This window comes from Mesorhizobium sp. B2-3-12 (assembly GCF_006442205.1).
In the GTDB taxonomy this organism is placed as follows: Bacteria; Pseudomonadota; Alphaproteobacteria; order Rhizobiales; family Rhizobiaceae; genus Mesorhizobium.
Map to the genome: position 1 here is coordinate 1 of NZ_VFVR01000012.1, position 57671 is coordinate 57671.

Consider the following 57671-nt stretch of genomic DNA (forward strand, 5'->3'; position numbering starts at 1 on the left):
TCCGCTGACATCGAGAGCCGCGGCTGTCGCATGACGCAGGCGTTCGCCAAGAACGGCATCGGCCGGATACGCCCGCGCCTCGTCCTGGCACGAGATCCCATAGTGCTGCGCGGTCGGCGAGTGTCCAAGTCCGCGCAATTGCGGGAAAACGAACCACATCCAGTGGGAGCGCTTGCGCCCAGAGCGCAGCTCGGCCATGGCGGTATCGAAGATCGGCTCCTGTGCGGCACGAAATCGGGCGAGGTCGAATGGATCGTCAACGGCCATGCTTACGCCGCCGCCAGTTCAATCCAGGCCGGGGCGTGATCGCTCGCCTTTTCCCAACCGCGGACGTACCGGTCGACTCCGGCCTCGTGCAGTCGGCCGACGATGGACGGTGACAATAGCAGGTGGTCAATACGCAGGCCGGCGTCTCGCCCCCAGGCGTTCCGGAAATAGTCCCAAAACGTGTAAATGCGTTCGTCGGGGTGAAGTTTACGGAGCGCGTCGGTCCAGCCCTGTTCGGACAGGGAGTGGAATGCCGCCCTGACCTCCGGGCGAAAGAGCGCGTCGTCGCGCCAGCGTTCCGGTTTGTAGACGTCCAAATCCGTCGGCATGACGTTGTAGTCACCAGCAAGTACGATGGGCGTCTTGAGTGCGAGCAACTCTGCAGAGTAGCTTCGTAGGCGTTCGAACCAGCGCAGCTTGTAGTCAAATTTCGGGCCAGGCGCCGGATTGCCGTTCGGCAGATAGAGGCAGCCGACAAGCACACCCTCGATGGCGGCTTCGATGTAGCGACTGTGCGCGTCATCGAGATCGCCCGGCAGCCCCCGGCGGGTTTCGATGGGTTCGCGACCGCGGGCCAGGATCGCCACCCCGTTCCAGCTTTTCTGCCCCTGCCAAATCGCGCCATACCCGGCTTTCTCGATCGCGTCGTGCGGAAACCGCTCATCGGGCGATTTCAATTCCTGAAGGCAAACGACATCCGGCTCCGCCTGATGCAGCCAGCGAAGCAGGACCGGCAAGCGCCCGTTGACGCCGTTCACATTGAAGGTAGCGATCTTCATGGCGCGAGCTCCGCGCTTCCTAGCATTCTATCGGACCGCTTTGCGGATGCGGGCAGTCAGGATTTGTTCAGTTTCGAAATAACCTTCCCAGGCATCGGGCTGCTGCGCCCGCACAGCGGCGCCAAAAACGTCGAAGGCGTTGGCCGCTTTGAAGGTAGGTAACTCGTCCCAGGTGACGGGAACGGCGCAGGGCGCTCCCGCGCGTGCTCTCGTTGACCAGGGGCAGATCGCCGTCGCGCCTTGGCCGTTGCGCAGATAGTCGATGAACATCCGGCCCTTGCGCTTCGCCTTGCTCATGTTGGCTACGAAGCGGGATGGATCTGTTCGGGCCAGCAGCTCAGCGAAATCCTGGCAGAAGCCCTTGACGGCTTCCCAGTTTCCCTTCGCAACGAGTGGAACGACGACGTGAACGCCCTTGCCGCCGGACAGCAAGGGCCACGATTGTAACCCAAGCGCTTCGAGAACGCCTCTTATGTCAAGCGCCGCCTGTTTCACATCACCAAAGTCCAGGCCCTCGTCAGGGTCGATATCGAAGATCATCCGGTGGGGCAGGCTTGGTCGTTGGCGCAAACTGCCCCAGACATGAAACTCGAGCACATTCATCTGCACGCCACCAACCAGCCCCGCCAGATCGTCGACCCAAAGGAAGCGACTTTCCTTGCCGGAGATTTTCTCCAATTGACCATCATGGATGGCTTTGGGCATGCCCGGCAGCTTGTGCTTCTGAAAGAAGGTTTGCTCCAGGTCACCATCGGTGTCGCGCACCAGTGAAAGGGGCCGATCTTGGATATGTGGCAGTATCTTTTCGGCCACCGCAGCGTAATACGCGACGAGCATGGCTTTGGTCACCTTGGTGCCAGGGTACATGACCTTTTCGGGGTGGGTCAGGTTGACGCCAACGGCCACGGCAATCTCTTTACCCATATTGGGATCGAGATACGCGGTGCCGACGGTCGCCGCCGTGGCAGGCACTTCCATCACCACCTGGTCGGCCCGCTTGTCTTCACGCATGGCTTGGAAGCTTGGATGCCGAAGGCTGCCGTCGGGCGTCACTTCGGAGAACATAACTTCGGCAATTAGGTCCGGCTTCACCCAACTCGCTCGACGCGCGATGTCGCGCGGCACCGACGCAAAAGCTGGTCTGTCCACCGGCCGCTTCTCTAACTGCGCAAGGACGGATTTGCGCATCGCCTCTGAGAATCCGGTGCCGACGCGGCCGCGGTAGACCAGCTTTCCATTCTCATAGGTGCCGAGGATCAGCGAGGCCAGCCCGCGCCCTCTGTCGCTAGGGCGATACCCGCCGACCACGAACTCCTGTCTCTTGGTGCATTTGATCTTCAGCCAGCTTGCCGTGCGATCGCCAACATAAGGGCTGTCCGCGCGCTTGGCTATGACACCCTCGTGCCCCCCGGCGCACATGGCCTCGAAGATCTGGTCTCCATGGTCGGGGATGTGACTGGAAAACTGCAGCCTGTCATCGGGATCCCGTTCGGCCAGGAGCACCTCTAGCCGGTGCTTGCGATCAACGAGGGGTTCGTTCGTGAGGTCCTCGCCGTTGAATTCGAGCAGGTCGAAGGCGTAGAATTTGAGCGGCAGCCCGGCGGCGATGCCGGTCTTAAGGAGGGAGAAGTTGGTACGGCCCTCGCTGTCGATGGCAACGATCTCGCCGTCGATCAGCGCCGATCCCTTGGTGAGTGTTCGTAGCGGGGGAAGAATAACCCGGAACTGGCGGGTCCAGTCATGGCCGTTACGCGTGTAGACCACGGCATCCGGGCCCGAGATAGCGACTTGCGCGCGGTAGCCGTCAAACTTCATTTCGAAGAGCCAGTTGCCGCCGACCGGAATCTCGTCTGTCAGCGTACAAAGCTGGAAGGGACGAAATGTGGGTAGCGGACGTTTCGGGATAGATTCTGAGTCCCTGCGCGGTGCACGCTTTGTTCTGGGAAAGGCCTCTAGGGCTGACATGAGGAGCTCGAATACATGGTCGGATTCAATACGCTGCGAAAGGATCGGTTCCAGCTCGCGTGGAAGAATTGAAACCAGAAGAACTCGGACCGCGTTAGAGTTGCTCAACGCAATTCATGAGGATGATATGGCTACTAACCAGACGACGCGTGGGCGGAACCAGGACCGCGCCAAAGTCGCGGGCGGGCAGGATCATGAAGTGAAGTACGAGTCGGGTAAGACTGGCGCTAGCAAAGCCGAGGTCAGATCGACCGTGCGGTCTGTCGGCAACAGCCGCAAGGCGGTCGAGGACAAGTTAGGCAAAAAATAGCTTGCCCGCGCGGCCCGATCACCCATCGATTGTCTCGCTTCACAAAAGGACGACAAGGGTTGTCGCAGCGATGGCTCGCAATATTGCATTGGTGCTGGCTGGCTTCCATTGGACGTTAGCGGTGGCGCCCACGGCAGGGGCGCTGCAGACGCCCGTGATCGCGAGTGGTAGCGCCCGTCAGCAGGACGACTGATTCGGCTCAACTCCGCTATGGCGATTGCCTTTGACCTTATTGTCGCGAAGCTGGGGCGAACCTGTTAAGCCTGACAGATGCATACCCCACACGCTAAGCAGGAAGGCGGCCCTTTCTTTGTCGCCATCGGCGCATCGGGATCAGATGGCCTCAGCGACATCAAAGACCTCCTTAGCGGACTACCCAAGGGGCTAAAGGCCATCGTCCTCGTGGTCTTGCACCGGCCCAGCGACAAGGTGAGTCACCTGAGCGATATTTTGGGTAAGCGGTCAAAAATGCCTGTGGTGATCGCCGATGAAGATGACGTATTTCGTGTCGGGTGTTGCTACATCGGCCAACCTGACGCGCATCTCTCGTTAGCGGCCAGAAGCAATGTGGCCCTCGTTGAGGGTTCTGGACACATTCATCGCGGGCAGACAGTCGACATCCTCTTCAATTCTGTCGCCGTCCACGCAAAGACGCGCGCCATCGGTATCGTGCTGTCTGGCTCGCTGAGTGACGGATCGCGGGGACTAGCCGCTATATCCCACGCCGGGGGTGCTACAATGGTGCTTACCGAAGCCGGCAAGATCAAAGCTGGGATGCCTATGAACGCCGCGCTGTATGATGGGCCGCTCGACTTCGCCGGTTCAGCTGATCAGATCGCCGATGAGGTTATTCGAAGAGTGCAGCGTGTTCAGCCCCAGCCTTCACTCGTTTAGATCGGAGACGAGGAAGAAGTTCTCCAGTGACGCAATTCGGATTGCCATCTCAATCAGTTCGGTAGCGGTCTCTGATAGGTCAGGACTCTGTTGACTAAAACGCTCAAGAAGCGTTGACAGCGATGACCAGCGAGTGGCCGTCACCTAGGTGGATCATTCTGCGCGCAAAAGCTCACGTGCCGTTCCAGATGCATGTCCGCCCACGCCCCAGAGAGCGCGTTCGATCCTGCCGCCGCGATCCGTAGGAATCCGGAGTTGTGTGGTCGCGCGTGAATGCCCTGCTAATCATTCCTACGGGAACGGCGGGTTGAACCATTTGATGGAGAGGGCGGCTTCCTTTGGGTCGCGAGTTCGTTCGCAACTTCGGCCCTGTCAAGTTTCGTTAACAGAACCATGAAAGCATGAGGAAGTGTCGGCTCGACACGCAAGCCAGGAGAGCTCGGAGCTGTGCTTGAAACTCTTTGGAGCGAATGAGCCGCAACCATGCTATGCGCTGTGTCGTATAAGCAGACATGGAGACGTCCTGGCTTTCCTAACATCCAACCTATTTTGCCCAGAACGGTTCCAGAGGCTGTCGGAATCTTCGACGGCCCAAGAAGGAATGATGCGGTTTCACGAGAGCTACGCTTAGACGCGAGTGTCTGGAAGCGCGGGCGTGTAGGCAAATGTGCCGGCGCGATCTCAACGCTCGCACAAAAACCAGATCGCCCCGCTCATCTGGGACGATGAAGATAGAGGACCGCAGTCCCCGTCGGGCAACCTTTCTCTCGTAATCTCAGCAAGAGCTTTCGTTGCCTCGTGCCCGATGGCAAGACCTTCGCAAGTCGATCCCATCGTCATCAGAGATGATCGTGCCGTTCGCCCCTAGATCGAAATAGTAGATCGCCATGCCCTCGAATAAGGTTTCGTGGCGGTTGTTCCACGGCCTGGTACCTTCTTAGGGATCGATGGGCATCCATGTCAGTGAAGCGATCCTCCTGAGAAACGCGAACCTAGGAGGACCGCACGCCAGGCTTCCTTACCTTGCCGTCGAGTTTGAGGCAGGGTGCCCAGCCGGCAGCCCTGGGCCCCGCTCCTTTGCAAGGCGCTCACGCAGTGCCCGGGCCGCCACATCGTTCAAGCTCAAGATGACGCCCAATGTATTCGCCGACTATGCGAGGCGTGTCGGCATTGTACCGGGGCGGCGGAATCGATGATCGAGGCAAGGTGCAGACCGCACATGGCAAAGCCAATCGGTTGGTTACACTGAGAAATGGCGCTTCACATCCGCTCGCCCATTGGGGCATCTTCACCGCGACTATCTCGGTCCCCGCCGGGGGTGTAAACGCCATCCTGGCTTCGGAAGTCAGAGCCCGCCACCCTGCCCTTGCACCAATTTCGTAGTTCTGGCGTCCGGCGCGAGAATGAAAAATCATTTTCATCGCCACCGTGAAGGGGTTCGTGGAGTTCGAATCCAGCGCCCCTGAACAACCGCTCCATGCAGTGGTCACGGCTGTTTTCGCCGCGGCGCGATCCGACCTCCTGCGCGGGCGCCTGCGCAGGGCCAGACTCTATTCTATCATCGCGCTATCGGGTGCTGGCGCAGCGCTGCGCTGCCTGTAACAGGCGCAGACCAGTCGGTCCCGGCGCGCGCGCCGGCATATTCTTGGTTCCTAATGGAACAAAGAGCGCCACGTCAGATTTGAAAAGGTGGGCTGGCTTTGGAGCCTCGGATGGCTGGCCACCGCCAGGGCCGGCCGGCCTGGGCCCGCGTGGCGCGGGCCACGTGACGGACAGGATTACACCAATGAAACGTCTGCCTCTTATTCTGCTCACCTTAGGCGCCATTATGATCCCCACTTCCCTGCTGGGTGCTGAACAATGGGAGGCCTTTGGGATCAAGCGTCTCGGATTCGTGTTTGACGTTCCCCCGGGGTTTGTGCTTGCCCAGCGCTCCGATCAAGGAGCAGCCTTTGAGGGCAAAAACAAAGCATTTCTTGCCGTCTGGGGGGCGCAGATCGGCAAGGCCAGCTTTCGCACCGAGATCCAACATCGCATTGCGGTGAACGAGGGGGAGGGCTGGAACGTGACCTACAAGCGAGTGACGCCACAATGGGCCAGCTATTCAGGACTGAAGGACGGTCAGATCCTCTATGTCCGGGCCATCAAGATCTGTGGGGACAGAGCAGCCTTGTTTATCGTCAACTATGCTCGCAACGAGAAGGTCCCATATGATCCGCTTATCGTTCGCATGGTCAAATCACTGAAGGTCCAGGGCTGCTAAGGCCGCCGGGATGGCGCCAGCCGAATTGGCTGCTGGAGATAGGCCGCCCTTTTCGGTGTCGGACCGTGCAGATCACGGCGAACCTCTTGGGCGTATCAACCCGCGCAGCACCGACCCCTACTCTAGGCCGGTACTGACGCTCAACCGGAGGGCAAGCGTTGTGCGGCATGCTAGCGATGACGATCATCTTAGGCTTGGGGATGGCAGTTCTGTGACGCGCCCGGCTGTGTTAGGCAGAGGCGCGCGCTGACACGACCCCGAGAAGCTCTTGAAGCTCCCCCTTCGGCAGTGGCTTGGACAGCAGAAAACCTTGCAGCTGGTCACACCCGAGCTTGCGCAGGTAATCGCATTGGCTTTCAGTCTCGACCCCTTCGGCAGTGGTGCTAAGTCCAGTCGCACGGGCCAGGGTGATAATCGCCTGGACGATGGCCTCGTCACCATTGGAGCGCCCGAAGCCATGCACGAAGCTGCGGTCGATCTTGATCCTGTCCACTTCCAGCGTCTGCAGTCTTCCCAAAGAGGAGAATCCGGTGCCGAAATCGTCGAGTGCAAAGCGCACCCCGATGCCGCGCAAAGCCTCGATGTTGTTTCGGCATTCGCTCTGGCGCTTCGACAGAGTGCTTTCGGTAACTTCGATTTCGAGCCGCCGCGGATCCATGTGCGTCTCCAGCAAGATACTGGTCACTCGCATGGCGAAACTGGAATTGTTCAGCTGCAAGGCCGACACGTTAACCGCAAGGGTCTCGATGGGCCAATCCACCACGTCAAGGCACGCCTGCCTGAGAACCAGTTCGCCAAGCTTTTCAATCAGCCCTGCTTCCTCAGCCAACGGGATGAACAAATCCGGTGCAACCCAGCCCCGCTCCGGATCAGACCAGCGGGCCAGCGCTTCGACGCCTGTCATCCTGTTTGTGTCGGCGGCATATAGCGGCTGATAGTGGACCTGGATCTGGCCGATCGCATCCGACGCGTTGCGCAGGTCCTGTTCTAGGCCTTTGCGCATGGCCAGCGTCAGATCCATCTCGTTCCCAAAGAAGGCGTAGCTGCTGCGGCCCCCGGATTTGGCATGATAGAGCGCCACGTCGGCTTTCCGCACCAATTCGACCGTGTCCAACCCGTCCTTCGGTGCAATCGCGGCGCCGACACTCACACCGACAAAGACTTGCACGCCGGCGACGTCGAACGGACGGCGGGCAGACTCGATCAAATGCTCGCAGAGCGCCTTGACGTCATTTTCGCCGCCAACCGAACGTCGGATGATGACGAATTCATCGCCACCGAGACGCGCCACCGTGTCCGCTTCAGTCGTCAGCCGTCTTAGGCGGTCCGCGAACTCCCTGAGCAGCTCGTCACCCGCCGGATGGCCAAAGCTGTCATTAACTTGCTTGAAGCGGTCAAGGTCGAGGTAAAGAATAGCGAGCTGCTCGCCCGTTGTCGGCAAGCGCGCCAATGCATCTGCCAGACGTTCGTTGAACTGACCGCGATTGGGCAGCGCCGTAAGCAGATCGTTATGAGCGAGGTGATAGATCCGATCCTCCGTCTCGATCAGCTTCAAAGTCCGCCTCCGAAAGCCGATCAGGGCCAGGATGACGCCCCCCAGCACCAGACCGAACAAGGCGACCAGAATCGGTATCAGCTGAAAGAGGACAAATGCGCCGGGCCGGTATGGCTGCCAGACGAAGAAGCCGATAGGTCCCGATCGGTTGACAACAGGATAGGAGGCCTCTCCGGAACCAAGCTTATTGCCCCAGGAGAACCGAGCGCCATCGAGCAGGTAGTCTTGGCGCAACGCGGTAAGGAAACTGCCGTCGAGATAGCGAACCGCCACATGCAGGAATTCCTGACCCGGGACCTGCGTGATATGGCCACTGTCGGACACCACGGGCTTGATGCTGACGACCGCCGGATGGCCGGCAACAACGGCCATGTCTGACGCGCCTATGGTGAGCACCTGTTGCGTGACACCTTCGGTGTCCCCTCGTTTCAACCTTGCTCTCAAAGTCTGCACGAGCGGCGCGGCGGTCGCGTGAATCGCGCGGTAGCTGCCGGGGTCAGCGGTCGACCCATCGGTGAACGCGTAGACAGGGGCATCATCGGCATCGAGAATATAGGCCTGGTCATGGCCGAAATAGGTATGCATCCAGCTGCCGAGATTGCTGTCGAGCCATTTCGCATCGCCGCTGCGCAGCGCGTTGACCGCGTCGTCCCAAACCGTGACGCTCTCCTGATCGTGCGCAACTGCGCTCGCCAGCTTCGACATGATCAGTGCAACCAGGCTCTTCTGCCGCTCCGCGGCAACGCGGTCAGTCTGGATCGTTGACCATAGCAATAAACCTGTCGTGGCGCATGCAATGAGCAGTGTCAGCGCAATGACCGGCAAAGCCGTCCTCACCAGGAAGAGACGACGGGTCGGTTCGGCAAAATGTCGCAGCAGTTTCATGAGATCGCTATTAGACGGTGAAGACTTCTGGACCGTTAAAAAGGTCTCCGCTTCAGGGACCGGTGCGTGCCCTTGGGCAGCCTCGTCTTCGGCATCGCTGCATCGCGCGGAGCCCGCGCCCAGGCCGGCGACGGATAGGGGTAAAAGTCAGCGAGTTCCGGAGGCTGCGGCGGCGCCCAATCGGTGGCATCTGCCACGTCAACGGATTTTCACACCAACCGGTTCGCTTCGCCTTCCCACGATTTGACTCCCGACTCCAAGAGTTCGCGTGCGTATGAGTAAGACCGAAGACCGGCTGTCATTCATCGAGTTCCAATCGCCAAGGTTGGTCGACAAAGCTCCTGACGGCGGCAGCTGGAAAGCCCAAGGCCACATGGGTTAGGCCGGACATTCTGGCCGAGGTGCAGTTCAGCGGCGTCACCTACCGCGGCATCTTGCGCGAAGCAGTATTCAAGGGCCTTCGTGAAGATCTCGTCACGATCCCAGCAAAGCCGCCCATCGAAGCGGCGGAACAGGGCGGACGGACACGCAGCGCCCCGTGAAAACGTTCTTCAGTTGCTGCCGGACGCGGTCTCGCCTTCGAGAGGTGAGCTCAGGAGCTACTGGGAACAGGTCGCCCAGCAAGCGCTGGTCCATCTCCGCCACAGACCACTGAAGCTGGTCCGGCACGCGCATCGGGCCGGTTTCTATCACAAGGGCCCTTGGCCGATATTCCGAGCGCCGTGCATCAGTTGCGCGTCCAGAAGCGCGACGGGAGTGAGAGTGTCCGCGTGTGGGTGCACGATCTCGCTGGTTTGCTCGGGCTGGTCGAGATGGATGCGGTCGAGCTCCATCCTTGGAACGCCACCATTGATGACATCGAGCGGGCCGACCGGGTCGTGCTGGACCTCGATCCTGGCGAGGGCGTCGAGTGGGAGCAGGTGATCGAAGCGGCGCTGGCGCTTCGCGACATGCTGGAGGCTTCGGGTCTGAAGAGATGGCCCAAGGCACCGGCGGCAAGGGCATCCACTTGATGGCCCCTCTTGGGACAAAAATGGGCCACGACAGCGCCCGGCAACTCGCCAAGTCGCTTGCCCGGAGCCTCGCTGACGCTCATCCCGACCGCTACGTCTTGTCTGCTGCGCCGTCGGCGGGAACGGGACGAATCTTCATCGATTACCTTCGCAACGGGAGAGGCAACACAGCCGTGGACGCGTTCTCTCCACGAGCCCGCCCTGGATTTCCGATAGCCACCCCCGTGACATGGGGGCCAGGTTGAGCGGGGGTGCGGCCAGACCCCTTCACCATGGATCACCCATTCACACCAGCCATCAGGAAAAGCAGCCTGATTTCCAGGTGAGGCCAATGCGGTAGTGAGTGCTGTCCGATCTCTGCCGCCATTGCCACCTCGACAAGCCCGCTCACGCATCGGGGGGCTACAGCACTGGCCGCAGCCGTTTTCTAAAACCAGACGTTATGCCTATCAAAGGGAGAGCACGGCGTCGCAACGCGCGCCAGGGACCGGTGGCCCCGCCCCGGCTGAAACCGAGCCGCCCCGTTAAGAAACGCAGTCGACTCCACGAGCAGCGTGCCATGTCGCTAAAGGTGCTCGCACTGCTGCGCTCTCAAGCTCGGAACTACCGCGCTTCCCTCGCAGAGCGAACGTCGTAGCCCGATACCGGCGGGTGCGGAGCACCAAACTCGTGGCAGACACGCGGCCTGGGACAGTGGCAGAACTCTTCGAGGGCTACGCCGCATCCTCGAGGGCATCTGGAAAAGCAGCTCGACGGGGCGATCGAACGCTGCCCAAGACGCTCGACGTGTTCGCTGATGTGTCAGCGGCGACGTGGGATATCGGGGCTCGTCGCTTCCAAACCAAGACGCTTTCTCACGGTGCGATCGACCGTACAACAGCCTCATGGGCCGCGCCTCATCGACTTCCACCCGACCTGGAGGGGCTCGCGTCCCGTGGCATCATAGCCTCAGGCGGATGAAAACACGACCCGGAGTTGCCAAGCCACCGTTGAAAAGTTCGGCTGGCACTTGGTTCCAACCCGGGCGATGCTGAGCTCAAACTGTGGGTCGTCCGCCCGATGGTCACCGCTCCGGTGAACCTCGGATTCGCCGGACCTCTCCTCCAAGGTCTTGGAAACGATAATCGTCGAACCAGCAGAGCGAGCCACCGCCAACCGCCTTGAGGGGTTCAGCGCTGTCGCCCTCTTGCTGCTCAAACCGAGTGCGGCGGCGGGCGGTCCGGGTGATAGATCGAGCTTGCCAGCTCGTCTAGGCGGCTGAGGCCCTTGCTTGGCTGACCTGAAACAACCATGTCCTGATCTCTCGCGGCTTTCAAAAAAGCTTCGAACGCGATGTATTGCCGGCAAGTTCCTGCCTGGGCGTCATCAAGCAATCGCAATGCCTGTCGATAGGAATGCATTTCCTTGTTCTTCCACGCCTCATTCATTGCCGCTCTGGCTTCGGCCACCGACGAGATGGCCTTCGTGTGGGAGTTCACAAATTTAATCTGCACAGGTAAGAAAGCAGCCAAGATCAACCCTCATTTCAATGGTCAAGTTTTTGCCAACTCCACAGATTGGGATTGGTTGCAGTCGCTTGGAACTATGTTGGAGGACGGCTCGGCGCGAAAAATGGTCTCGAAGGCGTGACAAGACTCGCCTTAGCGGCGACTTCGGTCGATAAAGCGAGGAGAGAAGAAAACCTACCAAGCGCGGGAGTTGACCAAACGAGCGTTTGTCGTCAGTGACAGCCGGTCTAGCGCTTCAATAATCCCGCCGCCGCTCACCTACTCCTTGGCCCAATGTCCAGCTCCGCTGGCCGGCTGGTGGGCTCGTTGCATTATGAGCATCTTCTGAAATGAGTCGCTTTCGCTTGTGCAGCATAGTGACCCGAAATGCGCCTGATCATCCCGAGAGCGGGAACATCCACGGCTAACCCGTATTAGTCCAGCCATGACCCAGGCCGTTCCCTCCGAAGCGATTCCCCGACAGCATTCGCTAGCCGCCGCACGATTGAAGGCGGCTCTCTCCAAGACGGTCCGACGATGGAACGCCTATGCCATCAACAGCCGTGCGACCAGGATCAGGCTAACTTCATAAACGTAGCATCCATTCTCGTCGCGAACCCGCACCACGAACTCATTGCGATCTAACGCGAGGGGGTGTTCCACCGCGATTGAAGGCAGAACGCGCTTCGCTTCCGCGCGCATTTCGAGCTGGCTCATGTCGATACCCAGATCGTCGCGGACGATCTGACTGTCTTCAATAGTGTCGAAAAAGTAGCGTGGCATAACGTTCGGGAACCAGCCCGTCAGTGTTTTGTTCCTCGATCTCGGCCCGGCTTGCGTAAGTGGAACCTAATGTTCCCGTGTCGCTTGTGTGGGGATGAGCACGCGTGGCGTCAATTTCCTCGACAAGTGGCTAAGCAGCAACGTGTCTGGCCTGGCCAGTTCAGACGTGATTTCGGTGGCGGAGGCTATCCAGAAGCTTTTCACCGACGCTAAAGCGACTGGCATCACCAGCACCGAGATCGAGGAAGAGACCGGCAGTGTCTATGAAACCGTGCTCGATGCTATCGTCCATCACGACGCTGGCCTTCTGGAATGAGCGCTTACAGGTCCTGGGTGTGTCGACCTCCGAGCGCGGCAGCAGCAGAAGATGAGGTAACGACGGCGCAGCAAAGGAACACATCCGAATGGTAGGTTCCCAAAGATGGCTTGCTAGTTAGGGGCGGATAACACGCGGCGGCCCGACAGCGACGGCGAGGTGCGCGCCGCGGAACATTCGCCTCATAGGGTCCGGTAGTCCGACACTCTCCGCCGGCGGTGCTTCATTCTGATCAGTCAACTGGGTCGGCCCGCGGAGCCTTTTCTGGCGGGGAACATTACCGGACCGAGAACGTTAACCATTTGGTGGTCGATTCCTTCGGATGTAGCCACTCCTCACATGAAGGTCCGTCGCGATTGGCCACGCGGCGGGCTTTTAATGCTTTTGCCTTGGCGATCAGGTCCTGAATAACTGATACCAAAGCGTTAGTCCGCAGTTCCACCTGCGACGCCTCCAGGGTGAACCAAGCAGCAGAGGTCGCCGGTTCTGGCCCCGCCCAACCGCTATCAATTCAACAAGGGGCAAGGTCTCTTCGGGGCGAGCGGCTGATGCAGCCATGTCTCGCGCAGGGTTGTTCGCTCAAAAGTGCGATCACCCTTCGCTGGCCACGCTGCATTTGCGGCAGGCGCGTTCCTGGAGACGGTCAAGGTGTTGCTAATCTACAGCACCCCGACTGCATCTCAAGCGGCGTCGCGCAGAAGCGCTTCCATCAGCGACCCGTTCGCGCAAAATGATAGCGAAAAATGCGAGACGGCCAAGATGCACAAGCGGCAAGATACAAGAACCATGGAGATGTGCTGTCTTCTAGCCGTGCCGGTATCACTGCTCCTCACTGTGGTCTTCGCTGGAATGGTGCTTGGCTGAGATCTCGCCTTCCAAGTGACCTAGGTCGGCTTCCGCTATGCGGCTTCCTCACAGAGCCTTTGAACCTCACCAGCTTGACGCCAGGGGCATCGACGGTGACGGCCCACCCAGCCTCACAGTCACGCGGTTTTCGTGGAGGCGGGTGACGACCTCAGGGAATGGTGTCTCGAGCGCATCCGTGACGAATTGCTGGAGTCTTTGGCCTACGCTGCCGCCAGCACCTCAACGCCGTCGGGACAAAGTTTACGGTTCGGAAAAGCCCCCTCGCCCATGCCGAGCGGCTTGGACAGGCGCACAAGGTTGGAATGACCTACTATTTGCCCCCGACTGGAGAGCTATTTCAATCGCAGGAGCATCGAAGCTGCGGTGGCGGAGGCTTGCGGTACCCAGGCTGCCCTTGCCGTCAAGGCCGCAGCCAAGAAAGCCCAGGCCGTGGTGATCGCGGGGCGGCTCGTCAAAGGTCTGGCTGGCTCCCTGCTGCAATCCGTATATCCGTAGTTCGCCGCTGAGGCGACCTTTTTCTGGCGCGGGGAGCGAGGTGTTCCCCCTCTCTCCCCAACACTGCGAAATCACGGTTTCCCGATGCTTCGCTGACGCTGCAGCACGGCGCTGTCGCGCCCTTCGGGTGATTGATCCCCGCCGAGATTTCAACTTGCCCCACTCCCGCGGGCCGGCACGCAGCGGAGGCTGAACGCCCACGCCAGGAACATTTCGAGCGGCTTGTGTTTCGCCTTCGGATTAACCTGGGCGGGGACAGCGATGCAATTCTGCAGTCGCCTCAGAAATCGGTGATGGCGTAGACCTTACCAGGGTATGGCGCTCCGGACTTATCGTCGACGGCGGTGACATACATAGTCTTCCCGTCGGCGGAAAATGCCAGGTTGGGCGCCGCCGCGGAAGGCACGTCGATCGCCTTCACAAGTTTCTTGGTGGCTGGATCAACGACGAGAATCCGCCCGGCGCTGTACTCGCCAATGTACAAATTTCCATCCGGTCCGAGCTTAACCCCATCGGGATAGGCTGATGGTGGCTCGCCGAGTTCATACAGCCGCAAGAACAGCTTGCGTTCGGTTAGTGTGGCGTCGTCAGCGACATTGAATTGGATCAGCCGGTTCGCTTCGGATTCGTTGACATAGAGCAACTTCCCGTCCTTCGACAGCGTCAGGCCGTTGGCGTAGTGAATATCCTTGGCGACGACCTTCACTTTGCCATCCGCACTCACATGCACGATCTTGCCGACGATCGGCTCCGGTTCCCATGGGCCTGACAAACTGAGGTACGCGCCGCCTTTGCCGTCGAGGGCGATATCGTTGGGGCCGAGTAGCTTGTTACCCTCATCGTCATGGTCAACAACGACTTTGGTCTTTCCGGCCTTATCAGTCAGAACGATGGTGCCGTCATCATATCCGGCGATGATAAAGCCCTCGCCAAACCGCTGCACGGCATTGCTACCCGAACCATCCTTGCTCCAGATGGTGGTTCGTGTCTTGCCATCCCACATGTCGACTTCACTTGCGCCGTACTGGGCGTAATAAAGAATCCCTTTTTCTACAAACGGCCCTTCGGGAAACTTGGCATTGCCGTCGATAACGGTGATGTTGGCGGCTTGCACAGAAGTGCTGAGCATCGCAAACGCCAAAGCTAATACCAGCTTCATGTTGGGCTCCTTCCCATGGTCTCAGGCCGGCATCGTGGCAGATCGCGTTCGTTCGATAGCGCGTCAAAAACGTCAAACACTTTATAAATTGCGCTCATCCATGCGCGCGCGCTGCGGCTCCGCGCGGATGCCCGCAAGTACTGCTCCCCTTCAGCAACGAATTATGCAGATCCTAGCTCCCATCGAACAATCTGCTAAATGCAGGCTGACGTGCTGTGGGCAAGTTACGGACCTCGTCGGGTCATCATCGCCTGCCAATGTGTTGGCGAGCCGGAGTGATGCCCGTTTCGTCGGCATCAAGCGCATGGCTCATGGATTGCAAACGACAGTTGCCTGTCCGAGCAAGGCGGAAAGCGGAAACCAGACACGCGGCTTCGTGGTCATTGAAACGGAAGAAGCACCCCTGGATTGGACAGGAGAGTTCCAGCCTTTTCCGTATGTGGCTTGAGTTGATGAGCCTCCTCCAGGGATGGGCCAAAGCTGGACGCCATAGCCGGCCAACAAGCCGATGGCCCGTCCGATGGGAGGGAGGTGGCCATGCGCGGCGAACTCATCGAGCAGATTGAGCACCGGCGTTGTCGAAGGTAAAATGCGGCCAGTCGGCCTGTTCCCAATTCCATGCCATGGGCTATAGAGCGCCTTTCTATAACTCATAATGGCGAAAAAAGTACTATAGCAACTCATCTATACCTCAGCCAGTACCCAATAGGTGGCCGTGAAAGATGGCCACACAAGAGGCGAACTATGAGGCTTGAGTTGGAGAAAGGCGCTTCGCCCGAAGAGAAGGACGCGGCGCATCGCGGCCGCCGATCGCGTGTTGGCCTGAGCTTCCGGCGACGGCGAACGATACCTTTAGCAGGGTAGCGCCTTGGCCCCAATGGATTAGCTGAAACTAATTCTAACTGCCTGCGTTCTTGCCTTTCCGACAGTTTGGCAGGTGGCGTTTGGTAGGGTTCAGAAAGTTTCAGTGCCGGGGATGTCTCGGCGCTGGCAAGGTATTCGATTGCAGTAAATGGTTGTCCACTAGACTAACGGGACTTGTTGCCCACACGGAGTCCTCCGAGCGGGCTGCAAGGGGTCAACGATCAGATGCCCAGAATGTCGCGGCAGCGGCTTGAAAGGCCTCGATCTCAAACGTCAATCAGATCAGTAGGACTGCGGCCGATCTCATCGATGATGTCGGGCCTGTGAAGAGATAAGGTGTCATCTAAAAAGACGGACAAACTGCTCCGCAGGCAAGTCGAACGCTGCTTTTTGCTCTACAATCCGCTCAATCGGCCAGTCCCACCAACGGATTTCTCTCATGGCTGCGATCGTGTCCTCCGAGAACCGATATCTGATTATCCGCGCCGGGTTGCCGCCCACAATCGCGTAGGGTGGCACATCCTTCGTGACGACGCTGCCCGCAGCGACTACAGCTCCGTCGCCAATGGTGACGCCCGACATGACGATTGCCCGAGTCGCGATCCAAACGTCGTTACCGACAATTATCGGGCCTTTTGTACGAAGATATCCCATCGTTGACTTGGTTTGTAGCAGTTGGTCTTGAAGGCCGAAGTTGGATGCTGTCTCGGTCGGGTGATTAGCTTGGCAAATAAAGAGGACCCCTGTCGCGAGGGCGCAGAACGACCCGATAGTCACAGGTGAATCGTTGGAGACGAAGAGGAAACAGCCGCTGTGAACTCCATGCGGATAGCGGCCGACCCGCACGCAAGATGGAAGTATATCTTTAGGCTGAAGTAATTTTCTTCTTCTTAGCCATTGTGTTACTTTAGACATTTTGTCACCCTCAAGAAAACCCTTCTGATGCTGTCAATATGCCGAAATTCCAGCATATTCATCGTCAAAACTGGGAGGGGCCGAAGATATTACATTATTCCACTTTTCACGTGGATTGTATGAAAATTGCGAAAGGGATATGTGGCGAGTAATGCCGCGTTGGGGGGAAGAGTCAATGAGGTGCCTTGTAATCAATCTGGACCGGTCACCCGCCCGGTTTTCTCAAGTAACGGCTGAATTTGGGCGTATCGGCATTACATTCGAGCGAGTTCCTGCCGTCGACGGGCTAGTGCAGCAATTCATCGAGGACATCTCTCCGGACCTGTCCCTTGTGGAGATCGGCTGTGTTCTAAGCCACAGAGCCTGCTGGCAACTCGTCGCGGATGGAGATGACCCTTATGTTGGGGTCTTCGAGGATGACATCGTATTCTCGGAGACAGCCGGTCGGCTGCTTGCGCACGAAAACTGGATCCCAGCCGATGCAGACATTATCAAGCTGGAAACTTTCTTTAGCAAGACGGTCGTGTCGTTAAGGCGAGCAGCTCCCATCATGCCAGGTCACGAGTTGCATCGGTTGCATTGGCTTCATTGCGGCTCTGCCGGTTACATTGTTTCCCGACAGGCTGCGATTGACTTGCTTGAAGCGACGAAGAGCAACAACCGCGCGGTGGACATCGTGTTGTTTGATACCACTTCGCCGCCGTCCTCAAACAGAACAATCTATCAACTTTCGCCCGCTTTGTGTGCTCAAGCTCGTCATTTCCCAGACAAGGCAGCAGAATTCCCGAGCGAGATGGAGGCAAATAGATCGGCCAAACATAGCGAGCGGGCTAAACGGAAACGGAAAGGCCCTTGGACCAAGATTGCCGTGGAGGTCAGGCGAGTGTGGCGCCAGGTGTTCGATCTCTTCCGATTGAGGAGGGGTGCGAATATAGCATTTGTCTATCGCGGAAAGCGCTTCCGCCGCCCTGCGAGGCAGGCCTCGTTGCAGGCACCACAATGGCCATGAGTCTCATGACCGGCAAACATGGAGAGGACAAACGCGTAACGGCGATAATCCATCTGTTCACCGGGTTAAAAGACCCGGAATTACGAGGCAAGAGACTTCAAAAGAGGATAAGCGGAGGGCCTGAGTTCACCGCGCCGGCTCAGGCGACCGGCAGGTCCGCCGCGCGCTGAAGGCCGTTCCTTCCAAAGCTCTCCTTCACTGTCAGCATGACCTGCAGGAGAAGGTTCCCGCTACGCGCATTGCTTGAACTCGACAACCTCGACCCCGAGCCGGAACGCCTGCCCATCCGCATATGAGCGCGCGTACTCTTCAACTTCGAAGGGAAATGTGATCGCGTTACCATAGGCGGTTACACGCACTGTCCATTTCTTCTCCCGGATGATTTCAACGGCATGCTGCTCGTGCGGAGCCATGCTCTCCTCCCAGAACCTACGTCGAGGCAGCATTTATAGCGTCGCAAAACTCGTTTGAATGCAAATAATCCGACACGTGACGTGCCGAAATTTCGGAGCCGCGCCGGATCGACTATGCTGTTGTAACCTTGAGCTGTTCGAGATGCTCAAGAGCAAGCTTGTGCAGCGTCTCGGCCGTCTCTTCCGGGGTCCATCCCTGGGCAATGGAAGTAGCAACAAGGGCTGCGAAGGCCGTCTCCAGAGCGACCTCGCAATTGACAGATCGGTCGGGGCTGGTCTCGGCCAAAATGGGTGGGGCAACTTCTGGGGTTTTTGCCATGCAGAGCAATCCGCGCGGCTTGAAAAGGTTCCAGCCGCGACGGCATTGGCGTGGCGGGTCAACGCTGGCTCCCTCGTTTCAGGTGTGACGCCGTTCTTAACGGCGCGGTAACCTTGACACACAAGCGAGCAAACTGTGAATGAACGAAGCGGATCGGCGGCGGTTTTGCTCCGGCTGCAACAGGGGACCATGTCTTGCTCGCGACCGCCTTCGCCTTGCTGATTTCATTCTCAGTCAGCGTTGCCCTGCTTTCGTGGGCGGCGCCTACAACGGCACAATCCATATCCACCGACCTCGGACGGTCGATTGGCGGCTGGCAACTGCGTCCAACACGCTCCCACGCAAAAACCGACCACCAGATGTGATGCTCCACGCGTCGAGAGGCGCCCGAGCGGGATCGCTGCCGCTGTGTAATACTGTATCTGCAACTATAAAGCGATTGGGGCGTTGATGCTCGCACAACGAGCGGAGGAGCGCGTCATGTGGTTCTTTACGGCCGTATTTCTGGGGTTCGTCCTGGCTCTCTCGCTCGGTTGGGTGATCGGCGGTATCCCTCGGTAAGCTCCCGGCGCCATCGCAACAGACAAACTCGGAAAATATCGGACGGAGTCGCAGGAAGGCACCCCCTTGAGCGCCTTCAGCAGATGAAATGATCAACCAGGGGCGGGGCTTCGCGCCACGAAGCAGGTTGGCACACAATTGCTGCCCAAGTCGCGCGCAAATGACCCGCACCTCTCGGGGAGGCGCGGGCCGACCAGAGATTGGGTCTTTGGTCAGCGACAGGCCTGTGCACCCTGCCGCCAAATGGCTCAATCTTCGGCGATCGACAAAGTTCCGCTATGAGAAAAAGGCCAGCCGCCGGAGAGCTCACTTGCCGTCAAACCAGAGGAATAGACGAATCGAGCGCTGCCACGGCCCGTCGCTCCACCTTGGAATCCACCAAGACAGAACCGTTAGAAAGCTCTGATGTTCCGCACGTGTTGGGGCACCACACTTCGTCGCGACTGACTGTGCAAGCCGCCGATGAGAACGATGCCGCAGGTGGACAAGCCGATGTTAACCGCTTGGGAGCGAAGCTTGGCGCCTACCCGTCGATGTCGCTTGGCCATGCGCGCGAGGTCTTCAAACGTGACTTTGCGGATGTGATCCAGGACACCTGGGCGGCGAGACCGCTCAGGCGCTGAGAAGCATGGCGATGGCCCGAGGCTGCGGCAAATCCAAGAAGGTCCCGATGCGTTAGGGCTGAAAAGCGATGCTATCGTGCCGGCGTCAGATTCAGCAGAGCCGACCTTGACCCGGGGCTAAGTTCACATCCGTAAAATATCCGCGGCGTCGCATGGTGCTGTCTAGGCATGACTCGCGCCGGGTGAACAACCGGTTCGGGGAAGGCTGCAGAGTGCCGAAGCCGCCCGTCAGGCTCTTGCCGATCGCGCCCCATTTGATGTCATAGGGAAGCCCGGGGTGGTCATCGGCGCGAACAGCGAGCCGGTTATACTGACTGGACCCCACCCCATAGATGCAGCGCGCTCTCGCCCTAACCACTGATTTCGTTTATCTATTTCTACTACAGAGTAGCATGTCTGTAGCATAGACCAGTGACAAAACTAGTGACCGATTTAGGGGCTGACAGTGGAAAGCTCACTTTGGAGGTGATCGATTTTGAGACCTTTGCGGACAGTCAGCTTCTCGGCGATTGAATGGCGCCATTGAGCGCGGGGCATGGTAGCCTCGACCTCTCCCTTTCCAAGGGAGTGCTCTACCACTGAGCTACCGCAGCAAACGGGCATCTGAATAGCGGCAGAGTCTTGAATTGCAAGGCGTTCCGCCGTGCCGCGACAGTTTGTTTCGGTGGCGGCCTCTGAAACCAGATTGGCACCATACGCCCACTGAACAGCCCCCAGCCTACACCGTTCCGGCCTGAGCTACGCCATTGTTGTAGCCGACATTTGCCTGTTTGGACGCGGATCGCAAATGGCCCCGTACAAGCGATTTCGGTACCCCCACCCTTCATCGTTACCCGCGAACGCCTTCTCGCGCGTCCTTGCCCCCTGCCCGCCTGAGCTGACGCGGTTAAGAGGTTTGACCCGGTTCCCCAAGGACCAGCCCTCCGCTCACGCATTGCCGGGCGGCGCCGTCACTATCCGCCAGGTGGATGGCTCCCTGCGTCCCGCGTCGCTCATTTTGCACCTCACTGCCCCGAGGCCGGAGTAGCCGCAAATCCAACTGCATAAAGTTCAATCGTCTCGTATGCGACCATCCATCACCCAGATGTGATCCCAATCAGGCGAAACGTGCACAGGGGCCGGGCACGGGTACTACGACCTCATTTCCGGCATCCACGAAATGCTTGCGCCCATGAGAGGTTGCTTCGCAATCGCAATGAGAGGTTGCTGCTGCACCCCCAATAAGGCCCGGTGGGGCTGCGGCGCCGCCGAAGCTGACCTCCAGAGCCCGATCTTCCAGAACCAGCTGTAGTTTAGAGAGCGTACCTGTCAGCCTGGCGTTGCCCCGATTCATACCATACGGCGGTTCGCAGGCTGTGAGCAACCGTGAGCCGCTGGCTCTAGCCAGCGGTTTTTTTGTGCCTGCAACATCACGTGGCGGCGGAGGTTCACCGTACAGTGGTCGGGCCCTAAGGGTTAGCCACTCCTTTCGGAAGGCCTTCGCAGTAGGCCACGGGCGGCTTTCTGTTGATGTTTCACCACGCCACAGGGAAGCGGTGGGCGCCCAAGGTCGCGAGACTTTCCCCCGGTGGATGGCGAGTTGTCATTTGAGGATGAAATAGAGCGGAATGAGAATAGAAAAAGCAGCGACGCCTGTAAGAAATAAGTCCGTGATCATGCCGTCGCGGTGCGCGATAAACCCGACGCGTCGGTATCTACGCAAACCCGCCCCCAATAATTTGCCCGAACTGGAGCATCGCGTAATCCGAAGACGGGCGCAAGCCGGCGGAATACGGTTGGGAAGAGAAACGCTGGCTCGGCATCTACGAAGGAGAGTTGTCGGAGGACGCCGGCGCAACGCCGGTTTTTGGCCCTCAGTTGTCAGCCCTGCGCCTGGGGCTTGAGATAGACTGCTAGGCAACAACTACAGATCCCCAATCCAAGGATCGGGTAGTTCAATGCCAAGACAGCAGCGAGCCCAAACAAGCAGAGCGTAATTATGGCTCGCAGCCGCATGATCCGCCGCACTTCTGGTGACACCTCGTCGTCTGGCAACGGATCAATGAGTTGGCGGATCAACAGCAAATATGTCAAGTTTACCAGGAAAAACACGGCCGCATAGAATGCGACAGGCTGCGGTGCCAACTCGCTTACGGCCATCCATGCCGTGGCCAGGGGCAGTAGCGAGACTGAAAACAGGTGCGCGAAATTGTACCACATCAACGACGCTGTGCTCTCTTTGGCGTGGCGCAAAAGATGGTGGTGGTTCGCCCAAACGATGGCTATGAAGAGATAGCTTACGCCGTAGCTAAGCCAGGTTTCCCATGACGTCAGAAGGGCCTTGAACGTCGGCACTTCCGGCGGGCGCAGTTCCAAAACTAGAACTGTGATCAGTACGGCGAACACCCCATCGGAAAATGCGTTCAGCCTTTCCAGTCCTGGTGACGGTAGCACGGTGTTTCCCCGTTCATTTCTGCGCTAATGCTAGCGCATTCCTTGCGCTGCTCAACCGGCCCGCCAGCTTTACCGGCCTCGCCACGCGCCGATGCCGCAAATGGGGCGGCGGGGCTCTATGAACTTGCCTGCTGCCGAAAAGGTGGCGGGCTTTTTTGTCGTGTGGTAAAGGGCCGGCTGAAGTGGAGCGGGCATGCGCATCTTTATCTTCGCGGCAGTGATCTTGGTGTTTATGGCGGCCGGCTTTTGGCTCACCGCCGAGCTCGTGATTCTATCAGCTTAATGGGCCTGATCCGCTGTCCACTTGTTTGCAAGGGCGGACCCTAGCACTATGTCCAAGCGAAGCGGCCTAGCGGCTGGAGATTGATGAGGAGGTGGACAGCCTCTACCGCACCATCCTCGATGCTATCGTGCACTTCGATGCCGGTCTGTCAGAGTAGTCGCTACGCGACTTTTGCCTGCATCATGCTTCTGAATTTATGAGCCTGCTGGTGGAGATACAAAGGGTCGAAGGCGGCGAATTTTATAAGAGCCCTCAGGTTCTCCACGGTCACCGTGTGGCCGTTTGTGATGATGAGCTCTCGGCTCCTTAATCCCTGAAGCGTCCGGTTCATGTGGACCAGCGACATCCCCATCGTGTCGGCAAGTTCCTGCTGTGTGAGCGGCAAGTCGAAGCTGTTGTCTCGCGCAAGGCCAACGGCTTCGGTGCGTATCAACATCTCGCAGATCAAATGGCCGACCCGTTGCTGTGCCGGTCGTGATCCTACCGTGACAAGCCATTCGCGCAGTACTGCTTCGTCGACTAGAGTGCCCCACCAAAGCGCTCGGGCCAACGTCCTGTTTTGGTCCATAAGATTGCGGATCGTCGCGAGCGGAATCAACGCGACCTTGCACGACGACAATGCGCCGATGGAATGGTCCATCTCCTCCAGCAATGCGACATTCACGTCGCAGAGATCTCCGGGTATGAGAAAGGCCATGATGTTGCGGCCGCCGTCCGGCAGAAGCTTGTAGCGGCCTGCCCAGCCGTCGACCAGCAGGTGAACATAGTCAGGCTTGTCTCCTTGCCCGATGATATCGCTGCCCGCGCCGAACTCCGCGGTCCTCGCAACGCTCTTAACAAGCAGGTTCTTGTCTTCGTCGGAGAGTTTTTCGAAATGCTCCAGCTTCCGGATCAGGGCCGTACAGCAGCCGTCAGTGGTCATCGAAACCTCCCGTTTCGGAAAGCGGGGAGTTAAGCAGGGGCAACAGGTGTACGCCAGTGAAGATTGGCTATCCGTCCCTGCAAGGCGTACACTGTCTGGTCGCCCGTGTCGGCAATCGGGCGCTTGGAAGTCGTCATCATGCTTTCGCCCAATCGGGAGACAGGAGCATCAGCACTTTCAGAGCACACCTGACTAATATCGTTGGCTACTATGAACACGCCCTATCCATTGAAGACAGGGTCGTAGAGCGCGAGCGGGCGAAGGGCCGACCCGTTGGGCAAGACGAACGCCTGCTTGAAAGCATGCGGGAGAGCCTGAAGGCCGCCCTTGAAGCGCTCCGACGCGTCGAAAAAAGCTAGCGTGTTCCCGAACTATTTGGCGTGAGGAGAATCGCGCTACTTCTCCATTTGCCACCCACGACGCCGCGCCAACTAAGTTCGGGCTATCGAAATCGCAGCGGTCGGCGTCATATCTGCTGCACCCGAATTGAAGGTCGTTCGGGCTCCCGGATCCTTTGACCAATGAAAGGGCCGTCGGATTGAGACGCGATCCATCAGCCCTTTCTGGCGATGACGGATAGCAAGAGGAGGACACCTCACAACGACATCAACAACGATAGGCGAAATCGGATCGGGCCACGATCATGTTCAAATTGCGGAACCATTCACAAGTTCAGGGGTTCCGCACTGGACGAAGGGACGACCTCACCATGAATTTCGGTGAGTACTCGGGCGGGACAGTCGCTGCCGCTATCAAGCATCAGATAGGCTCAAGGGCTATGAATCGCTATGCAGAGAGCCTGCCGTGCTTCCGGGTTGATCATAACCTACCGGATATCATCAAGGAGTTGCTGGAGCGATTAGAACACGCCGAAGAGTCCGCGCCTGACGAAGAACCACCGCCAGCGCATCTCACCAGTTCAACCCATCTCGATCAAGGCCGACTGTTGCTGCGCTAGAACCCCAGCCGCCGCTACTCCCCGACCCCTGAGCGCCGCCACCTACCTCTTGGTGCGGACCAGCCTATCCGCAACATCTTGGCATGTGGCCACTGTCGTGCAGTCGGTATGGCGACAATCGCTGCGTCAGAAAGGCGATCCACTATTCACCCACACACCGTGCAGCGTGCGTCCTGATTTGCGCATTTTGAACAATCCGAGGCTCGACCAGCTTGGGCAGTAGCAGGACTTACAAGCTCGGCCGGGACTAACATTCAACGGCGGCTTAACCATCTCGTTGGCTTGCCCGACATTCATGATCTGCATCAACACTTCGTCAAGCAGCCCATGCGCCAATATGGGTTAGGCGAAGGGGGGTTGGCATGCTTGCGTCCAAATTTTTGCGGTCGAGGAACGGCAATTTCAGCCTTCTGTTCGGGATAGCCCTCCCGGCCATTCTTGCGTCAGTCGGGTTTGCGGTCGATGTATCCTCGCTAATGCGGGCAAAGGTCAATCTGCAGAATTCCTTGGACGGAGCAATATTGGCGTCCTCGCACCTGTCGGACAGCGAGGCAGATCGCCAGACCGCGCTCCAACGCTACTTCCAAGCCAACATCGCAAATCACACCGAGCTCTTGAACCCCAAGGTGACCTTCGCCGTCGACAAGGGGCTCAACTATGTAAAGACCAAAGCCTCGGCCTCGGCCGACGTCAAGCTCTACTTCGCTTTCATGTTCGGCGACAGCAAACACGTCGAAGTCGACGCCGGTGCAATGGAGGCCACCAACAATCTTGAAGTGGTCCTGGTGTTGGATAACACCGGCTCCATGGCTGGCGCCAAGATCAAGGCTCTGCGGGACGCCACGAAAGCACTGCTCGATGATCTGGGCGACGCGAAGTCCCCGAATCGCAAGGTAACCGCCGCGCTCGTCCCCTTCGTGACTGCAGTCAATGTCAATGGTGATGAGTTCGACCCCTCGTGGATCGATATGGATGGTCGGTCTCCCAACAACGGCGTCAATTTTCCGCTTCTGCCGGACGGCAAGCGCGCCAACCACATGGATCTCTTCAAGGACCTTGCAGAGGGGACCGGATGGAATGGCACTGGCTGGAAGGGCTGCGTGGAGGCACGCCCCGGAATCAACAGCACTTCCGATGCAAAACCTGACGGCTACAAGCCCGAGACCTTGTTCGTGCCGTATTTCGCGCCGGATGACCCGGGAGACGCGACGGACCCATCGGCCAGTTATGGCAACGATACGCGGGTCTACAACAATTCCTACCTGTCCGATGAGGTCGCGGACGGCACCGACGACAAGGGAAAAGACAAGAAGGTCGCCAAATACAAGAACCCAAAGGCCAAGAAGATAAATGACAAAAAAGGACCCCTGACGGTAGGCCCTAACCGCGCTTGCCCCACCCCTGTCGTGCCGTTGACCGGAGACCTCGACAAATTGCGCACGGCGGCTGCCCAGATGCAGGAATGGAACGGTTCGGGCACCAACGTCTCGGAGGGTCTCTCCTGGGGTATGCGCGTGCTTTCACCAGATCCGCCCTACACGGACGGTGCCGCATGGAAGGCGCCAAATACCAGCAAGATCGTCGTGCTGCTTACCGACGGCGAGAATGTCGTCTTCGGTGCCAGCAACGAGCCGGAGAAGTCGGACTATACATCCTACGGCTACCTCGGTTCAGGACGCTTTGGAACGACCAATCAGACGGATGCGGCGCGTGAAGTGGATCGCTGGACGCTCGATGTTTGCCAGAAACTGAAGGCCCAGCAGGTGCAGATCTATACGATCACCCTTCAATCAGACACGGCCGCTAACCGCACCCTGTACGGGAAATGCGCGACCAATCCGACTGACTACTATGCCGTCAACGACCCCAGCAAGCTGCCCAACGTATTCAAGGAAATCGCTGGAAGGTTCACTGAACTGCAACTGGTCGACTGACGTTGCGCGCCGTGGTGCAACGCTACTGCCGATTGAGAGATCGCGATTGCCCGCGGGCGCACGGTTTCTCCGCGGCGCGACTTTCTTGGATTTAGTTTCGTGGCCTTCCCCGTTGCAGACACCGTTGCGAGGGGGTCGCTGGCTGCTGAGTAGGGTACGGCTTTGGTGTTCAGCAACCGTTTGTTGACCATTCCATCGAATGGCTGGCGAACCAACCGCTTGCGCACAATGGATTTACGATCTGGACCTATGTTGCTCCATCTACTGGGCCACAGGCGAGGAAAGATGGCCAAGCCGATCATGGATCTCTCCACCTTTGGCTGGGGTCGCGTCATCGCACTGAGCACGATTGGCACGCTGTGCTGCATCGTCGTGGCGTTCGCGATTGACAGCTATTCACTGGCAACAGGGACTTGGCGGTGGGGCGAGAGTCCCCTGAACAATGTGATCATCCCGCTTGTGCTTGCCCCACCTTTTTTCGGATACCTTCTTGGCAAACAGCGTGAACTTGCCATCGCTCATCGTGAGCTAATGATCGTCGCCTCGACTGACGCGCTTACCTCATGTCTGAACCGGCGGGCGTTCATGGCGATCGTGGACGGCTTCCTGGACCGAGTGGCCAATCGAAAGATCGAACGGCTGGGCGCGCTCCTCGTCATCGATGTTGACCATTTCAAGCTGGTCAACGACAGGTTCGGGCATGACGGAGGTGATGAGGCCCTGAAGCTCATCGTGCAAATCATCAAAGGGAGCGTGCGTGAATTCGATGTCATCGGCCGTATCGGCGGTGAAGAGTTCAGCGTCTTGCTTCCTGGTGTTGGCCCGGACACAGTTGGCAAGGTCGCTGAGCGTATCCGGGCCGCGGTATACGATTCCGAACTTAAGCTGGAAGGAGAGAGCTTGCCGCCTGTCCGTCAGCGTTGGTGGCGTGGTGTTTGAGCGGGAAGCCTCATCAGCGAACTCTACCGCTTTGCGGACCAGCGATTGTACGCGGCCAAGCGCAATGGCCGCAATCGAGTACAGATCATTAATGCCTCATCGCCTGAGGGACAGGCCCGCGTTCATTGACTCCCGGTCAATGTCTGAGCCCAAGGCGGGTATCTTGCGACTCGGTGATGGTCCGCAGCGCCCACACCCGTTACTACGAGTTAGGATTGGCCGAGGAGACACGCTGATTAAGACCCGCTGCTGTTTAACGTGTTGCCGATCTTGGTGAACTTGGCGTTGACCGAATTTCCAAGCGCGCCTGCACCGGTAATGATGGCAAGCGCGATCAACGCGGCGATGAGACCATATTCAATTGCGGTCGCACCGGACTCGTCTCGGACGAACTTGTGAATGAGCTTCTGCATGTCTCAATTCCTAATTTCTCCTCATGAGCATAGGCATCCGGCGTTGCCACTCTGTTAATGTTGGAGCCGTTCTGACCCTGCAGCGCTTCGCGCCTTTTCATCTGGATCAATTTTAAGGGCCGCTTTAAGCTTTTCGAAGCCTTGTTCAGAAGTAAACCATCCTATCTCGCCCCCAAGAAGCTCACCGGGTAGTTGCAATTACACAGCCAACTTGCGGCTGGTGCAAAGCAACAGGAGAGTGTCATGAATTCTTTCGTCAAAACCTTCGCCAAAACTCTGGCTAGCAGCGCATTCATTATCGCCTTGTCGCTTCCGGCAACGGCTGCCGGAGGGATCGGCGTCGGTGCTGGTGCCTCCGTCGGCGGAAGCGGCGGCGTCAATGCCGGAGCCGGTGCCTCTATCGGCGGATCGGGCGGCATCGTCGCCGGGGCTGGCGCATCGATTGGCGGTGCGGGCGGCGTGAACGCCGGTGCTGGGGCCAATGTAGGCGGTTCGAATGGCGTCAGCGCCGGGCTCGGCGCTTCGGTCGGCGGCAGCAATGGCGTCAATGCAGGAGCCGGGGCTAACATCGGTGGTTCAGGCGGCGTCGACGCCGGGCTCGGTGCCAATGTTGGTGGAACGGGCGGCATTAACGCGGGGCTTGGCGTCAATGTCGGCCGCACAAGCGGCGTTGGTGTCGGCGTGGGTATTGGCAACGGAACGGTTCCCAGCAGTCCTGCGAACCCGAGCACCCTCTCGAGCCGAAGCATTCCAGGTGCAGTGGCTCAGATGTCGAATTCGCAGGTGATGCGCATGAAGAAGCGCTGCGCCGACGTCCTCAGCAGCGAAGGGGCTTATGATAGCGACCTGCGCCAGCTCTGCTTGCTGATAGCACGCCGCTGAGGCTGAAGGGGACTGCGGAACCAGCCGCGAGGCTTTGGCCGCACTCTCCCGCCTCCGGCCGGTCGGGAAGCCCGTCTTAAAGGCGGGCTTCTGCACTGTTGTTTGATGGCTAAAGCAAATCGGGTTCTTTGTTGGAGACACGCCCTTGGTCTCGTACGTCCGGCAACCCCTTGCGGAAATCGATGCTGATCTAGCCCATCGCAGCCGCCCCTCTGAGGAAAAGCCCTCGCGAACGCAGTTGTCCGTTGCCTCGCAGCTATTCGCAGCCCTAGGCTTCAGGAAGCGGCTGCTGATCCTGATTCATCTGATGGATACCTTGCGAAGCTAATTGAGATCGGCTTGATAGAGATCCGCAGGGTCGGCTGCTGCCACCCCAGGCCCTGCGAACTGAAAGGCCGGTCGGCTCCCTGATCGGCCTTATTTTTGAGCAGCAAAAAGGGCCGGCGGATTGAGACGCTCTCCACCAGCCCTTGGTGACGGCGGGTAGCGAGAGGGAGGGACTCCTCGCGCCACCATCGACGCCATTAGCAACAATAGGGCGCAATTCGGTCGTGGCCGGTGCATTTCTCCTTGTGCTGCTCGTCCTCCTCCAAGACATACTCGCTGTCGTGCCTGTCGCTGCGTTGACGGCAGTAATGATAATGGTTTCGATCAACACCTTCTCGTGGGCTTCGGTCGGCAGGCTGCGCACAAATCCTTGGCCGTCGTCCATCGTCATGCTGGCAACGGTTGTTGCCGTTGTGACCACGGGCGACCTTTCGATTGGCGTACTGATCGGGGTCCTGCTTTCTGGCGTGTTTTTCGCGGGCAAGGTTTCTCGGCTCAGCCGGGTAACCTCAATGCTCTCAATGGACGGTCGCGTGAGAACTTACGTCGTCGAGGGCCAGATATTTTTTGCCTCGGCAGGGACATTTGCCGACTCGATGAATGTCCTGGAGCCGGTCGAAAAGATCGTGATCGATGTTAGTGCCGCTCATTTCTGGGATATCTCGGCGGTCAGTGCCCTTGACCGCGTTGTACTGAAAGCGCGCCGGCGCGGACATAAGGTTGAAGTCGTTGGCTTGAACGCCGCAAGTGCAACCTTGGTTGAGCGTTATGGACAGGATCAAGCAGTCGGTGAGGTTGGAGTGCCAGCAGCTGGTGGCCAATAGGAAGACCCTGGCGTCGGCAATCGGCGTAAGAAACGTCTCCCGACGGATCGACCGGGAATGTCTGTTGCATGCAGCAATAGGCGCAAAGCAGCCATGTCTGTTGCATGCAGCAATAGGCGCAAAGCAGCCATGTCTTCTTTGGGGCCGGAAGCGAAGATCGGCTTCGTGGATTTCTGAAAAATACGCCGACGTTCTTCGGCCGAAGGTTGGCGTGTTGGTTCTCCGAGCTTCAAGCGCGGGTCACAATCTCGCTGAGCGTTTTGTGCATGCTGTTCAGCAACGGTCAGGTCCTCATCGGAAGTGTCGAACCACCTCTGAAGTCCCGCTCTCCAAGGCGTTGGAGTTGCCAGTGGCCTTGCGCCGTCAGAACTTCACGCCGAGATTCACCCTGGCGCCGTTGTCGCTGGATCCGCCGCCGAACTGGCCCGAATAGGACAGGCCGAGCGTCGCATTGGCCGCCATCTTCAGGTCGAAGCCGGCTTCAATCACAGCGGCATCCCTGGCGATCGGCACACCGGCAATGGTGAAGGTATCGCTGCCGGCAAAGGCGAGGGTGGACAGCGGTTTGGTGTCGCCGAAGGCGTGCTGCCAGCCGAGCATGCCGCGCGCTGTCGCATTGATGGTCCCAAGCGCAAAATTCGTCGAACCGCGCAGGCCGAGCGTGGTGAAGGTCGCATCGGTGGTCGAACTGCTGCTGGTCAGCGCCGCCGCACCGCCCTCTTCCATGAAGCCGTCCGTGTGAACGCGGACATAGGCAAGATTGGCGAAGGGCTCGAACTTGAACTGGCTGGCGTCGGTCTTGTAGGCGAATTCGCCGAAGATCTGCGCGGTGCCGGCGTCGTAGTCGGCCGAGAGTTGATCGGCAAGACCGTTGAAGCCGACCGAGCGTTTTGTCGACAGGCTGCTCCAGCTATAGGCCGCGCCGGTGCGGAAGGCGATGGCGCCCCAGTTGGTGCCGCCATAGAGACCGAGATGGTAGTTGTCGGCGTCCCCGGAGGAATTGCGATCGTCGGCATCGAAATTGGAATGGCTGTAGCCGCCGAGCAGACCGACACGCCAGCCGCCCACCAGCGTGTCGGTGCCCGCCAGTAGGCCCCCCGTCGAACGATCGAAAGCGGCGGCGTTGCCGTCGGAAACGGTCGTGCCCCAGGAGCCGAACCCCTGGCCCCACACCGCAAAACGGTCGGTGTCGGCGGCCACCATTTCGGGTCCGCCTTCGCCATAAGCCATGACAGGCAATGTTGCCGCGGTCGTATCGCCGAAAGCGGTGCGGATACGGCTGGTGGCTGCATCTCGAACGAAGCGGCTGTCCTCGACCAGCATGCCGTTGGCCGAAGCGTGAATCTCGCCGGAAAGCTGGTCAAAGGCGGCGCGGGCTTCCGCGTCGGTGGCAAGTCCGGCGACGGCGTTGAATAGGGTCCCGCTGGTCAGGCTGTCTAGCCCTTCGCCCGTAGCGATCTGGTTGCGCGTCTGACCGGCATCGGCAAAGTCGCGCACCTTGATCACATTGAGGTAGGCGTTGTTGGCATCATAGGTGTCGGTCACGGACAAAAAGGCGGTGCTTGTAATGCCGGTGACCGAGGCGAACTCCGTCCCGCCAAGGCCGCTATCGGCGGTCAGCACTCTGAATTGGCCGACGCCGACGCCGTTTGCGCTGACAGCCAGCGTCGCACCGCTCAGATCAGCTGTGCCTGTCGTGAGAAACCGGTCAGCCTGGCCTGCGCCGCTGATGTCGACGGCCAGCACCGAGCCAGCCTCGAAGATCGCATCGCCGTCATTTTGCCTGGTGAAATCGCCGGCAATGCCGTTGGCCATCATCAAGCGGCCCTTATTGGTGAATTTGACCAATCCGTCGAGGACGGTCGCCGTCGTTGTCGTGCCGCCGATGGCGGCGGCGATGATATCGACCCCGGCAGCATTGATCATCTCGGCGCCGCCGAAGACATTGCCGGCGCCAGCGGTGTTCCACGTCGCATTGTTGTTAAACATGACGCCGCCGCCGTCGAAATTGATCTTCCCGGTGATGCCGCCATTGTTGGTCAGCGTTACCGGGCCGCCCGTGGTGGTGACCGCCACATCGCTCGACAGTTGCGAAGCGTTGCGCACCACGCCGCTGGTGGTGATGTCGATTGCCTGGCCGGAGAGCGATTCCACCCTGATCGCGGCCACGCTGCCTTCTACGGTGCCTGACGTCTTGACGCTGGTCGTGCGTGTTCCGTCGGTTCCGCCATTGTAGGCATAGACGCCATAGCGGCCGCCACTGACCGCCCTCGCATCGACTGTCAGATCGGTGGAGGCAAGGCCGCCTGCGACGGAGGCAAGCGAGCCATCCGTGGAACTGAACGTGGCGATGCCCCCGTTGACGGCCAGTATGCCTATGTCGGCCCCCAGCACATCGCCCTTGGTGGTAATCTTTGTTGCGCCACTGCCCTTGTTCTCTGCGTAGACGCCGAAATTGCCGCCGTCCACGGCCATGGCATCGAGCGTCAGGTCGCCCGTGGTGGTGGTACTCGTGAGTGCTTGAATACCCGCAAAACCGAACGTCTTCACAGGACCGCTGGTGGTGATGTTTGTCGCGCCAGTGCCGAGATTGGAAGCTGAGATGCCGATGTAAGCCCCTGTCACGGCGTCGGCGTTCAGCGTCACATCCTTACCTGTCGCACGATTGCCGATGGCGATGCCGGTGGCCAGGCGCCCGGTGACCGGTCCCGTTGCCGTGACGCTGGTGTCGCCGCTGCCCTGATTGTCGGCAACGATGCCGATGATCTCAGCCGTCACGCCTGCCACGTTCACGGTCAGGTCGTTCGCGGTGGTGCCATTTACGACATGGACGCCGTAGCTGCCGGCTCCGGTGCCTGTCACCACACCTGTCGCGGTGACGCTGGTGTCCCCAGTGCCGTCGTTTTCGGCATAGATGCCGACCTTGCCGCCGGTGACCGCGCCTTGAGCCTGTACTGTCAGATCTTTGCCTGCATTGAGGGGCGGACCGGCAACAAATGTCACCGAGCCGTTCAGGATCGTGTTGGGTACATCAAGCTGTGGCCCACCATTGATTGCATAGATGCCGTATCCGTCCGCGCCGGTGGCCGTGATATCGCCGGTCGCGGTCACGCTGAGATCCGCCGTCAGGCCTTGATTGATGGTGTAGATGCCGCTGGTGCCGCCCGTCACCTTTCCGGTGGAGATCGTGGAGCCGCCGCCTTGCGAATAGACCACGACGCCATAGCCATCGGAGCCCGTCGCTGTGATGTCACCGGTTGCTTTGATATCTGTCGCGCCATCGCCGGTGTTGATCGCAGCAAGGCCGATCAGGGCGCCGGTCAGGCGCCCGTTTGTGTCGATGGTGACCGCGCCGCCGGGGTTCGGCCCGAGGCTGAAATAAGGCGGGGTGAACTGCGGAACTGGAACCAGCGAAACGACGCCCAGGCCGACGCCCGTCGTCGACGTCAATGCCGAGGGATTGGCATCGGTGTAGCTGACCACGCCACTTCCCAATATGCCCAATGCGAAGGGATCGCTGGTATTGACGCTGAAAGTTGGGTCGGTTGTGACCGACGGACTGGCCGGCAAAGCGAGAAGGCCAGGCGCGTCGCTAATGTCGAGCGGGAAGGTGATCGTGTCGGGAACGATCTGGCCAGTCGTGTTGGCGCCGGAGCAGACATAATTGGACGGCGCCGCATCCGTGCAGTCGGCAAACGAATTTTCGCCACAGCCGAGAAGCGTTGCGCCGGCCATCGCCGTGCTCACAAGCAAACGATTGCGATAGCGGCTGATACTGCTGCTGAATTTCATGTCCTGCCCCCGCTCATTTCGACAATCGTGTCGGCAGGAGCCGAAGCGACCGTCGGTAATCTCAGCGTCCATGGCTGATCGAATGCGGTCGGCTTTCCTATCGTCATATGACGACGGTAGTCGGTTTGTGGCCTGATGGCGGCTTGCAGGGACCGGACTGTTACATTAGGGAGACACATTTGTTTTTGCTTAATTAACGAGGCGTACCAGTGACGGCAGTCTGCAACGTTGTGAGCCCAAGGTGCATCGCCCCGAATGGAAGCCATGTTGCCCTTGACTGCATGTCCGGCAGCGCGTCCAACCGGCTGCGCCAAAGTTTTGTTGCTTTCCTGGCTGGAGGGCATCTGGGAATGGGCGAACACAAAGCTCGATTCAGAGCCGATGCTACCCACAGCCTGCTGTGCCCTTGGGTACGCTCCAGTATACCCCAAGGTCGAATTACCGATGCGGCGGAGACTCTGGACAAGGCCCTTGTCCGAACAATCGGCATATGACAATAGTTCTTCGGCTATTGGCACGCAGCTAGAACAGACTGTTACCGTGAGGGCCCATATTTATCCATTCTAATATTGATGCTGCAGGCTTGGGTGTGACTATCGACTTGTTTAGCGATGACGCAACTTGCACGTGAGCTTTCGTGTGCAAGGTTTCATCGGTCCGCATACAGTAATGGATTGATCATGGCATTCACGACCATCGAAACGGTCTCCGCCGTTGTCGGCCAAATCGATGAAGCTGCCTACGATCAGGAACGGGTTCGATGCGGTCGCCGGGCTGCGCTAACTTTCAAGAAGTCAAGAAGCTGCATCGTGCGGCTAGACCAACAGGCTTGCGGCGCGATGGCGGCTGTTCATGATCCTGAGATGTGTTCTTCCGAGGCAACCGCCGCGCCCATGCGCGACCCCATCAGCGCGGTCGCGGTCGCGCAGCCGGTAGCCAAGATCTATGATCGCTCACGCCTAAGGAGAGACGGAGCCGGGTTCCGGCGCCGTGAGTTCTGGCAAGAATGGTACAGGCCGCGCGACATGGTGAATGGAAGACATCATGGCTGACGTCACCATCGAAACGGTTTCCGCTGTCGTAGGCCAGATCTATGAGGCCGCCTACAATCAGGAACGCTGGTTCGACGCGATAACCGGCATGCGCGACCTGTTCGGCGGTTCGCGCTCCTGCATTGTGCGCGTCAGTCCGGAAACGCTCGACGCGGTCGCATCCGACCTGGATCCCGAATTCCAGTCGCAAAATGGCATCGAAGCCATGCTTCGCGATCCCCTGGCTGCGGCGTCAGCCGCCTTGTCGCTCGGCACGGTCAATCGTTGGCCGCCCGCACCCGATGAGACAGCGTTCCGCCGACGCGAACTCTGGCAAGACTGGATGAGGCCGCGCGACATGTATCAAGGGCTGGTCTGTAACCTCCTCGCCTCCAACGGTGCGCATTGGCTTCTCGATATCCATCGCGGCTCAAGGCACGAAGCGTTCGACAATACCGAGATCGACCTGTTGCAGAAGATCGTGCCGCATATGCTGCGCGCCGGGCAGATCAGCCGGAGTCTGGAGAACACGTCGGCCTTGGCATCGGCGTTCTCGCACCTGCCCTTCGGCGTGTTTCTGGTGAACGGCCACCGGCAAATCGCGCAGATGAACGAAGCCGCAGAGGCGATACTGGCGCGGCCCGACAGCTCCCTGAGGCTGCATGGCGGCATGATCGTCGCCTCAAATCCTAGGGATGCGCAGGAGCTTCAGCGGCTGGTCGCGGATGCCTGCTCGTTGCGGGATGGTGCCATTCCAGGAACCGGAGGAACGCTGATTGTTCCGTCGGATCACAAGCGCTCCGAGATGTCGCGGCTGGTGCTGTCGGTCGCGCCATTTGTCGATGCCCGCGCCTATGGCCTGGCGTCGGAGCGTTGCGCGGTGATCATGGTCTCAGAGGTCGCCCGCCGCATTGCCGATGGCTTCGAGAAGCATGTCCGCGGTCTGTTCGATCTAACTTCGGCCGAGGCCCGACTTGCCGCCGCATTGGCGTCGGGGCGGACGCTGAAAGAAGCCGCTGCAAGCTCGAAGATCACCGTCAAGACTTGTCGGACCTATCTCGAACGGATTTTTTCCAAGACCCGCACCCGTCAGCAGAGTGAACTGGTCGCACTGCTCAAGAGCACGGAACCGCTTAGCGGGCGCGGCCGGTAGCAACCGATTTTCACGGCGGGCACTCTCACGATGTGGGACATGGTTTCTTGCTGGTTGAAGGTTGGTCAAACCGGCCGACCGAGCGCTAACCACCCTGATTGTTAGCCACGTCGTTGCCGTGGTGGCGAAGACAGTTTTCCTGGTTGGCGCCGGTCCGGCCATTTTCCCAACAGCGCCGGTGCATCGTTCCCAATCGCCGAAGTGCCTTTTATTGGGATGAGCGACGGCTCTTCAGCCTTTTTCCTACTTCCTGTTTTCAGCGCTTCGATTTCTTCATCGCGCCTGGTGATGCGGCTTTCCAAGTTCGCGATGCGCTCGGTAAAAAAGTATCGACCGGCGACAAATCCTCCGCTTCCGAACAACACTGAGAAGGTAGCGAACGCTACGGGGTTGCCGATGACCAATGCTGCATTCGTTTGGAAGAACGCGATCAGGTCGTGCATTTTGGACATCCTCTTGGCTCCTGTGGGATTTCCGGTCCCTCTTCGGCCATAGCCTCGCCGCCGCCCGGCCGTTTTGGCGCCTTGGCAGTAAGGCTCTCCTGCTCATACGCTCCCACGAATAAGGAACATCTTCCTGCCTCGTCAAGGCTCCTTTGTTCTTATTTTGTTCGCGGCCAGCATGGCGACAGGAGACCTGCGCTTTCAGCTTCGATATCGATGAGCTTCGTAGGCGCTGCCATGTCAGGCTTGAGCCGCACAGTCTCCGCCGAAAGGGCCCGGACAAATGGACAGCGATTGCTATGTAGGGGCTTGGCGCCTTCCGAGCGGAAGTTGAACACCGGCCGCCTTTTTGATCCGAATGGCAGGAACGCATACCATGCGATGCCCAGCGGGCGCATGATGGAGCCGGGTCGTCGACGCGGATCTCGTCTGCCGGCAGCGGACCCCGGTGCCGTCGCGAGCCTGCGGGGTTGTACGGCAACCAGAGCGAATATCAGGTACGACCGCTACGCCGACTTTCGGCCCCGGGATTTAGTTCCGCCCTTGATGCCTTCCTTGGCAAGGCTCTTGCGAAGCACCGAAGCCAAGTCGATGACGTTCTCTTTCGGCGCCGGCGCCGGCTTAGGCGGTGCTTTGCCTTTGCGCTTGGCGTCGATCATGGCGATCAACGCATCCTCATATGTGTCTTCAAACTGCGACGGGTCGAACTTGGTGACTTTCTTGTCGATCAACAGGCCGGCGATCTCAAGAAGGTCCGCGTCGTATTTGGGGCTTTCCAAGCCATTAAACACCTCCTTCTCCGAGGTCATCTCGTTGTGCGTGCGCAGTTCGGTCAGCAGCATTCCCTTCTCGAAGGGTTGGATCAACACCTCGCGGCCCCGCTGGTAAAGCACCACGCAAGAGCGCGCGGCCACGCGCTTGTTCGCCATCGCGTCACGAAGAACGCAAAAGGCTTCCAGCGAGGCGCCGTCCGCCGGGATCAGATAATAGGGCTTTTCCAGATACCGGGTGTCGACGTCCTCAATTGCGACAAATGAATCCACCTCGAGCGTGTGGGCCGATGTCAGCTTGAGTTTCTTGATCTCATCGGGCTCGACCCTGATGAAATGGTTCTTGTCGACCTCATAGCCCTTGACCTGATCCTCGCTCTCGACGACGTCGCCGGTCTCTTCGTCGAGATACGCGCTTTTGACGGGCAACCCGTCCTGACGGTTCAAAATCTTGAAATGGATTTTGGAGGCCTCGCTGGTTGCACCCACAATCTTCACGCCGCACGAAACCGACCCCACCTTCAGGAAACCTTTCCAAACCGCCCGAGGTGCCACCATAACCTTGCTCCGTGCCTGTTGTGAGTAAGAACACACGAAGTCGACACCCGTTCCGTCGCAGCACCAGGACCATGCTCCGCTCCTCTATCGTGCCGTCGCGCCGGTTTTGCGAGATTGGTGACTTTCACCAGGAAATGCTAGCTGGTAGCCAGCTTATCCATGGAACGGCGTTAAACCGCCTTGCCGGTAATTTGACTCAGTTCGAGCCAGAGCGTAAAGCCCGACCTCTCGCCCACGTCCAGGGCGCATCAACTGACCATAAGGTTTGCGAAAATGGACGACAAATACGCCAATGCGCGCGAGCATTTTTTCGCAGCAGTTCGCACCCTGGCCGCATCATCCGACCCCATCCAGACACGATTGATAAATGCAAACCTGAACGTTTTGCATGTCACGCTCGATGAATTCGACGGTGACCGGGAGCTCAAATTCAAATTTGCCAAGATTTTGGACCTTCTGGCTGCCGACCAGGACAACATGGAAACGGTCGCCATCGAGACGACCGCCCACATGACGGACTTTGAAGCTGTAAAGGTCGCGGACCTGATCTGTGATTTTTACTATGAGCTGACGTAGGCTCCGGTACAGCTTTCCAGGGCCGTCAACGGTCCGACAACCTTAGTTTGCTCAGCACGTCGCCTATGAAACAGAGCAGCCACCGGCTCCCACATTATTGGCTTTGCCCAGCATGGGATTACGCGGCCAAACACGTCTTACGCTCGCGCCCAACACCTCGACCGGTCAGCCGCGGTGGCCGAAATGGCTCCTGCTTTGTGCCGTGGGCGCCGCGCCGAACGCCGATGACGGCGTCCCGCAGTCCCCAGGCTCTGCCGCATCAGCCGCAAGTTGCTCGCGCAGCGCGACTATTCGTGCGAGCGGCGATGACGGTGCAGGCAAACGGGCTTGTCGCCTCCCGGCGCGCATTCCGAAAGTAACTTGGTCAGCATCCCGGGCTTCTCATCGCGGATCTCGGCGTCGTTTCGGCGCGCGACCGCGGCGCGCACAAGCTTGGCGCCGATATAGCGGAATGGTTCTGGCGGCATGCTCTTGCGCCGATCGAGCCCCACCAGCCCACTGCCGCTCCAGCGATCCTTCCGCTCCAGCACAAGGCTGGCCAGGATGCGGCCGCCGATCGGGGTCTGGGCAATGCCGGTCCCGTTATATCCCATGCCGAAGACGATGTTGGGATGACCCTTCAACCGATCGAAGACCGGAACATGCTCCGGCACACAGTCGATCGGGCCTGCCCAATCATAGTCGATCGGCACCCCTTGCAGTTCGGGGTAGACGCGGCCCAGTTCGCGGATGTTTTCCCGTCCGTGTTCTGGGCTGCGGTTGAAGCTCTGGCCGAAATTGCCGGCATAGGCGATGTTGCCGCTGCCGCGGCCGAAGACCACCCGTCCCTTCGCGGTGCGCTGGTAGTAGAGGACCTGGCGCTGCGAGTCGCAGATGGAGGCTCCGTCGCGCCAGCCGATCCGGTCGAGCAGGTGAGGGATTTCCGCGGTCGCGACCACCTGGCTTGCGACCACGTAAAGATGCCGTCGAAGTTCGGGCAGCGCCGACAACCACGCATTCGCCGCCAGCACGACCGTCTCGGCACGCACTTCGCCCTGCGCAGTCCGGACCAGGCAGGTCCTTTCGGGCACGATTTCGGTGACGGGACTGCGCTCATGGACGACCACGCCGCGAGCGATCGCCAGTTCGCGCAGCCCGGTGGCCAGCTTGGCTGGATGGACCGTCCCGGCATTCGGCTCGACAACGCCGGTATAGGATGCGGAAGACCCGGTCCGCTGCTTGATCTCCTCGCCGGTCAGCTGCCGGAAGCGACTGGCCCCGGCCGCCTCGGTCATCGCGACAGCGCGGTTCCAGGCTCCCTCCTGGGCGGAGGAACTGGCCGTCCAAAGCCAGCCGTCGAGACGAAGATCCATATCGATCGTCCCGTCGCGCTGAAGTTTCCCCAACTCTGCGATGGCATCGACGCTATCGGCGCAAAGCGCCCGCCCCTCCTCCTCGCCGACTACGGCGCTGATCTGATCGAGTTCGGCGAACCAGGAATGCACCTGTCCGCCATTGCGCCCGGATGCGCCGGAGCCGCAGTGATCCGCCTCAAGCACCATGACGCGGGTCTCGGGAGCCAGATCGCGGATCCGCAACGCCGTCCACAGCCCAGTATAGCCGCCACCGACGATCACCACGTCGGCCCGCTCGCCGCCGACCAAGGGTTGCGTCGCCGGGGCAGCGGCGATGTCCTGCAGCCAGAATGACCGATCGGCTGGCGCCGCGACTGCCGGCTGTCTCATCCGTAAAGTGGCCATGTCAGACCCTCGTCTCGCGATTGATCACGTCGGCATATTTCAGCGGCAGCCAGTCTGGGATCGGACGCGGCGCCTGCGGAAAGCCACCCAGATGCGTGCAGGTCCTGCTGGCCTCGAAAGAGGCTTTTCGCATGGCTCCGTCGGCGTCGAGACCCGCGAAACAGAACGCGGTGATGAAGGTGGCGATGAAGCTGTCGCCAGCCCCACAGGTGTCGACGACGGCGGTCGGCGAGGCCTCGGCGTGGCGAATGCCTTGGCTGTCGCAGAAGTAGGCGCCCCGGCTGCCGCAGGTAAGCACGACCTGGCGCGCACCAGCCGACCGCAGCGCGGCGATGACGGGCTCGGACGGCACGCTCGGTTCGTCTGGACCGGAGGCGAAGACGAGAGGCACGCCTTGCAGCGGCAAGGCCAGATGCGCGGTCGAGACGTCGACACTGAACGGCACATGCTCGCGAACCAGGCGGCGCACGAGATCCTTGTTGGCATTGGTGCCCAGATGCACCCAGTCGGCTTTCGATATGACCCGCCAGTTGTGCGGCGCGGGCATGTAGTTCTCGCCGACGCCGAAGGATTCGAACAGGAAAGTACGGTCGCCCGACTGGTCGCGCAGCAAGGTCACCGCCGTGTCGCCGGAGATCATCTCGACATCTTTGCGGGACAGCCCGGCGGTCTCGATCTCGCGGAGCGTTATCTCGCCTTCAGGATCATCGCCAACGGCGCCGAAATAGCGTGCGCTCCAGCCATTGCGGCGCCATTGAACGGCAACGTTGAGGGCGTTCCCGCCCACGGTCAGGAGGTCCTTGTTGAGATAGACGTCGAGGCAGTTGTCCCCGACGGCGACCAGATTGGGCGGTGCTCCTCCGGTCATGCTGCTGTCGGCGCCCGCGTCACGTGGGGCTCGATGGCCTTGAGATTGCGTGTCCACGCCGCGACCGGGTCCAGAGCATAGGAGCCATTTCCGAACGGCTCGAAGGTCAGTTTCCCCCGATAGCCCGACGCAGCGAGGTCGTCGAGATACTGGCCGATCGGAAGCTTGCCGTCGCCCCAGACAAGATGCCCCGCCGGCAGCCCGTCGACGATCTGGACATGTGCCAGGCGCGGCCCGAACAGCCTGACATAGTCGGCCACGGTATCGCCGGCAGTGGCCATGCCGACCGTGTCCAGGACCACATCCATGGTGTCGGCGCCGATCTGGTCGAGCATTTCGCGCAGGCCCGCCGCATTGGTGACGACGTTGGTTTCGACGCGTTGCAGCGGCTCGAGCAGGCAGCGCACGCCGAGCGAGGACGCATAGGCGGCGATCTCCGCAAGCGACTGGGCCGACCGTGCCCACGCCTCTTGCGGCGGGTCGTGTTCATATCCACGCCCGGACGTCAGGAACAAATATCGAGCGCCGAGTTCGGCGCATATGTCCGCCGCGCGGCAGAACCGCTTGACGCTGTCGCGGCGGTATGCGCCGTCGCCCGACGCGATGTTGATCGGATAGATCACCTGCTCGGGCGTGAAGCACCAGACCGTCAGGCCGTTCTGCGCAAGTATCTCGCGAACCGATCGAACATGCGCGTCGGTCGCATGGAACAGGTCGAGATGCGGCGCGATGCCCCAAAGCTCGATCTTCTTGAAGCCGAAGCCGCGAAGGATCTCTGCAACGCGATCGAACGCGTAATGCTGGAAGGCGAAGTTGGCCCCAATCAGCTGGTCGACCTTGAAAAGCGGCATTGATGTCCTTCCGGGTGATTTATTTGCCGATGCCTTCGGAGAGGCCGCGGATGAAGTACCGCTGTGCGGCGAAGAAAAGCAGGACGATCGGCAGGGCCGAGATCGTCATCGCCGCGAAGACGACGCCGTAATTGGTGCCGTTCTTGGACATCAGCGAGGTGAGGCCGACGGGCAGCGTCTGCACCGCCGATCCGTTAGTGAAGACCATCGCGAACAAATACTCGTTCCAGGCGAATAGAACGTGGAGGATGATGCAGGAGATGATGATCGGCTGGCACAGCGGCAGGGTGATACGCCAGAAGATCTGCCCCTCGCTGGCGCCGTCGATGCGGGCCGCCTCGTCGAGATCCTTCGGCAGCCCAAGCATGTAGGCGCGGATCAGGAAGGTGCTGAACGGAATCCGGAACGCCGTGTAGAGGATGATCAGCGCCCAGTAGGTGTTGTAGAGGCCGATCGCCTGCAGCATCCGCACCAGCGGAATCAGCGCCACGGTCGGACTGAGCATGAGGCCGCCAAGGACCAGGCCGACGACAAGCGGCTTGCCGGGCATTGGCGTTCGCGTCAGCCCGTAGGCGGTCCAGGCGCTGATCAGCACCGTGCAGATCGCTGAAGCGACGGTCACCAGCAGGCTCGAGACCAGATAGTCGCGGACGCCCCGGTTCCAGGCCTGCACATAATTGCCCCAGGTCCACCGCGACGGCAGCGCGAACGGGTCGCCGAAGATCTGCCCATTGTCCTTGAAGCCGTTGAGCGCCATCCAGACCAGCGGATAAAGCACGACGATGCCGAGACAGATCAGGAACGAGTACAGAAAGGCTTTCGCAAGAGCGCTCCCGAAGGTCGGGCGCGCGGTCCGCCCGCTGGCCGCCATCACCGTCACAGCTCGACCCTCCGGCGCCTGGTGTACCAAAGCTGGGCCGCTCCGGTGATCATGGTCACGGCGAAGATCACGGCGGCGATCGCGGCGCCGTAGCCGAAATTGTTTTGAATGAAGCCCTGCTGGTAAAGCCATGTGCCAAGCACCTGGCTGCGATTATTGGGCCCGCCGGCGGTCATGACCATGACCTCGTTGAACACCTGGAACGCGCCGGTGATGGTGACGATGATCATCAGGCCGGTCATCTCGCGGGTCAGCGGCAGCGTCACGCTCCACAGCCTGCGTAGCGGCCCGGCTCCGTCCATGACGGCGGCATCATAGAGATCGCGCGGAATTTTCTGAATGGCGATCGCAAACAGGAGCGTCGAGTAACCGAAGCCCTGCCATTGGCTCATCGCGATGATCGCGTAGATCGCCGTATGCTCGCTGCCGAGCCAGGGTTGGATGAGCTGTTCCAGACCAATGCGCCTGAGGCCGGCATTCAAGAGCCCGATATCCGGCTGGTAGATGAAATAGAACAGGAGACCGGTTACGGTGATCGAGATCGCGGAAGGGATGAAATAAATCGCACGCCAGAAGCGCCTTTGCCGCTCGCTGCCCAGCCCCTCGATCAGCGCCGCCAGGACGAAGGCACCACCAACTTGAAAGATGATCGAGATCAGGGCGTAGAGCGTGTTGTTCCACAGCGCCACCCAGACGACCGGGTCATGCAGCAGCCGCTCATAATTGGCGAGGCCGATATTCGTGGTCTCGCCGGTAAAGATATCCTCGTCGGTGGTGCTGACGATAAAGTTGTCGACGATCGGGTAATAGACGAACCAACCGACCAGGATCACGGCGCCGGCGACCCAGCGGAGCGAGCTCCAGTGGCGGAACGGCCGGCCGGCTTTCGCCGCCGGCTCGCCCGCGGCGTTGCTCAAGGGAGCGCCTTCCATTCTGGCCAGACCGGGATTCGCCATCGGCCTATTTCGACGACGCGGCGGCCTGCTTGACCTGCTCCATCACCTGCTCAGGCGTCATGGAGCCGCCGGTGAGCGCCTGGAGGCTGGAAAGCCACGCGGAGGCCACGCGCGGCGGGTTCACCGTGTCCAGCCATGGCATCAGGTAGGAAGCGGAGGCGATCTCCTTGAGGCCGGCCACCACCGAAGGGTTCATGTTGGCTTCCGAAGCCCCGCCGATGGTCGCGCTGGGCTGCCCATAGGGTGGGGCCGAGAGCACCTGGCCATTCTGCCTGGACGTAACGAATTTCATGAAGTCGATCGCCAGCGGGATGTTTTTGGAGGCAGAGCTGATCATGTAGCCTTCCGGCGCGCCTTCGATCGCTTTCACGTCGCCTTTTGCGCCATTCGGCGCAGGCAGCGTGAAGAAGCCCAGATCGGACACTTTCAAAGCGGAATCCGCCGACGCGCTCTGATCGAACTCGATGATCTCCTGGTAGTACATGGCCGATTTCGTGTTGCTGAAGGTCTGGATGGCCGACGAATATGAGGTGCCGTTCACCGAGGCGCCGCCATCCGTGCAACTGTCGATGATCTGCTTGTATTGGGTGAGCGCGGCGACATAGCCCGGGTCGCTATACTCCGCCGTGCCCGGGTCGAAATCCTTCTCGAGTACCGCCTGCGGGACGTCGTAGGCGAGCAGCTGCCCCACATAGTGGATTGCCGGCCAGGCTTCCTTGTTGCCGAAAGAGATCGGCGTCATGCCCGATTTCCGGATCGTCTCGCAGGAGGACAGGAGCTCCTCGAAGGTCTTGGGCGCGCTCAGGCCGAGCTTGGAGAAAGCCTGCTTGTTGTAGCCCATGAATTTTGCGTCGAGATAGAGCGGAATGCCGTAGTATTCGCCGTTGTACATGAAGGCCTGAACGGCCGCCGGTGTCAGTGTCTTGCCCCACTCGGTATCGGGGCCGATGACCGGGGTCAGGTCGACGGCGCGATGGCCGCGCACGAAGTTTCCGCCCCAGCTGCCGGTCCAGGAAAAGTAGATGTCCGGGAGCGAGTTCGACGCGACAAGCGTTTTGGTCTTGTCCTTGACGCTGTCGTCGCTTTCCTGGATGAGTTCGACTTTCACGCCGGGATGAAGCTTCTCATAATCCTGGGCGACGCCGACGAAGTAGGGCGCCAGCTGCTGCGCGCCGAACTTCGTCAGGACCGACAGCGTTCCCTGGTAATCGACCTTTGCGTTCGGATCGGCCTGGACCGCCTCGGCGCCGACACCTGGTCCCACTGTCAGGCCCAGTGCCGATGCCGCGGCCAGCGCGGCGATTGCCGCCTGTGTTGAATATTTCATGATCAGTTCCCTTCTTCGTTTTTGTGAGGTGAGGTGATCAGTATTCGACGCGCTTGTAGTAGCGGCGCGTCGTCAGCGGGTGATTGCGCAACACTTCCAAATGCGCGCTTACGCGTTCCAGCAACGTCGCAAGCACGATCGGCGAGATGAGCTTGCGAACAGCAGGCGAGATACCGGGCAGTTCAACCGACGCGGCATCGAGAACGTGCACCTTGTCGGTGTAACGCTTGATGAAATTTTCGACGCGATCACCCAGCGGACGGCTGGCATCTTCCCCCTTGAAGAGGAATACGCTCACACCCGGTTCGACCAGCTCCAGCGTGCCGTGGAAGAAGTCGGCGGCATGGACCGGTCTGGTCCTGATCCACTGCATCTCTTCCAGAATGCACATGCCGTAATAATATGCTTGCGGCCAGACGGAGCCGGCGCCGGTGAAGATGTGATAGGTTTCGTTCTTGATCGTGTCGGCGAGTTTTGCCGCGCTGTCTTCGTAGGCCGCCTTTGCCCCAGCCAGCAGGTCAGGCAGTCTTTTGAGCTCGGCCACCGTGGCGTCGAAGTCCTCGTACTCGCCGCGCTCGGCCAGCAGTGCCAGCACAATCAGCAGCGACTGCAGATAGAAGGATTCCGAAGAGGTGTCGTCCTCCGCGAAGTTCGTGAAGGTGAAATCGGCTTCCCTGGCAAGTGGCGTGTCGGAATGGCCGGTGAGCGAGAGCGTGCGCACGCCTTTCTGCTTCAGGAAGGAAAGCAGCTGCACGCTTTCCCTGGTCGTGCCCGACAGCGAGGGAATGACCACGAGCGACTTCCGGTCCAGCCCGGCCGGCGGATCAAGCACGACCTGCGCCGGATATTCTCCCCGCACCGGAAAGTTCGTACGGCGCTCGGCCAGCTCGATCGCCGGAAGGGTCAGAAGCTGCACGCCGCCGGTCCCCATGAAATAGAGCCGCTCGACGCCCTCGCCGAGCAGCCGGTGCATGAGCGCCCTCGCCTCCTCGGCGAAGGAGACGGCTCCGCTCTGGATCTTGATGAAGCGGTCTTTGTCAAAGTTGAGCATGCAGGTCTTCCTCGTATTTTCGCTCCGGCAGGGCGTCCGTTCGTTGCAGGTGCGCCGCCGGTAGGTCGCCACGGCCATCATCGATCCGGCTGATTGTGAGATCGATCTCACATATTTAACGCACGCATTGCAGAGGTTGGCAAGTCCCCTCGTCGGACGACTTCGCGGAAGAGCCTACTGGATCGGGCGATCAGCGCCGGTGCAGCCGCGAGACCGAGCCGCGAACAATGAGACGCGTCGGGAAGCGCGTGTGGCGCGGGGCCAGCTTCTTGCCCGCCAGACGTTCGAGCAGCATTTTGGCGGCGAGCGGCCCTATTTCGGATGTGGGCTGCGCAATGACGGTGATCTGGGGATCGGTGAAGGTGGCGAGGTTGAAATCGTCGAACCCCACCAGCGAAACATCCTGCGGGATCGACAGTCCCATCGAGCGCAGGCCGAGCAACGCGCCTTGGGTCATCAGGCTGTCCACTGTGAACAAGGCGGTCGGGCGATCACCGCGGCTGAACAGCCGGATGGTGGCTTCGATGGCGTGTTCCACGGTTGATCGCGACACACTGACCAGCGAGGCGTCCAAGGCAATGCCGTGCGATTCAAGCGAATTCTGGTACCCGGCAAACCGCTCCTGCGCGGTGAAGATGCGCGATTCGTCCCGCAACAAGCCGATACGCTCGTGACCGTTGGCGACCAGATAGTCCACCGCCTCGCGCGCGCCGCCTTCGTTATCGACGATGACGCTGTCGCAGTGCACCTCCTTGACGACACGATCGATCAGCACGACCGGCGTGCCCTCACGTGCGAGCTGAACGATATGCTGGCTGTCCGTCGCGGAGGTCGGTGCGAGAATGAAGCCGCGAATGCTGAGCGAGCGCAGGCTCTCGAGCAGATCCTTTTCCTGTTCGACGTTCTCTTCGCTGCTGGCGATCAGAAGATTGTGGCGATGTCTGCGCAGTTCCGCCTCGATATCATGGGCGATGCGCGCGAAGAACGGGTTCTGGATGTCCCCGGGGATGAAGCCGACGATCGGCAGTTGTCCGCTGCGCAAGGCCTGCGCGACGAGATTGGCCCGATATCCCAGTTTCTCGGCCGCTTCCAGCACACGCAACGCCGTCCCGTCGCCAACATAGCCATAGCTGTTGAGCGCCCGCGCTGCCGTGGCGCGCGAAACGTTGGCCGCGGCGGCAACGTCCTTCAGGGTGATGCCTTTCTGCGCCACGATCGTTGTGCTCCCAAGACCTGGGCATTGGCGCAGGCCGCCCTTCGACAGGGCTTTGAGCAGCTCTTGTGCCGCATATTGGTGCCTTGCTGCAACAGGTGCCGAACTCCGGCCGGCTACCGACCTTCGGAGCTCGCGGGCACGGACGGTGGCAAGGCTGCGGAGCGCTTCCTCACGCAAACCGGGCTGGCCGGAAATCGGCCAGCAACGGGTGTTCATTTCCGGTGGCGATCTCGCCTGCAAGCAGTTCGCCGGCGATCAGCCCGAGCGTCGCGCCACTGTGGCTGAAGGCGACGTAATATCCCTCAACGTCGTTCAGCCGGCCGAGCACAGGCTCGCCATCCCCCGGGATCGGCTTGGGGCCGACGCCGTAGCTCTCCAACTCCAGCTTCGGATTGCCCTCAAGCACCTTCGAGGCCTCTTCGAGGAGCCCCTGGAGGGTCGAAGCCTTGACGCCATAAGTGCCGTCGGAATTGACGATTACCTCTTCTTCGGACCATGCGGAATCGAGTGCGAGAGCTCCGTCCGGCGTCGGGCGAACGGCAACGCGCGGCGTATTGAGGACCGCCCGAAGTGGCAGAGCCGCGGGCTTGGTTCTGACCAGCAAGGCGATCGGCGTTCCGTCGGGGATGTGCTGGCCGGTTTGCGCCACCGTACGCGGCACCTCGCTGCCCGTGGCCAAAAGCACCGCATCGGCGGCAAACGTGGCGCCAGTCTCCGTCGCGACCCCAGTGGCGCGCCCCGCCGAGAGTGTCACCGTTGCGCGCCCGGCGTCGGTGACGAGCTGACCGCCCCGTTCCACGAATTCCGCAACTAGCAGTTTGATCAACGTCGGCAGATCGACCCAGCCCTCACCCGGGTTGAAGATCGCGCCCTGGGGCGTGACGGCGTTTATCGCGACGCCAGGCGTGGCTGAAGGGATGTCGCTTGGGCGCAAATGCCGTGCGTCATATCCGAGGCTCTTTTCATAGGCAAAAGCTCCCATGATTTCATTCGAGCCGTCGTCCGCATCCCAGGTCAATCCACCGTCGAAACGCAGCCAGGCAGCATCTGGGTATTTTGCCGACAAGGTCCGGTACCGGTCGATGCCGATCATACGCAGCCGATGATACTCAGCGGAGCGCATGCGTGCGGAGTTGAGCCAGGCGAGCGAGCGGCCGGACGCTCCACTGGCCAACGGCCCGTTATTGACGAGGATGGTTTGGATGCCGAGCCGCGACAGATGAAGCGCGGAGGAGACGCCGAAAATACCGCCGCCGACAACGACGACTTTCGAGACCAGGTGTGTAGGCATGGAAGGTTCTTTCGCTGTGGAGAATGAATCGTGGGAGCGGACCGGGTCGTCCTGGCTTCTTCGAATTCAGAGCACTTCGGCCAGGAAGTGCTTTAGACGCGTGCTCTTGGGGGTGTCGAAAATCGCTGCCGGTGGGCCGGCCTCAATGACGCGGCCTTCGTCCATGAAAATGACTTGGTCCGCGACCTTGCGGGCAAAGCCCATTTCATGGGTCACGACGACCATCGTCATGCCGCGCTGACCGAGGTCCGCCATCAGGTTGAGGACGCCTTTGACCAGTTCGGGATCAAGCGCGCTGGTCACTTCATCAAACAAAATGACCTCCGGATTCATTGCAAGCGCGCGGGCGATTGCCACACGCTGCTGCTGACCGCCGGAAAGACTGCCGGGGCGATGATGTTTACGCGCGGCAAGGCCGACATCTGCAAGACGTGCCTCGGCGATGCGTTCGGCTTCCTGCGCCGGAATGCCCCTGACCTTGGTCAGTGATAGTGTGACGTTTTCAAGGGCGGTGTGATCCGGGAATAAATTGAACTGCTGAAACACCATGCCGACGCGCCGCCGTAGCTTCTCGGGTTTCATAGCCAAGATGCTCGCCCCATCGAGCAACACCTCGCCGCCCTTGGGTTCGACCAGACGATTAATGCAACGCAAAAGGGTCGACTTGCCTGACCCCGAGGGACCGATGATGCAGGTGACTGTACCCGGCCTGACCGTCAGGCTTACGCTCTTGAGAACGTCGAGCTCCCCATAGGCCATATCCAGGTTGCTGACGACGAGGCTGCCGCCCTTGAACAGGGGACGCACCGAACCTGCCTCTGAAGTTCGACCGCTGACGGCGCCTTGCAGTTCGCTCACCTCGGCCAGGCCACTTGTGGCCGCGCCAGCTTTTTGCTTTCCAGTCCGCAGCCGGTTGTCGATGTGATTGACCACATGGGTCAACGGCACGGTTATGACCAGATAGAAGACGCCCGCCAGCAGCAACGGTGACAGATTTCCGGTGACCACCGCCTGGTCCTGACCGACACGGAAAATCTCGCGCTCCGATGCGAGCAGGCCGAGGAAATAGACGAGGCTCGAATCTTTGACATTGCCTATGAACTGGTTGACCAGGGCCGGCAGGACGCGCCTGATGCCTTGAGGGACCACGATCAGGCGCATGGCTTGGCCGTAGCTCATGCTGAGCGCCCTGCCGGCTTCCATCTGGCCGCGCTCGACGCTCTGGATGCCGGACCGGAAGATCTCGCCGATATAAGCGCCAGCGATCAGGCTGAGCGCAAGAATGCCTAGCGGATACGGCGAAGGGCCGAAGATTTCGCGGCCGATGCGAGCAAAGCCCTGGCCGATCAGCAGGATCGTGACGATAGCCGGAAGACCCCGGAAGACATCCGTATAGATCCGGGCCGGAATGCGCAGCCAACGCGATTGCGAAATGCCCATGATCGCCAGGACCATGCCCATTGCGATGCCGAGCACCGTTGAAGCAGCCGCAAGGATCAGGGTGTTTTTCAACCCGATGGTAATCATGCTCGGCAGCACGTCAGCCATGGCCTGCCAGTCGAGAAAACTGCGACGCAGGTTCTCAAGCCAGTTCATGCGATCCCCTTCTCATTGCGCTGAGCATCCGAACTTATAGACGTGCGGCCCGCGAGGTTCCAGCCGTCGGTGGGAATCGGCGGCCGGAGCGGTCACTTCTTGGGGAGATACTGATCGGGCATCGGTGAACCAGGGAACCACTTTTCATAAAGTGTCTTCCACGTGCCGTCCTGCATGGCTGCGTGCAGGGCCGTGTTGAGCGCGTTGCGTAGCTTGTCGTTGCCTTTGCGAATGACGAAGCCTGCCGGCGCGTCGAACGAAGGTATATTGACCGCAATCTTTAGGTCCGGGTAGCGCTGGCCATAGTCCTTGGCCGCTTCGTAATCGAGAAAATGAGCGTCGACCGTGCCGTTGTTGAGCGCCGAGACGGCCGAGTTGTTGTCGGGAAATTTGACCAGATCGGTGCCGATGAAATTCTTCGCGGCATAAATTTCCTGCAGTGTGCCCTGCACGACGCCGAGACGCTTGCCCTTGAGCCCGTCAGCCGATGTGATCGTCTTGTCGGCGGTCAGCACCGACAGATAACCGGCGAGATAGCCATCCGAAAAATCGACCGTCTTCTTGCGCGCTTCCGTCGTGCCGATCGCGGCCACCGCGACGTCGAAGCGGCCATTGGCAACCGATGGCATCAAAGCCGAGAACTCCTGGCCGGTGAAGATCACCTGATCCGGCTTGAAGCCAAGGCGGCTCGCCACGTTCTGGAACAGTTCCACGTCAAAACCCGTGAAAGTGCCATCGGCCTGGGTAAAGGCGTAAGGCTTCGCATCGCCCATCGTGCCGACGCTGACGACCTTGGCGTCGATCAGACCATAGGGATTGTCTTCCGCCGCGGTGGCCTGCGAAACAGAAGCTGCTGCGACACACGCGATTGCGAGAGCCACTGCGCCCCGCCGAGCCGGCCACATCAGCCATTTGATCATTTCGAACTTGTTCACGTCTCTCTCTCCACTCTGAAGGTCTGTTTTTCTTGGCATTCACTTGAGACCGCTTTCAGCCGCCTCGTATTCCGGCGCCGGGCAGAATCCTCGCGTTCAGCCCTATCGCAAAAGAGACCGGTTTCTGCGATAAGAGACCGGTCTCTTTACTAAAACTACCGCCCGATTGACCTGCCGTCAACATTTCTTGTAGTCGTTCTAGAGATGACGAAAGTCCCATCCAGTGCCCGCCCCAAAACGGTCGCCGACGTTGCCCGAGCAGCGAACGTCTCCAAGGCGACGGCCGCCCGCGTGTTGGGCGGCTATGGCGTCGTCAGCGACGCCATCCGGGCGAGCGTCACAGCAGCCGCCAAGGCTCTCGATTATCGGCCTAACGAGCTCGCCCGCAGCATGACGACCGGCAGGTCGGGGATCATAGGGGTGGTCGTCGGCGATATCGAAAATCCGTTCTTCAGTCTCGCCGTACGCGGCATCAGCGATGCGGCCAAAGCTTCCGGCTTCAATGTCATTCTGGCGAACTCCGGCGAGAAGATCGAAGCGGAAAAGGCGGCTGTAAGGCTGCTGATCGGCAAGCGGGTCGACGGGCTGATCGTAACGCCCTCTGAGTCACGCGACATAACCCATCTGCGCGATATCCATCGCTCCGGTCGGCCGCTTGCCCTGCTTGACCGAGCCCTGCCCGACCTCGATGTCGACACTGTCACGGTTGACGATCGCGAGGCCGCCATACGGGCAACCCAGGTGCTAATAGGCGCCGGCCATCGAAACATCGCCTATGTCACGGCAGTGGAAGCCAATGGTCACGAATATGTCGATCTCCGGCAAATCTACACATCCTCGGTCCGTGAGCGCATCGACGGCTTCCTTAGTGCGTGCAGAGACGCCGGAGTAGACCGACCTGAGCGCCATGTCCGGCTCGGCGCGACAAGCTCCGAGGCGACACGCAGGCTCGCGGACGAAATGCTTTCCCATCCCGGGCGACCGACCGCGATCCTTGCCTCTGACAGTGTGATTGCGCTGGAAATCCTGCGGACTATTCGTCAACGCGGCATGAGGATTCCCGACGACGTTTCGCTGATCACCTTTCACGATGCGGACTGGACCGGTGTCACAACTCCGCCGATCACCGTCATCGATCAGCCGGTCTATGCACTTGGCCATAGCGTAGCGGAATTGCTCATTCGCCGCCTGAAAGGCCAGATCCAACCGCCGGAAAGGCTGGTCCTGCCGACCGCGATCATCACGAGAGGCTCGGTAGGTCCCCCACATCCGTGAGTCCACGACGGTTGCCTCTAGCGGTCACGTTTCATGCGGTGGTCGCCGTGTCCTTTGTTCGAATTCGAGGCGAAGATGTGTTGCGCTATCACTCTTACCGCACGTTCTCTTGCCATGTTGCGGAGCGGCCCCGCCCGGGGGTCGTGGTTCCAAGAGATGACGAGAAAAGCCGCACCTTACCCAGGTCACCTGGCGGACATCCAACCAGAAGCGACTTGGGAAAGTGTGGTCGCAGCGCACAGCGAGCGGTCATGTCCGCCCACCTTAGTCCCGAGAGGCTGTTGTCGACACGAGGACTGCGAGCGGGGGCAGTACAACGCGCCATTGCCTTGACGCCACAACGGGCACCGCTCTTGGCTAGCCATTCGTGCATACAGCATTGAAAGAACTCGTCTGATGACGCCGGCGTGGCGTCCTGCCGTCTGGACGCCCTTGAAGCGAGACTGCCTGCTTCCGCCACTGCGGAACCAAGGCGAGCGTTCATCATTCCTTGCTGGAAGGGATGACATTCAGCACACAGGAAATATTGTCATGAAAGCTTTGATCCTGGGAACCCTGGCGCTTTGCCTTGCGGCCCCGACCATCTCTTCGGCCGCCGAGGCTGACGTGGTGATCTCCACCCATAACCGGCATCACCATAGCGCCGTCGTGTACAATGATGAGGGAGGTCGTTTTCATCACCGACATCACGGCCAAATGGCGTCCTATGACAATGGAGATCGTGCGTGGCGACGCCGCCACCACCGCCCTGACACCGTTATCGTGAGGAGCTCCGACCACCGGCGCCACCATGGCGCCACCGTCGTGTACAATGATGAGGGAGGTCGCCTTCATCACCGACATCACGGCCAAATGGCGTTCTATGACAACGGCGATCATGCCTGGCGTCACCGCCACGGCCACCGCGACACCGTCACGGTGACGAGTTCCGTCCACCGTCATCACCAAAACCGTCCCGTGATCATTCAGCAGGACAGCGGCGACAACGACTAACCGCCTGCGGACCCCGGCTCCGTGCCGTCAAGGAAGGAGCCGGGTCAATCATGCTGATGCAGGCCAACCATACCACTGGAACGGCGTTCAAGGGGGTGCCAGAGGTGGCAGTTCTAGTCCTTATCAACGATGGAGCTGGTGGGGTCGCCGCCCTCGATGACATTGCCGCGACGGTGCATAGCGGTTTGCTGAAACGCGGATTCGAAGCAGAGGTTAAACTGGTGGCGGGCGACCAGATCAGCGAAGCCGCCTCGCGATTTGTCCGCCAAAAGGCAGGGTCGGGTGAAAACATTCTGGTCGTAGGCGGCGGGGATGGCACCCTCAGCTCTGCCGCGGGCGTTCTCGCCGGGACTGAGGTGGCCATGGGTGTTCTTCCGCTTGGCACCCTCAATCACTTTGCAAAGGACCTCGGCGTACCACTGGAACTTGACGCGGCGATGGATGTAATCGCGGCGAGACGTCCGGCGCTTGTCGACGTCGCGGAGGTGAACGGCCGTATTTTTTTGAACAACTCGTCCATCGGGCTCTATCCATTCTTTGTCGCGGAGCGTTCCGCAGAACAGCGGCGACGAGGAGTGGGGAAACTAGCGGCAATCGGTCCCGCTCTTGTGCGGACATTCAAGGCGGTATCTTGGCAGTCTGTGCGTATCAGCGCCGACACGGGTGGGGACCAGGTGCTGACACCGTGCGTGTTCGTCGGCAACAATTTCTACGACGCCGGCGATTTCGGCCGCCGCAAAAACCTGTCGGCACGAGAACTGTGCGTTTATGTCATCAGGCAGCGAACGTGGTTCGGGCTGGCATTGCTCCCGTTCAAGATCGCGCTTGGGATAGTCGATACCCGCTCCGACTTGGAAATGCTTCGGGCATCGAAGATCAAGATCACCTCTACCAAAAGAGAGACCCTTGTTTCGGTGGACGGAGAGGCCACGACGATGAAGATGCCGCTGCACTTTCAAATTCGACCGGCGGCACTAAAGGTCCTTGCCGTCCGGCAGCCGGATACGAAGTAACAGAAGGCGGAGGTTTTCTTGCAAACGCTTGTGCACCTGTCGGACCTCCATTTCGGCACGGCGGACACGTGCATAGTAGATGCCATTGGCGCCGAGGTCCGGGCATGCAAACCAGATTTGGTGGTTATATCGGGTGATCTGACCCAACGAGCTCGCCGGGCAGAATTCCGGCAAGCACGAGAATTCCTCGATGCGCTTCCGACCCCACAAATCGTTGTGCCCGGCAATCACGACGTGCCGCTCTTCAACGTCTTGGCGCGAACGCTCACGCCTCTTGCTCGCTACAAGCACTATATCCAGGCAGACACGGACCCGTTTTTCGCCAATGACGAACTCGCAGTCGTCGGCATCAACACTGCGCGGTCCTTTACAATCAAGGACGGCAGGATCAATGCCGGCCAGCTTGCGGCCATGACTGCCCGATTTGCGGGCCTGGCTGACGAAATCACCAGGATAGTCGTCACCCATCACCCGTTCGAAGGGCGCACATTCGGCCACGAAGGCGGAGTCGTCGGACGAGCCCAAATGGCGATGGAGGCGTTCTCGCAAAGCCGCATCGACGTTATCTTGTCGGGCCATCATCACCTCCAGCAAGCCAATCTCAGCACCGTGCGTTATGCGAAAGGGCCCTATGCAGCATTGCTCATACAGGCAGGCACGGCGGTCTCGACGCGCCGTCGCGATGCGGCGAACTCGTTCAACGTAATTCGCGTTGAACGTCCCCGGATTCACCTTGAATGTCGTGCTTGGCAGGAGCAGGCAAAACAGTTCTACACTTCGGCGATTTATTCGTTCCGTTCGGGCCCAAAGGGATGGGCGCTGGACGAAGCGTCACCAGGGCCGCGCCTGAAACCTGACAGACGATAAGACCCGTCACGATGGTTGATGGCGAGCGCCTCCCATCGGCAAACTTGGCCAGTGAAGAATTTCACGCTTTGGACTGCCTCGACATCGCACTAACCCAATGCTCCCGATTGCAGGCACGGATCGGTTTATCGTTGCGGCGTGAGAACGCGATCTCACGGCGCCTCAGCAGCAGCGTTCGGGGACGGAATGATATTGACGAGACTTGGGCGCCCCCTAGCTACAATGGATGGAGATCAACCCGCTTTCTTCGTCGAACGGCTTCCTGCGGGGCTTTCGCAGTGATGCTATGTGGTTGATCGCATCATTGCTTGTGGCCGGCGGCCTTGTCCTCGGGTTCAGCCTCCTGGCAGAAGAAGTTATCGAGGGCGACACGACCGGGTTCGACCGGACCATACTCATGGCGTTTCGAAGCGCCGACGATCCAACAAACCTCATTGGCCCGCCGTGGCTGGAGGAAATGGGCCGCGACGTCACGGCCCTCGGCAGCGTTGCCTTCCTGGGGTTTGTATCCCTGGCGGCCATAGGTTACCTGCTGATCACTCGTAAGCGCAGATACGCTTGGCTGGTCAGCGCCGCCGTGGCTGGTGGAGAGGTCCTGAGCACCGTTCTGAAGGTCGCCTTCGACCGCCAGAGGCCCGACATTTTGCACACCACGAGGGTCTTCACCGCCAGCTTTCCGAGCGGCCACGCGATGTTGTCGGCCGTCACTTTTCTCACGCTGGGAGCTTTGCTTGCCAAGGCAAGTCCTGATCGACGGGTGAAGGGATATTTCGTTGGCCTCGCGGTGTTCCTGACCATCATGGTCGGCATCAGTCGGATCTATCTCGGCGTTCACTACCCCACTGATGTGCTTGCAGGATGGTGCGTCGGATCAGCTTGGGCAATCCTTTGCTGGTCGGCGGTCCATTGTATCGAACAGCGGCGCGGGTCCTGATCCGCCCAGCCTGGCTGTGGGACGCCCTTGCATTCGTGCAAGATCAAGCCGAGCCTACCACTCCGCGACAACGAGAGGGCTATCCCGCGGCCGGCCATTTGCGAGATTGCGCGAAGGCTTCCAAAGCCTTGGCATCCATCGGACGGCCAAGCGCGTAGCCCTGCAGCAGGTCGCAGCCGAGCTCGTTCAAGATGCGCGCATGCTCCATCGTCTCGACGCCCTCGGCCACCACTTCGATGCCGAGCGATTTGCCAATCTCGATGATGGATGACACCAAACGCCGTTGCGGCAGCGAGCCGGTGATGGGTGTGATCAGCTGGCGATCGATCTTCAGTCGGCGCGGCTGAAGCTTGAGCAGACTGACGATCGAGGCGTAGCCGGTGCCGAAATCGTCGATCTCAATGTCTATGCCGAGGTCCTTGATGTGCTCGATGTTCCACGCGACGAGGTCGTCATTCTCATCGAGGAAGATGGATTCCACAAGTTCGAAGGATACCGTCCCTGCGCGGATGTTGAGCTTGCGAAGACCATTGATCAGGTCCTTGTCCTCGAGCCGGCGTGCCGAGACGTTGACCGAAACGCGCGGAATGTTGAGGTGCTGAAGCTGCCAGCACTCAAAGTCGGCCAGCGCCCTTTTGAGGACCGTTCGGTCGATCAGGGCGACGACGTTCAGTTCCTCCGCGACCCTCAGGAAGACGGCGGGCGTCAGGATACCGCGCGTCGGGTGCTGCCAGCGGGCCAAGGCCTCCACGCCGACAATTTCCAACGTGCCGGCGTCAAACTGCGGCTGGTAGAAGACGATGAATTCGTTGCGCTCGAGGCCGGCCAGGATCTCGTCGGCGGTCCGCTTGGTCTCGACGATTTCGCTTTGCAGCTCCTCGTTGAAGAACTCGTAGCGGTTTCGGCCCCGGCTCTTCGCCCGGTAGAGGGCGAGATCGGCGTTGACCAGCAGTTGCCTTGCGTCGAGCCCCTCGCCCGAAGTCGCCGCAATGCCGATGCTGACGCCGAACCGGCACTGGTGGCCACGAAAATTGACGGGTTGCCGCATCTCTTCGATGATGCCGTCGGCCAGCGCGGCGAGGTCGTGATCGTCGCGCCCGCCGCAAATGACCACGAACTCGTCGCCGCCAATGCGCGCGACGAAGTCGGCGGCTCCGGCATTTGCCTCGATGACCTTCGAGGCATGCATCAGCATGGCGTCGCCGGCCGCGTGCCCGAGGGTATCGTTGATCTGCTTGAAGCGGTCGAGATCCAAATGCAGGAGCGCGGTTCGTTCTCCCCGACGCGCGCTCGTCGCCAGCATCTCGTCGAGATAGCGGCGGTTCGGCAGCCCGGTGAGCGAATCGTGCAGCGCCACATGTTCGATGCGCCCCTTGGCCATTTCAAGCTCAGCGTTCCTCAGTTCGGACAGCTGTCTTTCTCGTACGAGGTTTTCGTTGAGCACGACGTCGCTTGTGACGTCCCATTCGGCGCCTATCATCCTGGGCGTGTCGTTGCGGCCCTGGAAATAGGTCGCACGCGTGCGCACATGCCGGATCTCACCATTCGGGTGGACAATCCGGTACTGGGAGGAATAGGGGCCCTTTACCGCCGCCGCGGCATCGAAATCCTGCTGCGCCCTTTCGATGTCGTGCGGATGAATCGCTGAGGCCCAGTCATCATAGCCGCGTGGCTTCCGGTCAGCCGGCCTGCCGTAGATTTCGTTGACGCGGTCGTCCCACACCAGCTCGTTGGTGGCGATGTTGTGCTCCCAGACACCGATTCCCGACGCATCGAGCGCGAGTTCCAGGCGACCGGACAATCGCCTGAGCTCGGCGAAGTTTTTCTGCCTTTCGCCGAATAGCCGCCCCGCAACAAGAATGGGCAGCACCACAAGCGCGCCCGCCAATGCCATTATGG

The 57671-nt window shown here is 60.0% G+C and carries 47 protein-coding genes and 1 pseudogene (1 of these 48 running past the window's edge); 19 read left to right on the top strand and 29 right to left on the bottom strand.

All coding sequences use genetic code 11. The features are described from left to right. From FJ948_RS26090 to ligD, 3 genes are all read right to left on the bottom strand, one after another. The coding region (locus FJ948_RS26090) for a DUF1810 family protein (protein WP_140709552.1) at positions 1-267 on the bottom strand (267 nt) is incomplete at its 3' end. 2 nt (positions 268-269) lie between these two features. Further along, positions 270-1046 carry an exodeoxyribonuclease III gene (xth, locus tag FJ948_RS26095; RefSeq protein ID WP_140709554.1) on the bottom strand — a complete coding sequence of 259 codons (777 nt, stop codon included), beginning with the start codon at positions 1044-1046 and terminating at the stop codon, positions 270-272. Positions 1047-1073: 27 nt separating this feature from the next. Further along, positions 1074-3011, bottom strand: coding sequence for a DNA ligase D (ligD, locus tag FJ948_RS26100; protein ID WP_140709709.1), 1938 nt, complete (start codon positions 3009-3011; stop codon positions 1074-1076). Between the two features lie 127 nt (positions 3012-3138). Here ligD and FJ948_RS26105 point away from each other — a divergent pair, with 127 nt between their 5' ends. From FJ948_RS26105 to FJ948_RS26115, 3 genes are all read left to right on the top strand, one after another. Beyond that, complete coding sequence (locus FJ948_RS26105) at positions 3139-3321, top strand: DUF3606 domain-containing protein (RefSeq protein ID WP_140709556.1); 183 nt, start codon at positions 3139-3141, stop codon at positions 3319-3321. 270 nt (positions 3322-3591) lie between these two features. Then, a complete protein-coding gene (locus FJ948_RS26110) occupies positions 3592-4215 on the top strand; it encodes a chemotaxis protein CheB (RefSeq protein WP_140709558.1) in 624 nt (207 codons plus the stop codon). A gap of 1786 nt (positions 4216-6001) precedes the next feature. After that, positions 6002-6478, top strand: a complete 477-nt coding sequence (locus FJ948_RS26115; protein WP_140709560.1) for a hypothetical protein — start codon at positions 6002-6004, stop codon at positions 6476-6478. Between the two features lie 229 nt (positions 6479-6707). On the opposite strand, the gene FJ948_RS26120 is transcribed toward FJ948_RS26115, so the two are convergent. After that, the gene (locus FJ948_RS26120; protein ID WP_140709561.1) at positions 6708-8918 is read right to left on the bottom strand and encodes an EAL domain-containing protein; all 2211 of its coding nucleotides are present in this window, start codon (positions 8916-8918) and stop codon (positions 6708-6710) included. Positions 8919-9319: 401 nt separating this feature from the next. Here FJ948_RS26120 and FJ948_RS30775 point away from each other — a divergent pair, with 401 nt between their 5' ends. Both FJ948_RS30775 and FJ948_RS30780 read left to right on the top strand, forming a co-directional pair. Next, positions 9320-9460, top strand: coding sequence for a hypothetical protein (locus tag FJ948_RS30775; protein WP_246677626.1), 141 nt, complete (start codon positions 9320-9322; stop codon positions 9458-9460). 159 nt (positions 9461-9619) lie between these two features. Further along, positions 9620-9931: a hypothetical protein gene (locus FJ948_RS30780; RefSeq protein ID WP_224541758.1), complete on the top strand. Its 312-nt coding sequence runs from the start codon at positions 9620-9622 to the stop codon at positions 9929-9931. A 1193-nt stretch (positions 9932-11124) separates the two neighbouring features. Here FJ948_RS30780 and FJ948_RS26130 read toward each other — a convergent pair. Both FJ948_RS26130 and FJ948_RS26135 read right to left on the bottom strand, forming a co-directional pair. Continuing rightward, a complete protein-coding gene (locus FJ948_RS26130) occupies positions 11125-11442 on the bottom strand; it encodes a DUF982 domain-containing protein (protein WP_181173835.1) in 318 nt (105 codons plus the stop codon). Between the two features lie 522 nt (positions 11443-11964). After that, entirely contained in the window at positions 11965-12201 is a 237-nt protein-coding gene (locus FJ948_RS26135) for a hypothetical protein (protein ID WP_140709565.1), read from the bottom strand. Between the two features lie 94 nt (positions 12202-12295). Between FJ948_RS26135 and FJ948_RS26140 the strand changes: the two genes are divergently transcribed. Beyond that, the gene (locus FJ948_RS26140) at positions 12296-12517 is read left to right on the top strand and encodes a DUF768 domain-containing protein (protein ID WP_140709567.1); all 222 of its coding nucleotides are present in this window, start codon (positions 12296-12298) and stop codon (positions 12515-12517) included. Positions 12518-14159: 1642 nt separating this feature from the next. Here FJ948_RS26140 and FJ948_RS26145 read toward each other — a convergent pair. Further along, a complete protein-coding gene (locus FJ948_RS26145) occupies positions 14160-15038 on the bottom strand; it encodes an SMP-30/gluconolactonase/LRE family protein (protein WP_140709569.1) in 879 nt (292 codons plus the stop codon). Between the two features lie 34 nt (positions 15039-15072). Here FJ948_RS26145 and FJ948_RS30785 point away from each other — a divergent pair, with 34 nt between their 5' ends. Continuing rightward, on the top strand, positions 15073-15486 hold the full coding sequence (locus tag FJ948_RS30785; protein WP_246677627.1) for a hypothetical protein: 414 nt from the start codon (positions 15073-15075) through the stop codon (positions 15484-15486). A 755-nt stretch (positions 15487-16241) separates the two neighbouring features. Here the strand turns inward: FJ948_RS30785 and FJ948_RS30955 are convergent. Beyond that, on the bottom strand, positions 16242-16817 hold the full coding sequence (locus tag FJ948_RS30955; RefSeq protein ID WP_140709573.1) for a CatB-related O-acetyltransferase: 576 nt from the start codon (positions 16815-16817) through the stop codon (positions 16242-16244). Between the two features lie 175 nt (positions 16818-16992). Between FJ948_RS30955 and FJ948_RS26160 the strand changes: the two genes are divergently transcribed. Further along, complete coding sequence (locus FJ948_RS26160) at positions 16993-17826, top strand: glycosyltransferase family 25 protein (RefSeq protein WP_140709575.1); 834 nt, start codon at positions 16993-16995, stop codon at positions 17824-17826. Positions 17827-18056: 230 nt separating this feature from the next. On the opposite strand, the gene FJ948_RS26165 is transcribed toward FJ948_RS26160, so the two are convergent. The 4 genes from FJ948_RS26165 to FJ948_RS26195 form a co-directional block, all read right to left on the bottom strand. Further along, a complete protein-coding gene (locus FJ948_RS26165) occupies positions 18057-18239 on the bottom strand; it encodes a hypothetical protein (protein ID WP_140709577.1) in 183 nt (60 codons plus the stop codon). 112 nt (positions 18240-18351) lie between these two features. After that, positions 18352-18558, bottom strand: coding sequence for a hypothetical protein (locus tag FJ948_RS26170; protein ID WP_140709578.1), 207 nt, complete (start codon positions 18556-18558; stop codon positions 18352-18354). A 3044-nt stretch (positions 18559-21602) separates the two neighbouring features. Beyond that, positions 21603-22175 (bottom strand): TMEM175 family protein, encoded by a 573-nt coding sequence (locus tag FJ948_RS26190; RefSeq protein WP_140709584.1) that lies wholly within the window; start codon positions 22173-22175, stop codon positions 21603-21605. Between the two features lie 443 nt (positions 22176-22618). Then, entirely contained in the window at positions 22619-23380 is a 762-nt protein-coding gene (locus FJ948_RS26195) for a Crp/Fnr family transcriptional regulator (protein ID WP_140709586.1), read from the bottom strand. A gap of 1320 nt (positions 23381-24700) precedes the next feature. Between FJ948_RS26195 and FJ948_RS26205 the strand changes: the two genes are divergently transcribed. Together FJ948_RS26205 and FJ948_RS26210 are read left to right on the top strand one after the other, a co-directional pair. After that, positions 24701-26272, top strand: a complete 1572-nt coding sequence (locus FJ948_RS26205) for a pilus assembly protein (protein ID WP_140709590.1) — start codon at positions 24701-24703, stop codon at positions 26270-26272. Positions 26273-26557: 285 nt separating this feature from the next. Continuing rightward, positions 26558-27211 carry a GGDEF domain-containing protein gene (locus FJ948_RS26210; protein WP_181173837.1) on the top strand — a complete coding sequence of 218 codons (654 nt, stop codon included), beginning with the start codon at positions 26558-26560 and terminating at the stop codon, positions 27209-27211. Between the two features lie 236 nt (positions 27212-27447). On the opposite strand, the gene FJ948_RS26215 is transcribed toward FJ948_RS26210, so the two are convergent. Then, complete coding sequence (locus FJ948_RS26215) at positions 27448-27624, bottom strand: Flp family type IVb pilin (RefSeq protein ID WP_140709594.1); 177 nt, start codon at positions 27622-27624, stop codon at positions 27448-27450. Positions 27625-27867: 243 nt separating this feature from the next. Between FJ948_RS26215 and FJ948_RS26220 the strand changes: the two genes are divergently transcribed. Next, positions 27868-28506 carry a hypothetical protein gene (locus FJ948_RS26220; protein WP_140709596.1) on the top strand — a complete coding sequence of 213 codons (639 nt, stop codon included), beginning with the start codon at positions 27868-27870 and terminating at the stop codon, positions 28504-28506. Between the two features lie 542 nt (positions 28507-29048). Beyond that, positions 29049-29657: pseudogene (locus tag FJ948_RS26225) on the top strand (STAS domain-containing protein); the annotation flags it as partial. A gap of 363 nt (positions 29658-30020) precedes the next feature. Here the strand turns inward: FJ948_RS26225 and FJ948_RS26230 are convergent. Beyond that, positions 30021-33449 carry an autotransporter domain-containing protein gene (locus FJ948_RS26230; RefSeq protein ID WP_181173838.1) on the bottom strand — a complete coding sequence of 1143 codons (3429 nt, stop codon included), beginning with the start codon at positions 33447-33449 and terminating at the stop codon, positions 30021-30023. 680 nt (positions 33450-34129) lie between these two features. On the opposite strand from FJ948_RS26230, the gene FJ948_RS26235 reads away from it, so the two are divergent. Both FJ948_RS26235 and FJ948_RS26240 read left to right on the top strand, forming a co-directional pair. Next, complete coding sequence (locus FJ948_RS26235; RefSeq protein ID WP_140709601.1) at positions 34130-34501, top strand: hypothetical protein; 372 nt, start codon at positions 34130-34132, stop codon at positions 34499-34501. Continuing rightward, positions 34494-35633, top strand: a complete 1140-nt coding sequence (locus tag FJ948_RS26240; protein ID WP_140709603.1) for a LuxR family transcriptional regulator — start codon at positions 34494-34496, stop codon at positions 35631-35633. Before FJ948_RS26235 ends, FJ948_RS26240 begins: the two co-directional genes overlap by 8 nt. 101 nt (positions 35634-35734) lie before the next feature. On the opposite strand, the gene FJ948_RS26245 is transcribed toward FJ948_RS26240, so the two are convergent. Both FJ948_RS26245 and FJ948_RS26250 read right to left on the bottom strand, forming a co-directional pair. After that, a complete protein-coding gene (locus FJ948_RS26245) occupies positions 35735-36076 on the bottom strand; it encodes a hypothetical protein (RefSeq protein ID WP_140709605.1) in 342 nt (113 codons plus the stop codon). 506 nt (positions 36077-36582) lie between these two features. Beyond that, positions 36583-37404 carry a Ku protein gene (locus FJ948_RS26250; protein ID WP_140709607.1) on the bottom strand — a complete coding sequence of 274 codons (822 nt, stop codon included), beginning with the start codon at positions 37402-37404 and terminating at the stop codon, positions 36583-36585. 273 nt (positions 37405-37677) lie between these two features. On the opposite strand from FJ948_RS26250, the gene FJ948_RS26255 reads away from it, so the two are divergent. Beyond that, the gene (locus FJ948_RS26255) at positions 37678-37980 is read left to right on the top strand and encodes a hypothetical protein (protein WP_140709608.1); all 303 of its coding nucleotides are present in this window, start codon (positions 37678-37680) and stop codon (positions 37978-37980) included. A 287-nt stretch (positions 37981-38267) separates the two neighbouring features. On the opposite strand, the gene FJ948_RS26260 is transcribed toward FJ948_RS26255, so the two are convergent. The 11 genes from FJ948_RS26260 to FJ948_RS26310 form a co-directional block, all read right to left on the bottom strand. Next, positions 38268-39623 (bottom strand): FAD-dependent oxidoreductase, encoded by a 1356-nt coding sequence (locus FJ948_RS26260; protein WP_224541787.1) that lies wholly within the window; start codon positions 39621-39623, stop codon positions 38268-38270. Positions 39624-39720: 97 nt separating this feature from the next. Further along, entirely contained in the window at positions 39721-40587 is an 867-nt protein-coding gene (locus FJ948_RS26265; protein WP_140709612.1) for a PfkB family carbohydrate kinase, read from the bottom strand. Continuing rightward, positions 40584-41438, bottom strand: coding sequence for a sugar phosphate isomerase/epimerase family protein (locus FJ948_RS26270; protein ID WP_140709614.1), 855 nt, complete (start codon positions 41436-41438; stop codon positions 40584-40586). The genes FJ948_RS26265 and FJ948_RS26270 overlap by 4 nt, the downstream gene beginning before the upstream one ends. Positions 41439-41457: 19 nt before the next feature. Next, entirely contained in the window at positions 41458-42309 is an 852-nt protein-coding gene (locus FJ948_RS26275) for a carbohydrate ABC transporter permease (protein WP_140709711.1), read from the bottom strand. Positions 42310-42314: 5 nt separating this feature from the next. Then, entirely contained in the window at positions 42315-43235 is a 921-nt protein-coding gene (locus FJ948_RS26280; RefSeq protein ID WP_224541788.1) for a sugar ABC transporter permease, read from the bottom strand. Between the two features lie 43 nt (positions 43236-43278). Further along, positions 43279-44601 carry an ABC transporter substrate-binding protein gene (locus FJ948_RS26285; RefSeq protein WP_140709616.1) on the bottom strand — a complete coding sequence of 441 codons (1323 nt, stop codon included), beginning with the start codon at positions 44599-44601 and terminating at the stop codon, positions 43279-43281. Between the two features lie 37 nt (positions 44602-44638). Further along, positions 44639-45652 carry an SIS domain-containing protein gene (locus tag FJ948_RS26290; RefSeq protein ID WP_140709618.1) on the bottom strand — a complete coding sequence of 338 codons (1014 nt, stop codon included), beginning with the start codon at positions 45650-45652 and terminating at the stop codon, positions 44639-44641. Positions 45653-45842: 190 nt separating this feature from the next. Further along, a complete protein-coding gene (locus tag FJ948_RS26295; protein WP_140709620.1) occupies positions 45843-46865 on the bottom strand; it encodes a LacI family DNA-binding transcriptional regulator in 1023 nt (340 codons plus the stop codon). Positions 46866-47037: 172 nt separating this feature from the next. After that, positions 47038-48159, bottom strand: coding sequence for an FAD-binding oxidoreductase (locus tag FJ948_RS26300; protein ID WP_140709622.1), 1122 nt, complete (start codon positions 48157-48159; stop codon positions 47038-47040). Positions 48160-48225: 66 nt separating this feature from the next. Continuing rightward, positions 48226-49755 (bottom strand): amino acid ABC transporter permease/ATP-binding protein, encoded by a 1530-nt coding sequence (locus FJ948_RS30960; protein WP_140709624.1) that lies wholly within the window; start codon positions 49753-49755, stop codon positions 48226-48228. Positions 49756-49847: 92 nt separating this feature from the next. Further along, positions 49848-50660, bottom strand: a complete 813-nt coding sequence (locus FJ948_RS26310; protein WP_181173848.1) for an ABC transporter substrate-binding protein — start codon at positions 50658-50660, stop codon at positions 49848-49850. Positions 50661-50894: 234 nt separating this feature from the next. Between FJ948_RS26310 and FJ948_RS26315 the strand changes: the two genes are divergently transcribed. Continuing rightward, positions 50895-51965 (top strand): LacI family DNA-binding transcriptional regulator, encoded by a 1071-nt coding sequence (locus FJ948_RS26315; protein ID WP_140709626.1) that lies wholly within the window; start codon positions 50895-50897, stop codon positions 51963-51965. Between the two features lie 483 nt (positions 51966-52448). On the opposite strand, the gene FJ948_RS30405 is transcribed toward FJ948_RS26315, so the two are convergent. Next, positions 52449-52910, bottom strand: a complete 462-nt coding sequence (locus tag FJ948_RS30405) for a hypothetical protein (RefSeq protein WP_181173839.1) — start codon at positions 52908-52910, stop codon at positions 52449-52451. A gap of 98 nt (positions 52911-53008) precedes the next feature. On the opposite strand from FJ948_RS30405, the gene FJ948_RS26325 reads away from it, so the two are divergent. From FJ948_RS26325 to FJ948_RS26335, 3 genes are all read left to right on the top strand, one after another. Continuing rightward, positions 53009-53971: a diacylglycerol kinase family protein gene (locus FJ948_RS26325; protein ID WP_246677628.1), complete on the top strand. Its 963-nt coding sequence runs from the start codon at positions 53009-53011 to the stop codon at positions 53969-53971. Positions 53972-53989: 18 nt separating this feature from the next. Beyond that, positions 53990-54838: a metallophosphoesterase gene (locus tag FJ948_RS26330; protein WP_140709628.1), complete on the top strand. Its 849-nt coding sequence runs from the start codon at positions 53990-53992 to the stop codon at positions 54836-54838. A 226-nt stretch (positions 54839-55064) separates the two neighbouring features. Continuing rightward, positions 55065-55772: a phosphatase PAP2 family protein gene (locus FJ948_RS26335; protein ID WP_140709630.1), complete on the top strand. Its 708-nt coding sequence runs from the start codon at positions 55065-55067 to the stop codon at positions 55770-55772. 79 nt (positions 55773-55851) lie between these two features. Here FJ948_RS26335 and FJ948_RS26340 read toward each other — a convergent pair whose 3' ends face one another. Beyond that, positions 55852-57671, bottom strand: the 3' portion of a protein-coding gene (locus tag FJ948_RS26340) for an EAL domain-containing protein (protein WP_181173849.1). It continues 790 nt past the right edge of the window; only the last 1820 of its 2610 coding nucleotides appear in the window; its start codon lies beyond the right edge, outside the window — the gene reads right to left on this strand; the stop codon is at positions 55852-55854.

Coding starts and splice junctions, on each gene's coding strand:
- xth (WP_140709554.1), bottom strand. CDS start 1,046: ATGAAGATCGCTACCTTCAATGTGAACGGCGTCAACGGGCGCTTGCCG.
- ligD (WP_140709709.1), bottom strand. CDS start 3,011: ATGTCAGCCCTAGAGGCCTTTCCCAGAACAAAGCGTGCACCGCGCAGG.
- FJ948_RS26105 (WP_140709556.1), top strand. CDS start 3,139: ATGGCTACTAACCAGACGACGCGTGGGCGGAACCAGGACCGCGCCAAA.
- FJ948_RS26110 (WP_140709558.1), top strand. CDS start 3,592: ATGCATACCCCACACGCTAAGCAGGAAGGCGGCCCTTTCTTTGTCGCC.
- FJ948_RS26115 (WP_140709560.1), top strand. CDS start 6,002: ATGAAACGTCTGCCTCTTATTCTGCTCACCTTAGGCGCCATTATGATC.
- FJ948_RS26120 (WP_140709561.1), bottom strand. CDS start 8,918: ATGAAACTGCTGCGACATTTTGCCGAACCGACCCGTCGTCTCTTCCTG.
- FJ948_RS26135 (WP_140709565.1), bottom strand. CDS start 12,201: ATGCCACGCTACTTTTTCGACACTATTGAAGACAGTCAGATCGTCCGC.
- FJ948_RS26140 (WP_140709567.1), top strand. CDS start 12,296: ATGAGCACGCGTGGCGTCAATTTCCTCGACAAGTGGCTAAGCAGCAAC.
- FJ948_RS26145 (WP_140709569.1), bottom strand. CDS start 15,038: ATGAAGCTGGTATTAGCTTTGGCGTTTGCGATGCTCAGCACTTCTGTG.
- FJ948_RS30955 (WP_140709573.1), bottom strand. CDS start 16,817: ATGTCTAAAGTAACACAATGGCTAAGAAGAAGAAAATTACTTCAGCCT.
- FJ948_RS26160 (WP_140709575.1), top strand. CDS start 16,993: ATGAGGTGCCTTGTAATCAATCTGGACCGGTCACCCGCCCGGTTTTCT.
- FJ948_RS26165 (WP_140709577.1), bottom strand. CDS start 18,239: ATGGCTCCGCACGAGCAGCATGCCGTTGAAATCATCCGGGAGAAGAAA.
- FJ948_RS26170 (WP_140709578.1), bottom strand. CDS start 18,558: ATGGCAAAAACCCCAGAAGTTGCCCCACCCATTTTGGCCGAGACCAGC.
- FJ948_RS26195 (WP_140709586.1), bottom strand. CDS start 23,380: ATGACCACTGACGGCTGCTGTACGGCCCTGATCCGGAAGCTGGAGCAT.
- FJ948_RS26205 (WP_140709590.1), top strand. CDS start 24,701: ATGCTTGCGTCCAAATTTTTGCGGTCGAGGAACGGCAATTTCAGCCTT.
- FJ948_RS26210 (WP_181173837.1), top strand. CDS start 26,558: ATGGCCAAGCCGATCATGGATCTCTCCACCTTTGGCTGGGGTCGCGTC.
- FJ948_RS26215 (WP_140709594.1), bottom strand. CDS start 27,624: ATGCAGAAGCTCATTCACAAGTTCGTCCGAGACGAGTCCGGTGCGACC.
- FJ948_RS26220 (WP_140709596.1), top strand. CDS start 27,868: ATGAATTCTTTCGTCAAAACCTTCGCCAAAACTCTGGCTAGCAGCGCA.
- FJ948_RS26230 (WP_181173838.1), bottom strand. CDS start 33,449: ATGAAATTCAGCAGCAGTATCAGCCGCTATCGCAATCGTTTGCTTGTG.
- FJ948_RS26235 (WP_140709601.1), top strand. CDS start 34,130: ATGGCATTCACGACCATCGAAACGGTCTCCGCCGTTGTCGGCCAAATC.
- FJ948_RS26240 (WP_140709603.1), top strand. CDS start 34,494: ATGGCTGACGTCACCATCGAAACGGTTTCCGCTGTCGTAGGCCAGATC.
- FJ948_RS26245 (WP_140709605.1), bottom strand. CDS start 36,076: ATGCACGACCTGATCGCGTTCTTCCAAACGAATGCAGCATTGGTCATC.
- FJ948_RS26250 (WP_140709607.1), bottom strand. CDS start 37,404: ATGGTGGCACCTCGGGCGGTTTGGAAAGGTTTCCTGAAGGTGGGGTCG.
- FJ948_RS26255 (WP_140709608.1), top strand. CDS start 37,678: ATGGACGACAAATACGCCAATGCGCGCGAGCATTTTTTCGCAGCAGTT.
- FJ948_RS26265 (WP_140709612.1), bottom strand. CDS start 40,587: ATGACCGGAGGAGCACCGCCCAATCTGGTCGCCGTCGGGGACAACTGC.
- FJ948_RS26270 (WP_140709614.1), bottom strand. CDS start 41,438: ATGCCGCTTTTCAAGGTCGACCAGCTGATTGGGGCCAACTTCGCCTTC.
- FJ948_RS26275 (WP_140709711.1), bottom strand. CDS start 42,309: ATGGCGGCCAGCGGGCGGACCGCGCGCCCGACCTTCGGGAGCGCTCTT.
- FJ948_RS26285 (WP_140709616.1), bottom strand. CDS start 44,601: ATGAAATATTCAACACAGGCGGCAATCGCCGCGCTGGCCGCGGCATCG.
- FJ948_RS26290 (WP_140709618.1), bottom strand. CDS start 45,652: ATGCTCAACTTTGACAAAGACCGCTTCATCAAGATCCAGAGCGGAGCC.
- FJ948_RS26300 (WP_140709622.1), bottom strand. CDS start 48,159: ATGCCTACACACCTGGTCTCGAAAGTCGTCGTTGTCGGCGGCGGTATT.
- FJ948_RS30960 (WP_140709624.1), bottom strand. CDS start 49,755: ATGAACTGGCTTGAGAACCTGCGTCGCAGTTTTCTCGACTGGCAGGCC.
- FJ948_RS26310 (WP_181173848.1), bottom strand. CDS start 50,660: ATGTGGCCGGCTCGGCGGGGCGCAGTGGCTCTCGCAATCGCGTGTGTC.
- FJ948_RS26315 (WP_140709626.1), top strand. CDS start 50,895: ATGACGAAAGTCCCATCCAGTGCCCGCCCCAAAACGGTCGCCGACGTT.
- FJ948_RS26325 (WP_246677628.1), top strand. CDS start 53,009: ATGCTGATGCAGGCCAACCATACCACTGGAACGGCGTTCAAGGGGGTG.
- FJ948_RS26335 (WP_140709630.1), top strand. CDS start 55,065: ATGGAGATCAACCCGCTTTCTTCGTCGAACGGCTTCCTGCGGGGCTTT.